At 71.4% G+C, this 56,945-nt stretch carries 55 protein-coding genes (1 of these 55 only partly in view); 43 read left to right on the forward strand and 12 right to left on the reverse strand.

The features are described 5' to 3' along the window. The 4 genes from P3X83_RS08630 to P3X83_RS08645 form a co-directional block, all read right to left on the reverse strand. Positions 1-183: the 5' portion of an APC family permease gene (locus tag P3X83_RS08630; RefSeq protein ID WP_277304356.1), read on the reverse strand. It extends 1,290 nt beyond the left edge of the window; 183 of the gene's 1,473 nt are visible here — the first part of the coding sequence; it begins with the start codon at positions 181-183; its stop codon lies beyond the left edge, outside the window. 161 nt (positions 184-344) lie between these two features. Beyond that, on the reverse strand, positions 345-1,808 hold the full coding sequence (locus P3X83_RS08635) for a PucR family transcriptional regulator (protein WP_277304357.1): 1,464 nt from the start codon (positions 1,806-1,808) through the stop codon (positions 345-347). Between the two features lie 45 nt (positions 1,809-1,853). Then, complete coding sequence (locus P3X83_RS08640) at positions 1,854-2,231, reverse strand: cupin domain-containing protein (protein ID WP_277304359.1); 378 nt, start codon at positions 2,229-2,231, stop codon at positions 1,854-1,856. Then, entirely contained in the window at positions 2,228-3,862 is a 1,635-nt protein-coding gene (locus P3X83_RS08645) for a N,N-dimethylformamidase beta subunit family domain-containing protein (protein WP_277304360.1), read from the reverse strand. Before P3X83_RS08645 ends, P3X83_RS08640 begins: the two co-directional genes overlap by 4 nt. A gap of 204 nt (positions 3,863-4,066) precedes the next feature. On the opposite strand from P3X83_RS08645, the gene speB reads away from it, so the two are divergent. Further along, positions 4,067-5,020, forward strand: a complete 954-nt coding sequence (gene speB / locus P3X83_RS08650) for an agmatinase (RefSeq protein WP_277304361.1) — start codon at positions 4,067-4,069, stop codon at positions 5,018-5,020. Here the strand turns inward: speB and P3X83_RS08655 are convergent. After that, positions 5,017-5,769 (reverse strand): ABC transporter permease, encoded by a 753-nt coding sequence (locus tag P3X83_RS08655; protein WP_277304362.1) that lies wholly within the window; start codon positions 5,767-5,769, stop codon positions 5,017-5,019. The genes speB and P3X83_RS08655 overlap by 4 nt on opposite strands. A 16-nt stretch (positions 5,770-5,785) precedes the next feature. After that, positions 5,786-6,745: an ATP-binding cassette domain-containing protein gene (locus tag P3X83_RS08660; RefSeq protein WP_277304478.1), complete on the reverse strand. Its 960-nt coding sequence runs from the start codon at positions 6,743-6,745 to the stop codon at positions 5,786-5,788. Positions 6,746-6,892: 147 nt separating this feature from the next. Between P3X83_RS08660 and P3X83_RS08665 the strand changes: the two genes are divergently transcribed. From P3X83_RS08665 to P3X83_RS08685, 5 genes are all read left to right on the forward strand, one after another. Further along, positions 6,893-7,585, forward strand: a complete 693-nt coding sequence (locus P3X83_RS08665) for an SDR family oxidoreductase (RefSeq protein ID WP_277304363.1) — start codon at positions 6,893-6,895, stop codon at positions 7,583-7,585. Positions 7,586-7,670: 85 nt separating this feature from the next. Further along, a complete protein-coding gene (locus P3X83_RS08670) occupies positions 7,671-8,849 on the forward strand; it encodes an allantoate amidohydrolase (RefSeq protein ID WP_277304479.1) in 1,179 nt (392 codons plus the stop codon). Beyond that, positions 8,833-10,167, forward strand: coding sequence for a formimidoylglutamate deiminase (locus P3X83_RS08675; RefSeq protein WP_277304364.1), 1,335 nt, complete (start codon positions 8,833-8,835; stop codon positions 10,165-10,167). The genes P3X83_RS08670 and P3X83_RS08675 overlap by 17 nt, the downstream gene beginning before the upstream one ends. A gap of 102 nt (positions 10,168-10,269) precedes the next feature. Further along, positions 10,270-11,421: an imidazolonepropionase gene (gene hutI, locus P3X83_RS08680; protein WP_277304365.1), complete on the forward strand. Its 1,152-nt coding sequence runs from the start codon at positions 10,270-10,272 to the stop codon at positions 11,419-11,421. Positions 11,422-11,625: 204 nt separating this feature from the next. Further along, a complete protein-coding gene (locus P3X83_RS08685) occupies positions 11,626-12,567 on the forward strand; it encodes a sigma-70 family RNA polymerase sigma factor (protein WP_277304366.1) in 942 nt (313 codons plus the stop codon). A 19-nt stretch (positions 12,568-12,586) separates the two neighbouring features. Here the strand turns inward: P3X83_RS08685 and P3X83_RS08690 are convergent, their stop codons facing one another. Then, complete coding sequence (locus tag P3X83_RS08690; RefSeq protein WP_277304367.1) at positions 12,587-13,672, reverse strand: ROK family protein; 1,086 nt, start codon at positions 13,670-13,672, stop codon at positions 12,587-12,589. Between the two features lie 95 nt (positions 13,673-13,767). Here P3X83_RS08690 and P3X83_RS08695 point away from each other — a divergent pair, with 95 nt between their 5' ends. From P3X83_RS08695 to P3X83_RS08735, 9 genes are all read left to right on the forward strand, one after another. Next, complete coding sequence (locus tag P3X83_RS08695) at positions 13,768-15,003, forward strand: Gfo/Idh/MocA family oxidoreductase (protein WP_277304368.1); 1,236 nt, start codon at positions 13,768-13,770, stop codon at positions 15,001-15,003. A gap of 165 nt (positions 15,004-15,168) precedes the next feature. Then, on the forward strand, positions 15,169-16,491 hold the full coding sequence (locus P3X83_RS08700) for an ammonium transporter (RefSeq protein WP_277304369.1): 1,323 nt from the start codon (positions 15,169-15,171) through the stop codon (positions 16,489-16,491). Further along, entirely contained in the window at positions 16,488-16,826 is a 339-nt protein-coding gene (locus P3X83_RS08705) for a P-II family nitrogen regulator (RefSeq protein ID WP_271216486.1), read from the forward strand. The genes P3X83_RS08700 and P3X83_RS08705 overlap by 4 nt, the downstream gene beginning before the upstream one ends. Before the next feature lie 7 nt (positions 16,827-16,833). After that, positions 16,834-19,116, forward strand: coding sequence for a [protein-PII] uridylyltransferase (locus P3X83_RS08710; RefSeq protein ID WP_277304370.1), 2,283 nt, complete (start codon positions 16,834-16,836; stop codon positions 19,114-19,116). 129 nt (positions 19,117-19,245) lie between these two features. After that, positions 19,246-22,599: a nitrate- and nitrite sensing domain-containing protein gene (locus tag P3X83_RS08715; RefSeq protein WP_277304371.1), complete on the forward strand. Its 3,354-nt coding sequence runs from the start codon at positions 19,246-19,248 to the stop codon at positions 22,597-22,599. Positions 22,600-22,663: 64 nt separating this feature from the next. Beyond that, the gene (locus P3X83_RS08720; protein ID WP_199536698.1) at positions 22,664-23,077 is read left to right on the forward strand and encodes a roadblock/LC7 domain-containing protein; all 414 of its coding nucleotides are present in this window, start codon (positions 22,664-22,666) and stop codon (positions 23,075-23,077) included. A 75-nt stretch (positions 23,078-23,152) separates the two neighbouring features. Next, complete coding sequence (locus tag P3X83_RS08725; protein WP_346742696.1) at positions 23,153-23,461, forward strand: DUF742 domain-containing protein; 309 nt, start codon at positions 23,153-23,155, stop codon at positions 23,459-23,461. After that, a complete protein-coding gene (locus P3X83_RS08730) occupies positions 23,442-24,029 on the forward strand; it encodes an ATP/GTP-binding protein (protein WP_277304373.1) in 588 nt (195 codons plus the stop codon). The genes P3X83_RS08725 and P3X83_RS08730 overlap by 20 nt, the downstream gene beginning before the upstream one ends. Positions 24,030-24,254: 225 nt before the next feature. After that, a complete protein-coding gene (locus P3X83_RS08735; RefSeq protein ID WP_277304480.1) occupies positions 24,255-24,806 on the forward strand; it encodes an ATP/GTP-binding protein in 552 nt (183 codons plus the stop codon). Here the strand turns inward: P3X83_RS08735 and P3X83_RS08740 are convergent. Next, the gene (locus P3X83_RS08740) at positions 24,794-25,576 is read right to left on the reverse strand and encodes an ABC transporter ATP-binding protein (RefSeq protein WP_277304374.1); all 783 of its coding nucleotides are present in this window, start codon (positions 25,574-25,576) and stop codon (positions 24,794-24,796) included. The two genes, P3X83_RS08735 and P3X83_RS08740, sit on opposite strands and share 13 nt — an antisense overlap. A gap of 266 nt (positions 25,577-25,842) precedes the next feature. On the opposite strand from P3X83_RS08740, the gene P3X83_RS08745 reads away from it, so the two are divergent. The 22 genes from P3X83_RS08745 (at position 25,843) to P3X83_RS08850 (ending at position 46,893) form a co-directional block, all read left to right on the forward strand. Further along, positions 25,843-26,820, forward strand: a complete 978-nt coding sequence (locus P3X83_RS08745; RefSeq protein WP_277304375.1) for an ABC transporter substrate-binding protein — start codon at positions 25,843-25,845, stop codon at positions 26,818-26,820. Further along, positions 26,817-27,584: an ABC transporter permease subunit gene (locus P3X83_RS08750; protein WP_277304377.1), complete on the forward strand. Its 768-nt coding sequence runs from the start codon at positions 26,817-26,819 to the stop codon at positions 27,582-27,584. Before P3X83_RS08745 ends, P3X83_RS08750 begins: the two co-directional genes overlap by 4 nt. Then, positions 27,581-28,420 (forward strand): ABC transporter permease, encoded by an 840-nt coding sequence (locus P3X83_RS08755; RefSeq protein ID WP_277304378.1) that lies wholly within the window; start codon positions 27,581-27,583, stop codon positions 28,418-28,420. The genes P3X83_RS08750 and P3X83_RS08755 overlap by 4 nt, the downstream gene beginning before the upstream one ends. A gap of 13 nt (positions 28,421-28,433) precedes the next feature. Next, positions 28,434-29,699: a flavin-dependent oxidoreductase gene (locus P3X83_RS08760; protein ID WP_277304379.1), complete on the forward strand. Its 1,266-nt coding sequence runs from the start codon at positions 28,434-28,436 to the stop codon at positions 29,697-29,699. A 388-nt stretch (positions 29,700-30,087) separates the two neighbouring features. Then, complete coding sequence (locus P3X83_RS08765; protein WP_277304381.1) at positions 30,088-32,943, forward strand: nitrate- and nitrite sensing domain-containing protein; 2,856 nt, start codon at positions 30,088-30,090, stop codon at positions 32,941-32,943. Positions 32,944-33,010: 67 nt separating this feature from the next. Beyond that, complete coding sequence (locus P3X83_RS08770; protein WP_346742697.1) at positions 33,011-33,424, forward strand: roadblock/LC7 domain-containing protein; 414 nt, start codon at positions 33,011-33,013, stop codon at positions 33,422-33,424. A gap of 84 nt (positions 33,425-33,508) precedes the next feature. Next, positions 33,509-33,907 (forward strand): DUF742 domain-containing protein, encoded by a 399-nt coding sequence (locus P3X83_RS08775; RefSeq protein WP_277304481.1) that lies wholly within the window; start codon positions 33,509-33,511, stop codon positions 33,905-33,907. A gap of 13 nt (positions 33,908-33,920) precedes the next feature. Then, positions 33,921-34,481 (forward strand): ATP/GTP-binding protein, encoded by a 561-nt coding sequence (locus P3X83_RS08780; RefSeq protein ID WP_277304482.1) that lies wholly within the window; start codon positions 33,921-33,923, stop codon positions 34,479-34,481. Between the two features lie 108 nt (positions 34,482-34,589). After that, entirely contained in the window at positions 34,590-36,134 is a 1,545-nt protein-coding gene (gene ffh, locus P3X83_RS08785) for a signal recognition particle protein (protein ID WP_277304383.1), read from the forward strand. Positions 36,135-36,362: 228 nt separating this feature from the next. Further along, entirely contained in the window at positions 36,363-36,833 is a 471-nt protein-coding gene (rpsP, locus tag P3X83_RS08790) for a 30S ribosomal protein S16 (protein WP_277304384.1), read from the forward strand. A 1-nt stretch (position 36,834) separates the two neighbouring features. Then, positions 36,835-37,077 (forward strand): RNA-binding protein, encoded by a 243-nt coding sequence (locus P3X83_RS08795; RefSeq protein WP_277304385.1) that lies wholly within the window; start codon positions 36,835-36,837, stop codon positions 37,075-37,077. Between the two features lie 85 nt (positions 37,078-37,162). After that, positions 37,163-37,702 carry a ribosome maturation factor RimM gene (rimM, locus tag P3X83_RS08800; RefSeq protein WP_277304386.1) on the forward strand — a complete coding sequence of 180 codons (540 nt, stop codon included), beginning with the start codon at positions 37,163-37,165 and terminating at the stop codon, positions 37,700-37,702. A 6-nt stretch (positions 37,703-37,708) separates the two neighbouring features. Beyond that, entirely contained in the window at positions 37,709-38,473 is a 765-nt protein-coding gene (gene trmD, locus P3X83_RS08805; protein WP_277304387.1) for a tRNA (guanosine(37)-N1)-methyltransferase TrmD, read from the forward strand. 250 nt (positions 38,474-38,723) lie between these two features. Next, positions 38,724-39,089, forward strand: coding sequence for a 50S ribosomal protein L19 (rplS, locus tag P3X83_RS08810; protein ID WP_277304388.1), 366 nt, complete (start codon positions 38,724-38,726; stop codon positions 39,087-39,089). 235 nt (positions 39,090-39,324) lie between these two features. Beyond that, entirely contained in the window at positions 39,325-40,194 is an 870-nt protein-coding gene (gene lepB / locus P3X83_RS08815) for a signal peptidase I (protein WP_277304389.1), read from the forward strand. A 9-nt stretch (positions 40,195-40,203) separates the two neighbouring features. Next, positions 40,204-40,857: a signal peptidase I gene (gene lepB, locus P3X83_RS08820; RefSeq protein ID WP_277304390.1), complete on the forward strand. Its 654-nt coding sequence runs from the start codon at positions 40,204-40,206 to the stop codon at positions 40,855-40,857. 37 nt (positions 40,858-40,894) lie between these two features. Continuing rightward, on the forward strand, positions 40,895-41,602 hold the full coding sequence (locus tag P3X83_RS08825) for a ribonuclease HII (RefSeq protein WP_277304392.1): 708 nt from the start codon (positions 40,895-40,897) through the stop codon (positions 41,600-41,602). 36 nt (positions 41,603-41,638) lie between these two features. Next, positions 41,639-41,962 carry a DUF2469 domain-containing protein gene (locus P3X83_RS08830; protein WP_030511723.1) on the forward strand — a complete coding sequence of 108 codons (324 nt, stop codon included), beginning with the start codon at positions 41,639-41,641 and terminating at the stop codon, positions 41,960-41,962. Between the two features lie 584 nt (positions 41,963-42,546). Continuing rightward, entirely contained in the window at positions 42,547-42,909 is a 363-nt protein-coding gene (locus tag P3X83_RS08835) for a YraN family protein (RefSeq protein ID WP_346742693.1), read from the forward strand. Continuing rightward, positions 42,910-44,460, forward strand: coding sequence for a YifB family Mg chelatase-like AAA ATPase (locus P3X83_RS08840; protein ID WP_277304395.1), 1,551 nt, complete (start codon positions 42,910-42,912; stop codon positions 44,458-44,460). A gap of 206 nt (positions 44,461-44,666) precedes the next feature. Continuing rightward, positions 44,667-45,791: a DNA-processing protein DprA gene (dprA, locus tag P3X83_RS08845; RefSeq protein ID WP_277304397.1), complete on the forward strand. Its 1,125-nt coding sequence runs from the start codon at positions 44,667-44,669 to the stop codon at positions 45,789-45,791. Between the two features lie 205 nt (positions 45,792-45,996). Next, positions 45,997-46,893 carry a tyrosine recombinase XerC gene (locus P3X83_RS08850; protein ID WP_277304483.1) on the forward strand — a complete coding sequence of 299 codons (897 nt, stop codon included), beginning with the start codon at positions 45,997-45,999 and terminating at the stop codon, positions 46,891-46,893. A gap of 125 nt (positions 46,894-47,018) precedes the next feature. Here the strand turns inward: P3X83_RS08850 and P3X83_RS08855 are convergent, their stop codons facing one another. Both P3X83_RS08855 and P3X83_RS08860 read right to left on the reverse strand, forming a co-directional pair. Further along, a complete protein-coding gene (locus tag P3X83_RS08855; protein WP_277304398.1) occupies positions 47,019-47,591 on the reverse strand; it encodes a hypothetical protein in 573 nt (190 codons plus the stop codon). Then, positions 47,584-48,312: a hypothetical protein gene (locus P3X83_RS08860; RefSeq protein WP_277304399.1), complete on the reverse strand. Its 729-nt coding sequence runs from the start codon at positions 48,310-48,312 to the stop codon at positions 47,584-47,586. The genes P3X83_RS08855 and P3X83_RS08860 overlap by 8 nt, the downstream gene beginning before the upstream one ends. A gap of 169 nt (positions 48,313-48,481) precedes the next feature. Here P3X83_RS08860 and P3X83_RS08865 point away from each other — a divergent pair, with 169 nt between their 5' ends. The 3 genes from P3X83_RS08865 (at position 48,482) to P3X83_RS08875 (ending at position 50,730) form a co-directional block, all read left to right on the forward strand. Further along, entirely contained in the window at positions 48,482-49,684 is a 1,203-nt protein-coding gene (locus P3X83_RS08865; RefSeq protein ID WP_277304400.1) for a histidine kinase, read from the forward strand. Between the two features lie 100 nt (positions 49,685-49,784). Then, positions 49,785-50,387, forward strand: coding sequence for a response regulator transcription factor (locus P3X83_RS08870; RefSeq protein WP_277304401.1), 603 nt, complete (start codon positions 49,785-49,787; stop codon positions 50,385-50,387). A gap of 124 nt (positions 50,388-50,511) precedes the next feature. After that, the gene (locus P3X83_RS08875) at positions 50,512-50,730 is read left to right on the forward strand and encodes a hypothetical protein (RefSeq protein WP_277304402.1); all 219 of its coding nucleotides are present in this window, start codon (positions 50,512-50,514) and stop codon (positions 50,728-50,730) included. Between the two features lie 473 nt (positions 50,731-51,203). On the opposite strand, the gene P3X83_RS08880 is transcribed toward P3X83_RS08875, so the two are convergent. Continuing rightward, positions 51,204-52,799 (reverse strand): hypothetical protein, encoded by a 1,596-nt coding sequence (locus P3X83_RS08880; protein WP_277304403.1) that lies wholly within the window; start codon positions 52,797-52,799, stop codon positions 51,204-51,206. A gap of 110 nt (positions 52,800-52,909) precedes the next feature. Here P3X83_RS08880 and P3X83_RS08885 point away from each other — a divergent pair, with 110 nt between their 5' ends. After that, the gene (locus P3X83_RS08885) at positions 52,910-54,097 is read left to right on the forward strand and encodes a HAMP domain-containing sensor histidine kinase (protein ID WP_277304405.1); all 1,188 of its coding nucleotides are present in this window, start codon (positions 52,910-52,912) and stop codon (positions 54,095-54,097) included. A gap of 1 nt (position 54,098) precedes the next feature. After that, positions 54,099-54,782 carry a response regulator transcription factor gene (locus P3X83_RS08890; protein WP_277304406.1) on the forward strand — a complete coding sequence of 228 codons (684 nt, stop codon included), beginning with the start codon at positions 54,099-54,101 and terminating at the stop codon, positions 54,780-54,782. Here P3X83_RS08890 and P3X83_RS08895 read toward each other — a convergent pair. Continuing rightward, positions 54,779-56,068: an MFS transporter gene (locus P3X83_RS08895; protein ID WP_277304407.1), complete on the reverse strand. Its 1,290-nt coding sequence runs from the start codon at positions 56,066-56,068 to the stop codon at positions 54,779-54,781. The genes P3X83_RS08890 and P3X83_RS08895 overlap by 4 nt on opposite strands. A gap of 65 nt (positions 56,069-56,133) precedes the next feature. Here P3X83_RS08895 and P3X83_RS08900 point away from each other — a divergent pair, with 65 nt between their 5' ends. Beyond that, positions 56,134-56,778: a helix-turn-helix domain-containing protein gene (locus P3X83_RS08900; protein ID WP_277304408.1), complete on the forward strand. Its 645-nt coding sequence runs from the start codon at positions 56,134-56,136 to the stop codon at positions 56,776-56,778. The last annotated feature ends 167 nt before the right edge of the window (positions 56,779-56,945 follow it).

Consider the following 56,945-nt stretch of genomic DNA (forward strand, 5'->3'; position numbering starts at 1 on the left):
GGCCACCAGGTACCCGCCGGGCACGGCCGCGCCGCCCTTGAGGAAGTGCAGCGGGGCGACGGCGACGATGAGGGTCAGCGGGGCGAGCGCCGCCAGCACGGTGAAGACCAGGTCCTTCGTGCCCATGGCGTTGCCGGCCAGACTGTCGGGCCGGACGGCCCGCGAGGTGGCTTGGTCCGTCATGGTTTTCGCTCCTTACTCCGGGGCAGGACACCGGCGCACGGGATGAAGAGATGGCCGGGGAGCGGGGCCGCCTGGCCGATAACGCCGGAGCCTACGTCGGGCCCGGCGGGCAGACGAGGTCTGTTCCGTCCAACCGTCCTGTACGTTCCGCACAGCCCCCGCTACAGCTCTTCGATGGCGCGTAACGCCAGGTAGAGCTCCATGCGCGTGTCGGCGTCGGCGAGCCGGCAGCCCAGCGCGCCCTCGACCTGCCCGATCCGGTGGCGGACGGTGTTGCGGTGGACGCCAAGGTCGTCCGCCGTGCGGTCCCAGTGGCCGTTGTGCCGCAGCCAGACCCGCAGGGTCGCCAGCAGGTCGGCCGCGTCGTGCGGACGGCTCTCGCGGAGCGGGGCGAAGCGGTCGTCGGCGTAGGCGCGCAGGCGTTCCATGTCCATGACACCGGCCAGGCCGTCCATCTCGGCGCCGCTCACCACGGATCTGCCCTCGAACCCGGCGGCCCGCAGCGACCGCAGGGCCTCCTCGTACGCCGCGCCCAGCCGCTCGGCGGGATGCGGCGTGCTGATCCCGGCGAGCCAGCCCGCCCGGCTGAGGTCGCCGGTGATCCGGTCGAGCGGCGCGTTGCCGGGCAGCAGCGCGGTGCACACCTCGCCGTCGCGGTCCACGAACGGGGAGCCGAGCAGGGTGGCGAGGTCGCCGAGCCGGGCGTCGCCGCCCGAGCGGGCGCAGAGGACCCGCCAGTGGACGCCGGGGTCGTCGAGGCCGAACACCTCGGCGGCCCGGCGGATCCAGCGCGAAGAACCCGGGTCGAGCGCGAGCGACAGCGCCGCCCTGCCCACCTGGTGGGCGGGCCACTGGTCCACGGGGCCCGGGATGAGCAGGCCGAGCAGCGAGGCGGCCATCGTGGTGAGGGCGCGGTCGGTCACCCCGGCGACCACGGGCGCGCCCACCGCCAGCGCGTAGCCGCTGGGCAGCGGCCCCGCGACCGACTGCACCATGACCCGCTGGTCGGCCGAGCTCATCATGGCGCTGGTCGGGCGTGTGCTGGCGCAGGCCCGGTCGAGGGCGGCGCGCACGTCGCCGTCGAGCCGGGGATCGCCCCCCGACCAGTCGCGACGGCGCACCCGGTCGGTCAGCAGCGCCCAGCCCCCGGTGTGCGCGGCGAGCAGTTCCAGCGTCCTGGTGATCGGGGACGGGCCGGTGACCGCCCTGATCAGGGCGCGGTGGGCGGCGGTGAGCCGGGTGATCTCCGAGGTCTGGGAGGTCAGCAGCTCGCCGTACAGCAGTTCGGCGCACGCCTCGAAGCTCACCGAAGGGGGCACTTCGAGCAGCGGCAGCACGCGCTCCCGGCAGGCCGCGACGAGCGGTGCGGGCACCCGGTCGAAGATCGGGGTGACGCCGAAGCCCAGCGCGGCGACCCCGGCGGCCTTGACCCGGTCGACGTACTCGGCGCTGCGCTCGGGCCGCAGGTCGGTGCCGGCGAGCAGGAGCAGTTCGTCGCCCTGCAGGTAACGCGTGGGGTCGGCCAGCTCGCTGACGTGCACCCAGCGGACCTTGGTGCTCAGCAGGTCCGCGCCCGCGAGCACCCTCAGCCCGAGCCGGGTGACGAAGACGCTGAGCGGCACCATGTCCTCACACTACAGGCGGGTCTATGTCCTGTGACCTGGGCAAACTCACCGGCTGACGGCGATGAAGACCTTCTCGCTCGGCTCCACGGTGATCCAGTCGCCCTGGAACCCCTGCGGGATGTGGAAGGACTCGCCGGGGCCGAACTCCTTGCTGCGCCCGGCGGTGTCCCGCACCGCGACGCGCCCCTTGAGGATCACGCAGATCTCGTCGTAGGGCCAGGACTCGAAGCGGACGGTGCCCGGTTCGCCCCGCCAGTAGCCGCCGGTGAACGAGGTCGCCGCGCCGCCGAAGACCCGGAACTCCTCCTCGGCCCAGCGCGGCGACAGCACCTCGTAGTCGCTCAGCGGCGGCACGAAGCGCTCGCCGGTCTCCGGGCCGACGGCCCGGACCAGATCGATCCCGGTGGGCTCGGTGCCGCTCATTCCCCTGCTCCCATCGCTCCCGCCGCCCCGAACCGGCGCAGCACGTTGTGCGTCACGCGCTCGGCGAACGGATCGCCCAGGGTGAGCACGTGCGGCCACTCGGTGCTGCCGCCGTTGAAGACCTCGCCCGCGCCCCTGGTGAAGGCCGCGATCATGCCCGCGCCGCGCATCTCGCCCTCGTGGACGTAGTCGGGCAGGTCGTCGCCGAGGTCGGCGTTGTAGTTGTAGACCTCTTCCTCGGGACCGCCGATCGGCACCCGGCCGCCGAAGCGGTCCTCCTCCCCGCGTACGGCGGGCGCGAGCGCGAGGATCTCCAGCGTCTCCGGCGCGCCGTCCTCGAACGTCGGGTACGGCAGGCCGCGCCGGAAGGTGTACTCCACCGAGTCGAGTTCGAACGCGGCCAGGAACGACGGCGGCCCGCCGAGCAGGTCTCCGTAGTACAGGTCGGTGCCCTCGAAGGCCCAGTGGTGCGGCCGGTAGACGGTGAAACCACCGGAGGAGCGGGGGGTGGCGACGCCGTAGCGGTTGTAGATGCCGCCGAGGCCGTTGAGGCCCATGGTGGTCGCGCCCGGCCTGCCGACCGACTTGGCCTCCCACACCGTGGTGGCCAACTGGGGCGCCGCCGCGGCCTCGGGGTCGGCGGAGGGCAGGCGGTAGCAGTACTGCGTCTCGCCGTCGTCGCGCAGGCGTACCTGCCACTGGTAGTTGCCGCCGAACCTGGCCAGGCCGCCCCCCGCGTCCACGAAGGCGTCCACGGTGTCGCGCATCCGCCACGACCAGTACTCGTCGTGGCCGCACACGATCACGCAGGAGTAGCCGTCGAGTGCTCCGGGGTCGAAGTGCAGGTCGTGCTGGGTCAGGAAGTCCAGCTCGTAGCCGTTGCGCTCGGCCCAGACGGCGAAGTGACGCTCGTAGGTCGCCCAGAACGCGTCGGCGTGGTGACGGCTGTAGCCGAACAGGCGTGCCCACTCGTAGGAGGGATAGCGCGGGGCGCCGAACATCGGCAGCGTGCCGGTGTTGGCCTCGCGGGGCGCGCCCGCCGGTTTGCGGATCATGCCACGCGCGATCGGCCGCTGGGTGGAGGCGAGCGGCGACCCGGCGTCGGCGCGCGGGTCGTCGCCCAGGCCCCGGTAGTGGTTGGCGCCGCCCCAGTCGTTGTAGGCCAGCATGGTGCTGGTGGTCAGCACCAGCGCGGCGCGTGAGCGGCGCTGCGGCGGGGCCTTGACCACGAAGAAGTGGTCGCGCTCCCACAGCTCTCCCGACGGAGTGGTGGCGCGCACGGTGACGATGTGGAAGCCGCCGCGCCAGTCGGCGGGGATCTCCAGTTCCAGGCCGACGGGCCAGCCGCAGCCACGGGCGTGGGCGTCGGCGGGCGCCTCGTGCCGCTCCGCCGAAAGGCCCCGCCGTGACCACACGACCTCGGGCTCGGCCCCGTCGCGGACCACCTCCAGGTCGAAGGACGGCACGCCGGAGCTGAGGTGGAACCTGACCGTCTCGCCGGGGAAATACGAGAACCTGTCGGTGTAGCACCAGACCTCGGCGTCGCCCTCGGCGAAGGCGCGCTCCGACGGCCAGCCCTTCGGCGACCAGGCGAACGCGGCCGGAAGCCCGGCCTCTCTCGTGTCGCTCACGACCCTCCTCGACTCGTCTGCGTGATCCGAGCCTACGGACGGTGACCGCCGGAGAAACTGGACGACTCGCACAAAGCCCCTGGACGATTCGGCCAGGTTCCCCGGGCGCCGCTCCGGTTAGTCTCCGTCACGGAACCATCGTCACGGAGCCTTCGTCCGGAGCCGTGGTAGATCCGAGCTGTCAGAGAGCAGGGGAAACACCAGATGAGCGAGCCTCGTGGGCCGGTTGATTCCTCGCGGGTGCCCCGTTTCGCGGGCCCGGCGACCTTCGCGCGGCTGCCCAGGCTGGACGAGGTGGAGCGCGCGGACGTGGCCGTGGTGGGCGTGCCGTTCGACACCGGGGTGTCGTACCGGCCGGGCGCGCGGTTCGGCCCGGCGGCGGTGCGGGAGGCGAGCCGGTTGCTGCGGCCGTACAACCCGGGGCTCGACGTGTCGCCGTTCGCGGTGGCGCAGGTCGTCGACGCGGGCGACATCGTCTGCAATCCCTATGACATCGGCGCGGCGGTGGAAGCCATCGGGGAGGCCGCGGGGGCGCTGGGCACGACCGGCACGCGGCTGGTGACGGTCGGCGGCGACCACACGATCGCGCTGCCGCTGCTGCGGGCCGTCTCGGCCCGGCGCGGGCCGGTGGCGCTGTTGCACTTCGATGCGCACCTGGACACCTGGGACACCTACTTCGGCGCGGAGTACACGCACGGCACCCCGTTCCGGCGGGCGGTGGAGGAGGGCCTGGTGGACACCTCCGCGCTGTCCCACGTGGGCACGCGGGGCCCGTTGTACGCGGCGTCCGACCTGAACGAGGACGCCCGCCTCGGGTTCGGGATCGTGACCTCGGCCGACGTCATGCGCCGCGGGGTGGACGAGATCGTCGCGGCACTGCGCGAGCGGGTCGGCGACCGGCCGGTGTACCTGTCGGTGGACATCGACGTGCTGGATCCGGCGCACGCGCCGGGCACGGGCACGCCGGAGGCGGGCGGGCTGTCCAGCCGGGAGCTGCTGGAGATCCTGCGCGGCCTGGCCGGGCTAGACCTGGTGGGCGCCGACGTGGTCGAGGTGGCCCCCGCCTACGACCACGCCGAGATCACCTCGGTGGCCGCCTCGCACGTCGCCTACGACCTGGTCAGCCTGCTCGCCCTCGGCGTCCGCCCGGCGGCCTAGCTCGCCAGCCGCCGCATCGACGACACCGACCACGCGGTGGTCAGCGCGCCGAGCAGCAGGGTGAGCCCGAAGCCCAGCGGGATCGACCCGTTGCCGAAGTCGCCGGCGAACAGCGCGCGACCGGCCTCCACCGCGTGGTACAGCGGATTGAACATGGCGACGGTCTGCATCCACTGCGGGGCCAGCGACATCGGCAGCATGATCCCGGTGAGCAGGATCAGCGGCAGCGCGAAGAACTGCAGGATCTGCGACATGCCGTTCTCGTCGCGGACGGCGAGCGCCATGCCGTACGACAGGCCCGAGGCGAGCAGCCCGGTGGTGGCCATCAGCAGCAGCATCAGCGCGAGCCCCGGCAGGCTGGCGCGCATGCCGAGCAGCAGCGCGAGCGCGACCAGCAGCAGCGCCTGGACCACCAGCACGATCATGTCGCGGAGGGTGCGGCCGAGCACGATCGCCGGACGCCACGCCGGGCTGACCGCCAGGCGCTCCAGATAGCCGTTGCGGATCTCGTTGATCATCGCGAATCCCACGAACAGGGATCCGAACAGGGCGATCATGATCATCACGCCGGGGGTGAACATCCGCAGCGTGTCGGCCGTGGACGCGCCTCCGGCCGTCGTGTTGGCCACCAGCGGCGCGAACAGCAGCAGATAGAGCACCGGCTGCATGACCCCGAAGAGCGGCCATACCGGATTGCGGAGCGTGTGGCGGATCTCGTAGTCGAAGAAGAGCATGGTGTCACGGAACATGGGGGTCCTGTTCTCGTCAGTCCGCGTCGCGGAGGGAACGGCCGGTGTGGCGCAGGAACACGTCGTCGAGCGTGGCCCGCTCCATGGAGATCGACAGCAGCGACAGGCCGCCCCGCTCCAGCGCGCGCAGCAGGCCGGGCAGGTTGCGCTCGCCGTCGTCGAGGTAGACCCGCAGGGTGCCGTCCTCGCCGCGCACCTCGCTCACGAACGGCTCGGCGGAGAGCAGCCGGGTGGCCTCCTCGTCGTCACCGGCCGTCCGCAACGTGACCACGTCGGCGGCCACCTGCTTCTTCAGCTCGTCGGGAGCGCCCTCGGCGACCACGCGGCCGTGGTCGATGATGGCCAGCCGATCGCACAGGGCGTCGGCCTCCTCCAGGTAGTGGGTGGTCAGCAGCACGCTGGTGCCCTGGTCGCGCAGCGCGCGGACCTCGTCCCACAGATGGGCGCGGTTCTGCGGGTCCAGGCCGGTGGTCGGCTCGTCGAGGAAGAGCAGCGGCGGCCGGTTGACCAGGCCGATGGCGATGGAGAAGCGGCGCTTCTGGCCGCCGGACAGGGTGCGGACCGGCCGGTCGGCGAACTCGGCGAGAGAGAACGCGGTGAGCAGTTCCTCGCACCGCTCCTCGGCCCGCTTGCGTGACAGGCCGCCGAGCCGTGCCGCGAGGACGAGCCCGGCGCGTCCCGGCGCGCCCTCGTCCAAGCCGCCGCCCTGACCCACGTAACCGATCTTCCGCCGGACCTCGGCGGGCTCGGCGGCGACGTCGTGCCCGGCCACCACGGCGGTGCCGGCGGTGGGCGGGATGAGCGTGGCGAGCATCCTGATCGTGGTCGTCTTGCCTGCGCCATTCGGCCCGAGCACGGCGAAGACCTGCCCGGCCTCGACCTTCAGATCGACGCCTCTGACCGCCTCGACCTGCTCCGCCGGGCCCCGGCCCCGTTTCGCGGTGAACGTCTTGCGTAGTCCCTGCGCCTGAATGATCAACGGCTTTCCCTTCGGACGGTTAAGCGGGCGCGGATACACATGCTGGAGGTTTCCCATAGGGGAAGGTCAACCTGTTATCGGAGGCATGGCGGACATGCCGGGGGCGTCGTTCGGCATGGGTTCGTCCACCAATAGCCTGAAGACATGATCGAACGTCCTCGTGCCCTGGTCACCGGGGCCTCGCGTGGGGTGGGCGCGGCCGTCGCGGCCCTGCTCGCCCCGACCCACGATGTCCTGCTCGGAGGGCGCGACACCGCCGAACTGGAGAAGGTCGCGTCCGGCCTGGACGGCGCCCGCCCCTGGCCCGTCGAACTGACCGCCGTCACCGAGGCGGACGTCGCCGGCATCGACCGGCTCGACGTGCTGGTGCACAGCGCGGGCGTGCTGCGCGTCGGGCGGGTCGCGGACGCCCCGGCGCGGGACTGGCGCGAGTCCATGGAGGTCAACCTGTTCGCGGTGGCCGAGCTGACCCGGCTGCTGATCCCGGCGCTGCGCGCGGCCAGGGGGCACGTGGTGGTGATCAACTCCGGCGCCGGTCAGCGGGCGAACGCAGAGTGGGGGCCGTACGCGGCCAGCAAGTTCGCGGTGCGGGCGTTCGCCGACGCGCTGCGGCTTGAGGAGCACGGCGCGGGGATCCGGGTGACCAGCGTCTTTCCCGGCCGCGTGGACACCGGGATGCAGCGCTCGCTGCGCGAGATCGAGGGCGGGCCGTACGAGCGGGAGAAGTACCTGACGGCGGAGTCCGTCGCCCGGGCGGTCATGGCCGCCGTCGCCGCGCCGCCCGACGCCCATCTCACCGAGATCAGCGTCCGTCCGACGGCGGGCAACCCCTCCTGAGATCCGTTATTGATCTTGGTGCAGGGTGGGGGCACGGTGGAGGGCACCGTGCACGGCAGTACGGCTTGCGATCACGAGGTGAATGATGGGCTTCGACGGCATGTGGTCGGCGCTGACCGGGGTCGGGACCGACCCCGGGGGAGGCTACACGCGTGAGGCGTGGTCGGGAGCCGACCTGGAACTGCGCGAGTGGTTCCGCCAGGAGGCGGAACGCCGCGGACTGGACCTCCGGGGCGACCGCAACGGCAACCTGTGGGCCTGGTGGGGCGACCCGGACACGCGTCCCGGCGTGGTGGCGGGGAGCCACCTCGACTCGGTGCGCCAGGGCGGCGCCTACGACGGGCCACTCGGCGTCGTGTCCGCGTTCGCGGCGATCGACCTGTTGCGGGAACGCGGGGTGACCCCCGGCGTCCCCGTCGGCGTCGCCTGTTTCACGGAGGAGGAGGGCGCCAGGTTCGGCGTTCCGTGCCTGGGCTCGCGCCTGCTCACCGGGGTGCTGGAGCCCGACCGGGCGCGCGGGCTGACCGACGACGACGGCGACACGCTGGCCGAGGTGCTGAAGCGGGCCGGTCGCGACCCCGCCGCGCTCGGCCGCGACCCCGAGACGCTGGGTCACATCGGCGCGTTCGTCGAACTGCACGTCGAGCAGGGCAGGGCGCTGGACGGGCTGGGCTCCGCGATCGGGGTGGCGGCCTCGATCTGGCCGCACGGCCGGTGGCGGCTCGACTTCCGGGGCCGGGCCGACCACGCGGGCACCAGCCGCCTGGCCGACCGGGAGGACCCGATGCTGCCGTTCGCGAACGCCGTGCTCGCCGCCAGGACGGCGGCCGAGCGCGCCGGCGTGGTCGCCACGGTCGGCAAGGTCAGGGTCTCGCCCGGCAGCGCCAACGCGGTGCCCGGCCACGTCGCCGCCTGGCTCGACGTCCGCGGCGAGGACGAGCGGGCGGTCCGCGACCTGGTCGCCGAGGTGGGCGCCGGGGTGGAGGTGGCGTGCGAATCGTGGACCCCCGAGGTGCTCTTCGATCCCGCGATCGCCGCCCGCCTGTCGGCCGCGCTCGGCGACGCGCCGGTGATCCCGACCGCCGCGGGGCACGACGCGGGGATCCTGGCGTCCGCGGGTGCGCCCACTGCGATGGTGTTCGTTCGTAATCCGACGGGAATCTCCCACTCGCCGGAGGAGTACGCGGAGCCCGCCGACTGTCACGCTGGTGTCGTCGCCCTCGCCGACGCCGTGAAGGAGCTTGCCGATGGACTTCTGGTGTGAGCTCGCCTGGCTGCCGCCGGGCGAGGTGGTCCAGAACGTACTGATCCGCGTTGAGGGGCAGCGCATCGCCGACGTCGTGCCCGGCGTGGGCGAGCCCCCGGCCGGGGCCGTCCGCCTGGCGGGGCTGACCCTCCCGGGGATGGCCAACGCCCACTCCCACGCCTTCCACCGCGCGCTGCGCGGCGCCACCCAGGCCGAGAAGGGCAGCTTCTGGACCTGGCGCGAGCAGATGTACGCGGTGGCCGACGCGCTCGACCCCGATGGTTACCTCACCCTTGCCAGAGCGGTCTACGCGGAGATGGCGCTCGCGGGCATCACGTGCGTGGGGGAGTTCCACTACCTGCACCACGGGCGGGGCGGCACGCCGTACGACGATCCGAACGCGATGGGGCACGCGCTGGTCCAGGCGGCCCGCGAGGCGGGGCTGCGCATCGCGCTGCTCGACACCTGTTACCTGACCGGCGGCGTCGGCACGGCGCTGACCGGCACGCAGCTCCGCTACGGCGACGGCGACGCCGAGCGCTGGGCCGTGCGTGCCGAGGCGCTGTCCGACGCCTACGCGCGGGCGGACGACGTCGAGATCGGCGCGGCGGTCCACTCGGTGCGGGCGGTGCCGCCGGAGCAGATGCCGGTCGTCGCCGAGTTCTCCCACCACCACGCGGTGCCGCTGCACGCCCACGTGTCCGAGCAGCGGGCGGAGAACGCCGCGTGCGTGGAGATGTACTCCGCCACCCCCGTGCAGGTGCTGCACGAGCACGGCGTGCTCGGCCCGCGCTCGACCGCCGTGCACGCCACCCACCTGTCCGACGTCGACCTCGCCCTGCTCGGGCAGTCCGGTACCCACGTGTGCATGTGCCCGACCACCGAGCGCGACCTCGCCGACGGCGTGGGCCCGGCGCGGGCGGCGCACGACGCCGGGTCGCCGATCACGCTCGGCAGCGACAGCCACGCGGTGATCGACCTGTTCGAGGAGGCCCGCGCGGTCGAGCTGGACGAACGGCTGGCCACCGAGCGGCGCGGCCACTGGACCGCCGCCGAGCTGCTGACCGCCGCCACCTCCGCCGGGCAGGCCTCGCTTGGCTTCCCCGACGCGGGCACGCTGCTGCCCGGGGCCTGGGCCGACCTGGTGTCGGTGCGTCTCGACTCGGTGCGGACGGCGGGGGCCACCCGGGCCACCGCGGCGGAGGCGGTCGTGTTCGCGGCCACCGCCGCCGACGTGCATTCTGTGGTGTCCGGTGGGCGCCGGGTGGTGACGGATGGGCGTCACATCCTGGGCGACATCGGGCCGATGCTGGCCGCCGCTATCGATTCGGTCTGAAGTCGAAAGACTTTTGTGATGATTGCCGGGAATCCGGAGTGAAGGGACAGCATTCTGGTTTTGTCCTGGTAATGCTGACTAGTGAGAACAAAGGTCATTTAAGTGGCATCTATTCTGTTCGACCGGATTGGTGTGCTCTACACCGGCGACCATGAGGCGGAGGAGGAACTCCTCTCGGCGGCGCTGGTCGTGGAGGACGACAGGGTGGCGTGGGTCGGCCCCGCCGCGCGGGCGCCGCAGGCCGACCGGCGGGTGGACGCCGAAGGGCGCTGCGTGCTGCCCGGATTCGTGGACAGCCACGCCCACCTGGTGTTCGCCGGCGACCGCACCGAGGAGTTCGCCGCGCGGATGTCGGGCAGGCCGTACGGCGCGGGCGGCATCAGGACCACCGTCGCGGCGACCCGGCAGGCCGACGACGCCGAACTGGCCGCGCGCACCGCCGCCCTGGTCAAGGAGATGCTCGACCAGGGCACCACCACCGTAGAGATCAAGAGCGGCTACGGCCTGAGCCTCGACGACGAGCGCCGCTCCCTGGAGATCGCCGGGGCGTTCACCGAGGAGACCACCTACCTGGGCGCCCACGTCGTGCCGCAGGGCGTCGACCCCGACGACTACGTACGGCAGGTCGCGGGGCCCATGCTCGACGCCTGCGCCCCGCTCGCCCGCTGGATCGACGTGTTCTGCGAACGGGGCGCCTTCGACGGCGACCAGACCAGGGAGATCCTCTCGGCGGGGATCGCCGCCGGGCTGGAGGCGCGCGTGCACGCCGGGCAACTGGGGGAAGGGCCGGGGGTGGCGATCGCGTGCGAGCTGGGCGCGGCCTCCGCCGACCACTGCACGCACCTGAGCGACGCCGACGTCACCGCGCTGGCCTCAGCCGGGGTGGTGGCGACGCTGCTGCCGGGGGCGGAGTTCTCCACCCGCTCGCCGTACCCGGACGCGCGGCGGCTCATCTCCGCCGGGGTGACGGTGGCGCTGGCCACCGACTGCAACCCCGGGTCGTCCTACACCTCCTCGATGCCGTTCTGCATCGCGCTGGCCGTGCGCGAGATGCGGATGACTCCGCTCGAAGCGGTCAGGGCCGCGACCCGCGGCGGAGCCCTCGCGCTGCGCCGCGACGACATCGGCGTGCTGCGCCCCGGGGCCCGCGCCGACCTGGTGATCCTCGACGCGCCGTCCTATGTGCACCTGGCCTACCGGCCGGGTGTCCCGTTGATCGGGGAGGTCTGGCGGGGCGGCAGAAAGGTGGGCTGAGTTCCGGTCGTCCCCTCAATCGGCACCCGCATCCTCCGTGAGGAGGAATCCAAAACCGTCCTCCCGGCGTATCCATTGAGGGAATCTTTGCCCTGATCGAGTCGTTGGTCGAAACAGACGGCGCGGTCAGTACTACCAGACGGAACAAGGCGGCGGGAAAACGACCCGTCCTTCCGGCAGCGGCGGGAACGAGGTGCCAAGGGGATGGCAAGGGCCACGGGGAATCGCACGCAGGATCAGCAGGGCTCGGAAAGAGACCTGCTCGGCACATATCTGGCCGAGATCGGCCGAGTGCCCCTGCTGACGGCCGAGGAGGAGGTCGAACTCGCCAAGCGCATCGAGGCCGGGCTGTACGCCGAGCAACTGCTCGACGCGGCCATGCCCGAGCCGCGCACCGGCGACGCGACCGATGAGGAGCTGGAACGCCTCGCGGTGTCCGGCCGGCGTGCGAAGGACGAGTTCATCCAGGCCAACCTGCGCCTGGTGGTCGCGGTGGCGCGGAAGTACTCCGGGCGGGGGATGCCGCTGATCGACCTGGTCCAGGAGGGGAACCTGGGCCTGGTGCGCGCGGTGGAGAAGTTCGACTATCGGCGGGGTTACAAGTTCTCGACCTACGCGACATGGTGGATTCGCCAGTCGGTGGGGCGCGCGATCCACGAGCAGGCCCGACCGGTGCGGCTGCCCACCCATGCCGGTGAGCAGATGACGCGCCTGATGCGGGTCCGCAGGGACATGCTCGCCGAGTTCGACGCCGAGCCCACCGACGACGACCTCGCCAAGGTCCTCGACCTGCCCATCGAGCGGGTCCGCGAGCTGCGCCGCTGGGCCTCCGACCCGGTGTCGCTGCAGCTCGGCGTGGGCGACGAGGACGAAACCGAGCTGGGCGACATGATCGCCGCCGAGACCTGGGCCGACCCCGAGCAGCAGGCCATCGACGTGCTGGAGCGCGAGCGTCTCGAAGAGTGGCTGACCGGCCTGGAGGGCCGCACCCGCGAGATGCTGCGCTGGCGCTACGGCCTGGTCGACGGCCGCGAGCACACCCTGACCGAGGTGGGCGAGCGCTACGGCATCGGCCGCGACCGCGCCCGCCGGATCGAGCGCGACGCGCTGGCCCGGCTGCGCAAGATGGCGGTTCCCGCGGCCTGACCGGCCGGCGACGACGCGCTCAGGGCGGGGTGAGCGCGTCGATGTCCGCCTCGACGCGGTCCAGGGCGATCCGGGCCGCGCCGAGCGCGACGACCTCCTCGCCCAGCGCCGAGCCGACCACCTCGGGCGCGTTGAGGCACAACTTGGCGAGGTGCTCCCGCAGGGGGGCGAGCAGCACCTCGCCCGAGGCGGCGAACCCGCCGCCGACCACCACCAGCTCCGGATCGATCGCCAGCACCAGGGCCGAGGCCCCCTGGGCGACCATCCGGGCATAGCGGTCCACCGCCCGCAGCGCGGCGGGCTCGCCCCGCCCGGCGGCGGCGAAGACCTCCGTGTCCGTCACCTCCTCTGCGGCGTCCTGCCAGCCCAGCAGGCGCAGCGCGCCGATCTCGGCAGCCGCGCCGGTCCGCCCGAGATGCGGGCGCCCGCCGATGAGCAGCGCCGATCCCAGCCGCCGCCCGGCCAGCACGTAGACCACGTCGGACGCGTGGCGTGCGGCACCGCGCCAGTGCTCGGCCACCGCCGCGAGGTTGGCGTCGTTGCCCGCCAGCCCGGGACGGCCGAACCAGCGCCCGACCGAACCGGCCAGGTCGAGCCCGGTCCAGCCGGGCAGTGACCCCGCCAGCGTGACCCGGCCGGTGCGATCCACGACGCCCGAGGTTCCCGCGGCCACCGCGAGCAGGGTCGTGCGCACGATCCCGGCGGCGCCGAGGCAGGACTCGGCCACCGCGCGCAGCGCCGCCAGCCGGTCGGCGGCCGGGGCGTCCGGCGAGACCGGGGCCCGCTCGGTGGCCACCACCGTGCCGTCGAGGTCGGTGAGCAGCGCGAGCGCCTGGTGCGCGCCCACGTCGAGCCCGAGCACGTGACCCGCCTCGGCGCGGAACCGGAAACGCCGGGCCGGGCGTCCCGGTGCGCCTTCGCTGGGAGCGGCCTCGGCGGCCAGGCCCCGGGCGATCAGCTCCTCCAGCACCGCCTCGACGGTCTGCCGGGACAGGCCGGTGGCCCGCGCCAGCCCGGTCAGCGTGGGAACGCCCCCGGCGCGCAGCGCCCGCACGGTCACCCGGGTGTTCACCAGCCGCACCAGGGTTCCGTCACCCTTTCGCATATCCAGCCCACCTCGGCATGCATTGACCTATCACCGCCAGGCAATCTAGCATCCGGATGAGATATGTAACCCTCTTCCATAATTAGGGGAAGCCGATGGTCACACTCGCGGTGGTGGGGGCAGGATCACGAGGGAACACCTACGCCGGGCACGCCGTACGGCACGGCGCGCGCGTCGTCGCGGTGGCCGAGCCCGACCCGGGACGCCGGGCGAGGGCGGGGGAGGCGCACCCGGAGGCCGAACTGCTGCCCGGCTGGCGCGAGCTCGCCGCCCGCCCCCGGACGGCCGACGCCGTGATCATCGCCACCCAGGACGCCGACCACGTGGAGCCCGCCGTGCGCCTGGCCGGACTGGGCTACCACGTGCTGCTGGAGAAGCCGATGGCCGTGCGCGAGGAGGACTGCGTCGCCATCGTCGAGGCGGCGGAACGCGCAGGGGTCGTCTTCGGGGTGTGCCACGTGCTGCGCTACACCCCATATACCCGTGCGACCAAGGAACTGATCGACTCGGGCGCGATCGGCGAGATCGTCAGCGTCCAGCACCTGGAGCCGGTCGGCTGGTGGCACCACGCGCACTCCTTCGTGCGCGGCAACTGGCGGCGCTCGGACCTGGCCACGTTCATGCTGCTGGCCAAGTCGTGCCACGACCTCGACTGGCTGCACCACATAGTGGGCCGTAAGGTCGTGCGGACCTCGTCGTTCGGCGGGCTGCACCACTTCCGCCAGGAGAACCGCCCGGACGGCGCGGCGGCCCGCTGCCTGGACTGCGCCGTCGAGCCGGGCTGCCCCTACTCGGCCAAGCGCACCTACCTGTCCTTCCTCGGCGATCCCGACCGCGCCGACTGGCCGCTGTCCGTGCTCACCCCCGACATCACCGAGGAGGGGGTGTTGCGGGCGCTGCGCGAAGGACCGTACGGCCGCTGCGTGTACGACTGTGACAACGACGTGGTCGACCACCAGGTGGTGAACCTGGAGTTCGAGGGCGGCGCCACCGGCTCGTTCACGATGACGGCCTTCACGCCGTCGGCCTTCCGCAAGACCCGGATCTTCGGCACCCGGGGCTCGATCGAGGGCGACGGGAACGACCTGACCGTCACCGACTTCGTCACCGGCGCCACGCGGGAGATCGACGTGACGGCGCAGGGCGGGCCGTCCGCCGCGGACGGCCACGGCGGCGGCGACGGCGGCCTGGTCGAGGCGTTCCTTGAGGCCGTACGGCGGCGCGACCCCGGCCTGATCCTTTCCGCGCCCCGCGAGAGCCTGCACAGTCATCAGGTCGCCTGGGCGGCGGAACGCGCCCGGCTCACCGGCACTGTCGTGACCCTCCCATAACGCACGAGAACCAAATGTGATGTTTGGGGATGTCCGAAACACTCCCGAAACGCCGTCCTTCTGAGATTCACGGTGGTGAAACACATCCGGTCGTGGGCCGAAACGGCGGAAGACGACGCTGTGGCTTATCGAACACGTCGGTAATTTCGGAAGGAGGGCGCGTCGATGGAGATCGACAGCGGCTCCACCGCCTGGATGCTCGCCAGCACCGCGCTCGTACTGCTCATGACACCGGGCCTCGCGTTCTTCTACGGAGGAATGACCAGGGCCAAGAGCGTCCTGAACATGATGATGATGTCGTGGGTCAGCATCATCGTCGTGACCGTCGCCTGGGTGCTCTACGGTCACTCGCTGGCCTTCGACGCCGTGGGCGACGGTTCCGGCCTCCTGCACAAGCTCATCGGCGGCCTGGACAACATCGGACTGACCGGGCTCGTCGACACCGCGACCAAGACCGACGGCACCGGGATGCCCAACCTGGTCTTCTCCGCCTTCCAGATGACCTTCGCCATCATCACCGTGGCCCTGATCAGCGGCGCGCTCGCGGACCGTGCCAAGTTCGGCGCGTGGGTCGTGTTCGCCGCCGTGTGGGTCACCGTCGTCTACTTCCCCGTCGCGCACTGGGTGTGGGGCTCCGGCTGGCTGAGCGGCCTGGGCATCGAGGACTTCGCGGGCGGCACGGTCGTCCACATCAACGCCGGGGCGGCGGCGCTCGCCGTGGTGCTGGTGCTCGGCCGCCGCGTCGGCTGGCGCAGGGACCCGATGCGCCCGCACAACCTCCCGCTCGTGCTGCTCGGCGCCGGCCTGCTGTGGTTCGGCTGGTTCGGCTTCAACGCCGGCTCGCAGCTCGGCGTGGACGGCACCACCGGCCTGGCCTTCATGAACACCCAGGTGGCCACGGCGGTCGCGGCCGGGGCCTGGATCCTGGTGGAGAAGCTGCGCGACGGGCACTCCACCACGCTGGGCGTCGCCTCCGGCGCGGTCTCCGGCCTGGTCGCCATCACGCCCGCGTGCGGGTTCGTGGACCCGTGGGCCGCGTTCCTGATCGGCGCGCTGGCCGGCGCGATCTGCTCCTACGCGGTGAGCTGGAAGTATCGGCTGGGCTTCGACGACTCCCTCGACGTGGTCGGCGTGCACCTGGTCGGCGGCGTCATCGGCGCGGTCGCGCTCGGCTTCGTCGCCGCCTATCCGGTCGCGGACACCGCGCAGAACCCCGGCCTGTTCTACGGCGGGCCGCCGTCGCAGCTCGTCGTGCAGATCCTCGGTCCCGTGGCGGTCGGCGGCTACTCCTTCGCGGTCTCCTGGGTGCTCGCCAAGGTCATCGACAAGACCATGGGCTTCCGGATCGTCCAGGACGACGAGGTCACCGGCGTGGACATCACCACCCACGCGGAGACCGGATACGACCTCGGCACCGTCCACGCCTCCGGCGTGTCCGCGGCGAACGGCGCGGCCGTGCAGACCGGTTCCAAGAAGGTGGAAGCATGAGACTGATCACCGCCGTCATCAAGCCCTTCAAGCTGGACGACGTGAAGGCCGCACTGGAGCAGTTCGGCGTCAAGGGCATGACGGTCAGCGAGGCCAGCGGATACGGCAGGCAGCGCGGCCACACCGAGGTCTACCGGGGCGCGGAGTACCAGGTGGACCTGGTCCCCAAGGTGCGCCTGGAGGTCCTCGCCGAGGAGGACGACGCAGACGACGTCATCGACGTCATCGTCAAGGCCGCGCAGACCGGCAAGATCGGCGACGGCAAGGTCTGGTCCGTTCCCGTGGACACGGTGGTGCGCGTCCGTACCGGGGAACGCGGACCGGAGGCGTTGTAACCGGATGATGAGAGGCGACGCCCGTTCCTTCGCGCCCGCACGCAAGGCGAGGTCGGGGGACATCGACCGGTGGCTGACCGACCTGCTGCGCACGGCGTGCGCCATGCCGTACGCGCGGGATCGGCAACCGGGGATCGGGACCGTCGCAGTGGGGGAGCGCGACGCGGGCGTCGCGCTCCTCGCGGTGGGCAGCCTGGGGCGGGGCGAACCGGCCCCCGGCAGCGACCTCGACCTGGTGCTGCTGCACGGCGGCCGGGACGACGTCGCGGCGATCGCCGACCGCGTGTGGTACCCCGTCTGGGACTCCGGCGTCGGCCTGGACCATTCGGTCAGAACGGTGGAAGAGGCCGCGAAGGTCGCGCGTGACGACCTCAAGGCCGCGCTCGGACTGATCCAGGCCCGGCACGTGGCGGGCGATCCCGAGCTGAGCCGGGCGGTGCGCGAGAGCGTGCTCGCCGACTGGCGGACCGGTTCCCGCCGGCGGCTGGGCGAGCTGCGTGAGGCGGCGGGACGGCGGGCCGAGACGTCCGGCGAGCTGGCCTTCCTGCTCGAACCCGACCTGCGCGACGCCAGGGGCGGGCTGCGCGACGTCCAGGCGATGCAGGCGGTGGCCGCGGCGTGGGTCGCCTCCGCGCCGGGGCCGCGCGTCCGCGAGGCGTACGAGCTGCTGCTCGACATCCGGCACGCGCTGCACCTGGTCACCGCGCGGGGCGCCGACCGGCTGGTGCTGCAGGAACAGGACGCGGTGGCCGCGGCGCTCGGGCTGCTGGACGCCGAGGCGCTGATGCGGCGGCTGGCCGAGGCGGGCCGGACCATCGCGCATGCCTTCGACACGACCTGGCGCGCGGTGGACCGGCTGGTGTCCGGCCCGCCGCCGAGGGGACGCCGCCCGCTGGCCGACGGAGTGGTGGAGCACGGGGGTGAGGTCGTGCTGGCGCGGGGGGCGAACCCCCGCAAGGATCCGGTGCTGGTGCTGCGCGCCGCCGCGGCGGCGGCACGGGCCGGGCTGCCGCTGGCCCCCGCGACGGTCGCCGCGCTGGCCGGGCAGTCGGCCCCGATGCCGGTGCCGTGGCCGGAGGAAGCGCGCGGCGCGCTGGTCGCGCTGCTCGGCGCGGGCCGCGCGGCGGTCCCGGTGTGGGAGGACCTGGACCAGGCGGGCGTGCTGGTGCGCCTGCTGCCCGACTGGGAGCGGGTCCGCCACCGGCCGCAGCGCAACCCCGTGCACCGCTATACGGTGGACCGCCATCTGATCGAGACGGCGGCCGGGGCCGCCGCCTTCACCCGCGAGGTGGCCCGCCCCGACCTGTTGCTCATCTCCGCGTTGCTGCACGACATCGGCAAGGGCTGGCCGGGGGACCACTCGGTCACCGGCGAGGTGGTGGCCCGCGACATCGGCTGCCACCTCGGGCTGCCGCTCGCCGACGTGGAGGTGCTGGCCACCGTCGTGCGTCACCATCTACTGCTGCCGGAGACGGCGACGCGCAGGGACCTCGACGACCCCGTGACCATCGCCAGGGTGGCCGAGGCGGTCGGCACCCGCGAGGCGCTCGAACTGCTCGCCGCGCTGGCCGTCGCGGACGGCACGGCCACCGGCCCCGCCGCCTGGAACGCCTGGAAGGCGTCGCTGGTCGCGGACCTGGTGCGCCGGGTGCGCTCGGTGCTGTCCGGCACACCCCTGCCGCCCGCCCCCGCCCTTTCCCCCGAGCAGGCGGCACTGGCCAGGCACGGCGGCGCGGGGGTCCGCGTCAACGGGGGCGCGGTCACGGTCGCCGCCCCCGACCGCCCCGGCCTGCTGTGGCACGCCGCCGGGGTGCTGGCCGCGCACCGCATGGTGGTCCGCTCGGCGTCGGCGGCCTCGGCGGGCGCGACCACGGTGATCGAGTTCGCGGTGACCCCCGAGTACGGCTCGCCGCCCGACCCCGCGACGCTGGAGGCCGATCTGCGCCTGGTGCTCGCCGGACGGCTGGACATCGAGCAGCGGCTGGCCCGCCGGGCGCGCTCTGCGCGGCCCGCGCGGGTTCCCGTCGCGCCGCCCAGGGTGTCGATGGTGGACGACGCTTCGGCCACCGCCACGGTGATAGAAGTCCGTGCTCATGATCGTCCGGGGCTTTTGTGGCGAATTGGCCGGGCATTCGGGGAATGTGGTCTTGACGTCAGGGCCGCACGAGTGGAGACTCTCGGCGCAGAGGCAGTGGACGTCTTCTACGTGGTCGACCGCGCCGGCCGCCTCCTCGCTGATGAAGATCAGCGCAGTCAGGTTCGCAACCATGTGCTCGCTGCGCTACGGTAATGCGGCAGTGCTCAGCATTCTGTCACCTTTGTAACGATTAAACCGGCTTTGCCGGTCTTTCCAATATGTCGCGCGACCTTGTGGTCTGATATGGCTGGTTTGGTTGCGACGGTTGGGGGTAGCGAGAGCGTGGCGACGGGTACTATCGAGGCCGGCCGTACCGCCAAGCAAGATCGTGGGCGGCCCTCATTCGCGAAGCGCGTCTTCGCCTTGCGCAACTGGCGGGTGCGTACTCGTCTCGCGGCGCTGATCCTGGTACCGACCACCGTCGCGGTGCTGCTGTCCGGTTCTCGTGTGGTCACCGCCGTCGAGAGCATCACCGTCCACGAACGCGCCGCCCTCGCCGCCGAGTACGCCGGTCGTATCCGCGACCTGTCCGAGTCGCTGGGTGAGGAACGCGACCTGGGCACCTGGTGGTCCTACGCGGCCAACCCCCCCCAGATCCCCGGCGCCTCAAGGAGACAGCCCCGTCCCAACTTCGAGGGCGCCAGGACCACCAACGACCTGCACGCGCTGTTCAAGAAGCGCCAGCAGAAGGTGGACGGCCAGCTCGCCAGCGTCACCAGGGACTTCGCCGCCATCGACACCACGTTCGGCGCCCTGGCTCCCGAAGCGGTCCGGCAGGCCCAGCAGCAGATCTCCGCGCTGCCCGCCTACCGCAAGGAAGAACGCGGACGCGCCATTCAGTCCGCGCCCTATACCTCTCTCATCACCTCGCTGCTGCGCGTCCACGACGAGCTCGCGACCGTCAGCCGCGACCCCGGAACCGTCAGTAACTTCCGCGGCCTGAGCGCGCTCGCGCACGCCAAGGAAGAGGCGTCCAAACAGCGCGACCGGCTGCTCATCGGCTCCTACAACCCATCCCTGGTCAGCTCCCAGGAGATGGAGGACTTCATCGCCTCCCGGGACCAGCAGGGCAAGTACCTGGCCCAGTTCGCCACCGAGACCGGCGCCGCCAGCGGCCAGTTGCTCTACCGGACCATCGGCAACCAGCAGCGCACCGACGCCGAGACGACCAAGTCGCAGGCCATGAAGATCGCGAGTACCGGTGGCGCCCGCGCCCAGGGCGACCTGCTCGACGCCAGGTTCCGGGGCAAGTGGTTCGAGGACAACGCCGCGACCATCCAGCTCATCCGGCAGGTCGAGAAGAAGGTCGCCGAGCAGGTCATCACCCGCAACAAGGAACTGGCCGACGCCGAGCAGCGCAACGCCGCCATCGCCGGCGCCTCCATCCTCGCGCTGCTGCTCCTGGTCCTGGCGCTGACCGTGTTCATCGCCCGCTCGATGACCTCCCCGCTGCGCCGGCTGCGCACCGAGGCCCTGGAGATCGCCGGTTTCCGGCTGCCCAACGTGGTGCGCGAGATGCGGCTCAGCGGCGACTCCACGCCACCGCAGGTCCAGCCCATCTCCGTCGACTCCCGAGACGAGATCGGGGAGGTCGCGACCTCCTTCGACGAGGTCCACCGCCAGGCCGTCCGGCTCGCGGCCGAGGAGGCCGAGCTGCGCGGCAACATCAGCGCCATGTTCGTCAACCTCTCCCGCCGGACCCAGACGCTGGTGGAACGCCAGATCTCGCTGATCGACGGTCTGGAGAAGGGCGAAGAGGACGCCAAGCGGCTGGGCGACCTGTTCAGCCTGGACCACCTGGCCACCCGCATGCGCCGCAACAGTGAGAACCTCCTGGTCCTCGCCGGCCACGAACCCACCAGGCGGCGCAGTCAGCCCGCCAAGCTGGTCGACGTCGTGCGCGCCTCCCTCTCCGAGGTCGAGGACTACGAGCGGGTGCAGGTAAAGGTCCACCGCGCCATCTCCGTGGTGGGCAGCGCCGCGAACGACCTCGTCCACCTGGTCGCCGAGCTGGTCGAGAACGCCATCCAGTTCTCCCCGCGCAACACCCAGGTCACCGTGTCCAGCAGCCTCATCGAGGGCGGCGGCGCGCTGCTCTCGGTGATCGACTCCGGCATCGGGATGACCGAGGAGGAGATCGCCGAGGCCAACCGGAGACTGGCCGAGCCGCCCGTCGTGGACGTCTCGGTGTCCCGCCGAATGGGCCTGTTCGTGGTCGGCCGTCTGGCGTTGCGCCACGGCATCCGCGCCCAGCTCCGCCTGGCCGAGGGCAACGGCCTGATCGCGATGGTGCTCGTCCCGCCCACGCTGATCGCCGAGTCCGGAGTCCAGCCCGCCGCGCCCGGCTGGGCGGCGGCCCCCGCCAACGGCGTGGCCGGCGGCGGCGCGCAGGGCTTCGGCCCGTTCAACCCCGCGGGCACGGGTGCCCCGGCCGGTGGCCTGTTCGGCTCCGACACCCTGGCCCGCCGCGACTCGGCCGGCCGCGGCGAGTTCGGCAACGTGCCCGGCGGCCCCGACGAGGGCTTCGGCGACTTCGGCAGGACCATGGCCGACCACGGCTTCGAGAAGCCGGCGTCGCGTCCTCCCACCGGCGGCGAGTGGAACTTCGGCCAGAAGCAGGGCACGCCGGACCCGGTGTTCGGCAACGCCCCCGGGCAGCTCGACCCCGACCCGTTCAACCGCGCGGGCGACCCGTTCGCACAGAGCGGCCCGTCCGGCGGGTTCCCGACCCACGAGTTCCCGAACACCGACTCGCGCTCGGACACCGGCTCCTTCGGACGGCCGTCCGGCGGCGACAGCGGCGCGTTCGGCAGGCCGTCCCCGGAATCCGACCCCTTCACCAGGTCGTCCGGCGACTCCGGGGCCTTCCGGGTCCCCGACACCGGCCCGTGGGGCGGCAGGGGCGGCGACAGCGGCGCGTTCAACCGGCCGGAGCGGCAGGAGCCCGCCGCGGGAGGCGGCTTCCCACGCACCGACCCGTTCGCGCCCGCCGTGCCGTCGGGGCCCTCCATGCCGTCGAGCCCCGCGGGCGGCTCGCGCCCGAGCTCCTCGTCCTACTCCTGGAACCCGCAGGACGACGACCCCGCCACGGCCGCGATGCCCGCGGTGGAGGTCTCGTCGCTGGACTCCGGCGAGGAGTACCTGCCGATCTTCGCGTCGATCGAGTCGGCCTGGTTCCGCAAGCCGGACGCTTCCGCGCCGGAGACCGCGGCGAGCACCGTCGCCGAGCGCGCCGAGCAGGCGAGACGCGACGAGCAGGACCGGCTGGATGAGTGGGAGTCGGCCAGGGCCGCGGTGCACACCCCGCCCGAGCCGCCCGCCAAGCCCGCCGCCCAGGACGTCTGGCAGACCCCCGCCGACGAGGGCTGGCGCGCCGCCGCGGCGGCGGCCGAGCCCGCGCTCGGCGGTATCACCGCCGCCGGCCTGCCCAAGCGCACGCCGAAGGCGAACCTCGTGCCCGGCAGGGTGTCCGCCGCCACGCAGACACCCGTCGCCGCGCCCACCCCCATGCCCCCCGTCTCGGCCGAGCGGGTCCGCTCCCGGATGTCGAGCCTGCAGCAAGGTGTACGCCGAGGGCGAGCGGAAGTTCGTGATGAGTCCGAACCGAACAGGTCGGACAAGAAGGAGGGCCAGTGAGTGAGCGATACGACCCGAAGGGCGTCTCGGTCACATGGCCGGCTAAGGAGGAGGCGTGACCACGCTGAGCCACGACGCTCGCAGGTTCGACTGGCTTATCACCGAGTTCGTACGCGGCACGCCCGGTGTCGCGCACGCGGTGGTCGTGTCGGCCGACGGGCTGTGCCTGGCTAACTCCGAGGGCTTCCCCCCGGACCGGGCCGACCAGCTCGCCGCCGTGGCGGCGGGGCTGCTCAGCCTCACCGTAGGGGCCTCGCGGGTATTCGAGGGCGGCGCGGTGACACAGACCGTGGTCGAGATGGAGCGCGGCCTGCTGCTGGTCATGGCGATCAGCGACGGGTCCGTGCTGGCCGTACTGGCGGCCCCCGACTGCGACATGGGCCTGGTGGCCTATCAGATGACCCTGCTGGTGGACCGGGCGGGGCAGGTGCTGACCCCGGCGCTACGCGCTGAGCTCCAGACATCCAGGACGCGATGACCATGATGATTGGAGAGGGCTGTGCGCGGCACTGACGGGGCCGGGGACGAAGAGCCCCTGTTCCGTCCATACGCGATGACGGGTGGTCGCGTCGAGCCGCGCTATCACCTGGCGATGGAAACGCTGGTCTCCTCCTACGCCATGCTGGACAGCGATCTCGCGCTGCTCACCCCGGAGCAGGAGAGCATCGTCGTGCTGTGCCGATCGGTCAGATCGGTGGCCGAGATCTCCGCGCTCCTCCGGGTTCCGCTGGGCGTGGCGCGCGTGCTGGTGGCCGACATGGCCGACGAGGGCCTTGTGCGCCTCCACCAGCCGCATCTCAACGAGGGTCAGCCAGATCTGCACATGCTGGAAAGGGTGCTCAGTGGACTACGCAGGCTCTAGCGGCGGCGGTCTCACCTCAACGAAGATCGTCGTCGCGGGCGGCTTCGGCGTCGGCAAGACCACCTTCGTGGGCGCGGTGTCGGAAATCCTGCCGCTCACGACCGAAGCGGTGATGACCGACGCCAGCACCGGAATCGACGACCTGGCGCTCACACCGACCAAGACCACCACCACCGTGGCGATGGACTTCGGCCGGGTGTCGCTGGACCGCGACCTGATCCTGTACCTGTTCGGCACGCCGGGCCAGCACCGTTTCTGGTTCATGTGGGACGACCTGGTGCGCGGCGCGATCGGCGCGATCGTACTGATCGACACCCGCAGGCTGGCCGACGGGTTCCCCGCCATCGACTACTTCGAGGAGGCGGGCCTGCCGTTCATCGTCGGCGTCAACGGCTGGGACGGGCAGTTCCCGCACGTTGAGGACGACGTGCGGGAAGCGCTGGCGCTCTCGCCGCACATCCCGATCGTGCGCACCGACGCCAGGTCCCGTGAATCGGTCAAGTCCACCTTGATCACGCTGGTGGAGTACGTCGTTCAGGTCAGGGCGTCGTACGGCGCCCAGGTGTAGGCGACCCGGGGGCGACGTATGGGCAGGCGTGTGAGCAACGGAGGTTATTGACGGTTGTTATCCCGGAGATGTCCAACCCACTCAAAATGTCACTCACCAGGGAGTAACGTGCCAACAGCGAGCTGTGCCGCAGGCTCCGTTCGGAGGCATGGGGCCGGCAAGCCGGAGCCGGTTTGCTGGAAAGGGTGCTAAGTGGACATCGCAGGCTCTAGTCGAAGTGGCGGCCTGACCTCGACGAAGATCGTCGTGGCGGGTGGGTTCGGCGTCGGCAAGACCACCTTCGTGGGCGCGGTCTCGGAGATCCTGCCGCTGACCACGGAGGCGGTGATGACCGACGCCAGCTCCGGTATCGACGACATCGGCCTCACCCCCGACAAGACCACCACCACCGTGGCGATGGACTTCGGCCGGGTGACGCTCGAACGCGACTTGATCCTGTACCTGTTCGGCACTCCGGGACAGCACCGTTTCTGGTTCATGTGGGACGACCTGGTACGCGGCGCGATCGGCGCCGTCGTCCTTGTGGACAGCCGCAGGCTCGCCGACAGCTTCCCCGCCATCGATTACTTCGAGGAGGCCAGGCTGCCCTTCGTGGTCGGCCTGAACGGCTTCAACGGGGTCTTCCCGCACGGCGAGGAGGAGATCCGGGAGGCGCTGACGCTCGCGCCGCACATCCCGATCGTGCGCACCGACGCCAGGTCGCGGCAGTCGGTGAAGGAGGCTCTGATCACCCTGGTCGAGCACGCGCTGACCATGCGCGCGGCCTACGGGGTCTGAGCCGTCTCGCGGACCCTCGCGCGGATCAGGCGGCCCGCCTCGGCGCGCAGCCGGACGAACTCCGGGTGCTGCCGGGTGGTGATCTGCTCGCGAGGCGACGGCAGGTCCACCCGCAGGTCGGCGATCACCGTTCCCGGTGACCTGGAGAGCACCGCCACCCGGTCGCCCAGGTAAACGCTCTCATCGATGTCATGGGTGATGAGCAGGATCGTCATCCCGTGCGTACGGCGGACCGCGAGCACGAGATCCTCCAGGTCCTCGCGGGTCTGCGCGTCCACCGACCCGAACGGCTCGTCCATCAGCAGCAGCGCCGGCCGGTAGGCGATGGCCCGCGCGATCGAGGCACGCTGCTGCATCCCGCCGGACAGCTCCCAGGGGTATTTCCGCGCGACGTCGGAAAGGCCGACCTGTCCCAGCGCGTCCAGCGCGGCGGCGCGCCGCCGTCTGCGGTCCATGCCCTTGCGGCGCAGCGGTAGCGAGACGTTGTCGATGACCGTCATCCACGGGAAAAGCGACCTGCTGTAATCCTGGAAGACCACCGCGAGGTTGTCCGGAATCCGGCGCACCTCGACGCCGTCGATCCGAATACTGCCGCCGGTGGGTTCAATGAGCCCGGCAATGGAACGCAACAATGTGGATTTCCCGCAGCCGGACGGCCCGACCACGCATACCAGTTCGCCTTCGGCGACGTTCAGATCGACCTCGGCAATGGCGGTGTGCGCGGTGTCGCCTCCGCCGTACGTGTGGGTGAGGCCGGCAATCTCCAGCAAGTCGAATCCCCGTGCGCCGATCGTGCTCGTTCATCTCGCGGGTGCTCGTTTCCCGAGCTCCTACGGACTCTAGCGGAGCCGTAACCGGTTGGGCCACGACATGTCCGATTAGCTACGATATGTCGGTTAAAGGGGTGAGGGTCGAGATGGTTTGAGAAATTTGATACTGGAGTGATAAAAGGCGTGGAAAGCGATATTTGTGCGCTACGATCCACTCCGTTCCCGCCAGAGATCGTTTCTCCTGCCCAGCGCAGTTCGGAGGATCCATGAAACTCCGCACCTCACTGACCGCGCTCATCACCCTCCTTCTCGCCGCCGGATGCGGCGGCGGTGGCGGAACCACCTCCGCGCAACCCTCGGCCGGCGCGGGCCTGGAGAAGACCCGGATCACCGTCGGGTCGATTCCGGTCGTGGACACCGCGCCGTTGCAGCTCGGCATCGCCGAGCGATTGTTCGCGGACGAAGGACTGGACGTCAAGGTGCAGATGCTGGCCGGCGGCGCCGAGGCCATTCCGAAACTGAAGAAGGGCTCCCTGGACATCAGTTTCGGCAACTACGTCTCCTTCTTCGGCGCCGCCTCCAAGAAGGTGCTGGACCTGAAGGTGGTCGCCGACGGGTTCCAGAGCGCGCCCAAGACACACGTGATCATGGTGCCCAAGGACAGCCCGATCACCTCGCCCGCCGACCTGAAGGACCGCACCATCGCGGTCAACACCCGGCGCAACATCGGCACCCTGCTGGTCCGCGTGGCCGCCAGCGCGCACGGCGTCGAGCTGAACGAGGAACGCGACTTCGTGGAGTTCCCCTTCCCCGACATGGAGAGCGTGCTGCGGGCCAAGAAGGTGGACGCCGCGATGGTCGTCGAGCCGTTCGGGACGCTGATCAGCCAGTCCATCGGCGGCAAGATCATCTGGGACACTTCGCAGGGGGCGACCGCCGACTTCCCGATCGCGGGCTACGCCACCACGGCCGAGTTCGCCCAGAAGAACCCAAAGACGCTGGCCGCCTTCCAGCGCGCCATGGCCAAGGCGCAGGCGCTGGCCGCCGACCGCGCCAAGGTCGTCTCCATCATCCCGACGTACACCACCATCCAGTCGCCGATCGCGGGCAGCCTGGCCATCGGATCCTTCCCCACCTCGGTGAGCGCCAGCCGGCTGCAGCGGGTGGCCGACCTCATGCGCGAGTACGGCCTGCTGGAGAACGCGCTCGATGTAGGGGGGCTCATCGTCCCCACCTCCGGATGAGGATCGGGCGCGCCGCCCGCGGCGCGATCGGCGTCTTCGCGGCGGCGGCCGTCGCGGAGGCGCTGACGCGTTCCGGCGTCGTGGACGTCGCCCCCTTCTCCCAGGTGGCCGTGCGCTTCCTCGTCCTGGCCACGGACGCCGAGTTCCTGATGAACGCGGCCGACACGGTCACGGCGTGGGCGATCGGACTGGTCATCGCCACCGCCGCCGCCGTGCTCCTCGGCGTGCTGCTGGGCTCTGTGCCGTTCCTGAGCAGGGCGGGCGGCGTGCTGGTGGAGTTCCTGCGGCCGATCCCCTCGGTCGCGCTGATCCCGCCCGCCATCCTGCTGTCCGGGTCGGAGACCGAGATGAAGGTCTCGCTCGTGTGCTACGCGGCGATCTGGCCCATCCTGCTCAACACCATCTACGCGCTGCGCGATGTGGACCCCCTCGCCAAGGACGCGCTGCGCGCCTTCGGGTTCGGGCCGCTCTCCGTGCTGTGGCGGGTCTCGCTGCCCAGCGCCGCGCCCTTCGTGGCCACCGGCGTGCGCGTGTCCGCCGGGATCGGCCTGGTCGTCGTGATCGGTGCGGAACTGTTCGGCGGGGGAGAGTCGGGGATCGGGATCGTGCTGATCCGGGCGCGCAGCGGCGGCGGCGCGGGCGAGGTCACGCTGGCGGTGGCGCTGTGGGCGGGGACCTTCGGGCTGCTGGTCAACACGCTGATGGAATGGGCCGAGCGCACGGCGTTCCGGTGGCACGCCGTACGGACGGAGGCGGTCACGTGAGGACGGCGCCGCACCGGCTCGCGGCGGGGCGTGTGACGCGCCCGCTGCTCGCGGCCGTGCGGTGGGTGGTGAGCAGGCTGTGGCTGGCCGCGCTTTTCGTGGGGATCTGGGAGGCGGTGACCCGCCAGGTCCGCGAGGAGTACTTCCCGCCGCCGTCGGAGATCGTCGCCGCCGGGTACGAACTGTGGTTCTCCGGCCCGCCCGGACGGCTCTTCCTGACCGAGGCGGCCCTGGCCGACTTCGGGCCGAGCCTGTTCAACCTGTTCGCCGGATGGCTGCTGACCAGCCTCGCCGGGGTGGCCCTCGGCGTCGCGCTCGGGCTGTCGCGGACCCTGGCCGACCTCGCCGAGCCGCTCGTGCACTTCGGCCGGGCCGTACCGCCGCCCACGCTGCTGTCGGTGTTCCTCGCCGTCTTCGCGCTCGGCACCTCGATGCAGGTGGCGACGATCGTGTTCGGCGTGATCTGGCCGGTGCTGCTGAACACCGCGGCGGGCGTCCGCGCGGTGGACCGGCTCCACCTCGACACCGCCGAGGTCTTCGGCGTGCGCGGGCCGAGGCGGCTGTTCTCGGTGATCCTTCCCGCCGCCGCCCCGAAGATCGTCGCCGGGCTTCGGATCGGCATCGGCCTGGCGCTGATCCTGATGGTTCTGTCGGAGCTGAGCGGTGGCACGGCGGGGATCGGGGCACATCTGATGGACTCGCAGCGCGACTTCGAACTGGCCGACATGTGGGCCGGCATCGTGTTTCTGGGAGTGCTGGGTTATCTGCTCAACGCGGCGTTCGCGTTGGTCGAACGCCGCTGGCTGCGCTGGCATACCGGTGCCCGCGCCACATGAACGGGGAGTGCGCATGCACGTGATGATCGTCGGGGCGGGCATCGGTGGACTGGCCACCGCCCTGAGCCTGCACGCCGCGGGAGTCGACTGCGTCGTCGTGGAGGCGGCGGCCGAGCTGGGACCCCTCGGGGTCGGGATCAACCTGCAGCCGCACGCCGTACGCGAGCTGACCGAACTGGGGCTCGGCCCGGCGCTGGCCGCGACCGGGATCGCGACCACCTATATGACCTTCACCGACCGCTACGGCGGGACGATCCTGGCCACGCGGCGCGGGCTGGACGCGGGCTACCTGTGGCCGCAGTACTCGATCCACCGGGGCGAGCTGCAGATGCTGCTGCTGGCCGCGGTGCGCGAACGGCTCGGCCACGACCGGGTGCGGACCGGCCTGGCGTTCGAGGATTTCGACCAGGACGCCACCGGCGTCACTGCACTGCTGCGCGACGTGCGCTCCGGCGAGAAGCGCGAGGAGCGCGCCGACCTGCTGGTCGGGGCCGACGGCGTCAACTCGGTCGTCCGGGCTCGGCTGCACCCGGACGAGGGCCCGATGCAGTGGGGCGGCATCCGGATGTGGCGCGGCGTCGCGGCCGATCAGGACGAGTACCTGGACGGCTCGACGGTGATCGTCGCGGGATCCAACCTGTCGGCCAAGTTCGTCGCCTACCCGATCTCGGCGCGGGAGGGCGCCCGTGGCCGGGCGACCGTCAACTGGGTGGCCGAGGTGAAGCTGCACGACCCGGGACCGGCCCCGGTGGCCGACTGGTCCAAGGCCGGATCGGCGGACGACGTGCTGCCGCACTTCGCCGGCTTCCGGCTGCCCTGGCTCGACGTCTCCGGGCTGATCCGCGCGACGGACCGGATCCTGGAGTATCCGATGGTGGACAGGGACCCGCTGCCCCGGTGGGGGAGCGGCCGGGTGACCCTGCTGGGCGACGCGGCGCATCCGATGTATCCGATCGGCGCCAACGGCGGGTCGCAGGCCGTCCTGGACGCCCGGTTCCTCGCCCGTTCGCTCGCGGTTCGCGCGCCTAATGTGAGCGCGGCTCTGGATGATTATGAGGGCGAACGTCGCGAACCAACCGGAAAACTCGTTCTCGCACACCGTGAGCTTCCGATGGAAGAGACGATCAGTAAAGTCCAGGAACGCGCGCCGGACGGCTTCGCCGATATCGCGGACGTGCTCACGCCTGCGGAGTTGGCCGATATGTCCGTCGTGATGAAGCGGATCACCGACATGGACGTACGCACGCTCAACGAGCGTCCATCGTGGGCCGTCGGGTAGTTCCGGTCAGCCTCTAATGCGGGTTACGGCGAGTTCGATTCGTGTAGCGGACAATTGTGATTTAAATGAAAATTGGTGCCTATGAGGCATTGGCCGAGCTTCACGATCTGTGCTCAAATGAACCCCCGCCCCATCTATACGTTGTGGCCCCGCGCACGCTCGGCGCACTGACGTACTTCCGCCCCACGAGGCGTCCGAGGAGAGGTTCCGCACGCTAATGACTGCAACATCCCCCGCGGGCCGCGATGGTCGCGGCCCGGGTGCCTTACCCGCGCCCGTAGGTCCGCCACTCGGTGCGCAGGCCGCGCCAGGGGACCGGACGGGCGGCACTCGCGGCCTTTGGGACGCCCCTCGGGCGGCCGGCGCCACGCAGGGGGAGCGGGGCGGGATGCGCGCGTATCGCGAGGGGGCGCGCGCGATCGACGGCGGAAAAGGGACCAAAACCCCCGCTCCCGCCGGAGGGGACGGCGGCCGCACGTCTCTGCGCGACTGGCGGGTCCGCACCCGCCTGATCACGCTGGTGCTCATCCCCACCCTGGCCGGAGTCATCCTCGGCGGCCTGCGGATCGCCGACTCCGTCGCCGAGGCGGGCGAGTACGAGCGCGCGGGCGAGATCGCCTCCCTGGCCATCCTGCTCGGCGGCCTCGCGCACGAGGTCGAGCTCGAACGCGACCTCGCCGTCCGCTTCGTGGCCGCGGGGCGGGCCGCCGAAGACCTCGACCGGCTGCGGCTGCACGAGCAGGAGACCGTGGACCGCCTGCGGCAGCGGGTGAACGCCCGCCTGAGCGAGGCGACGGCCGACGAGGGGCCGAGGCGCCTGACCGGCAAGATCGACCAGGTCCGCGCCCGGCTGAAACAGCTCGACGACATCCGCTTGGCCGTGTCGGGCACCCAGGTGTCCGCCGAGCCCGTGCTGTACCGCTACGACGCGCTGATCGGCGACCTGCTCGCCGTCCACGGGGAGATCGCCCAGGGCATCTCGGCCGACGCGGAGGAGCTGACCGCAGGGGCGGCCGCCTTCGCCGCGCTCGCCCAGGCCAAGGAGCACGCGTCCACCGAACGGGCCGTGCTGTCGGTCGCCATCGCCTCGGGCTCCTTCACCACGACGCTCCTCGACACCTTCGTCACCGCCCGCGCCCAGCGGGAGAGCGCCCTGGCCGCGTTCGACGCCACGGCGACCCCCGCGCAGCGCCAGGCCTACGACGACACCGTCACCGGGCAGCGGGTGGACCGGGCCGAGCACATGCGCCTGCGCGCGCTCATCGCCGCGACCGGGCAGGCCGCGCCCGGCATGAACCCGCTCAACCCACGCGACCTGGACCGCTGGTTCGACGCGTCCAGCGACACGATCAAGCGGATGCGGCTCGTGGAGATCGGCCTCGGCGGCTCGATCGTGTCCGCCGCCGACCGATCGCGCGCCGAGGAGAGCGGCAACGCGCTGGTCGTCACCCTCGTGGTCGGCGCGCTGCTGCTGGTGGTCCTGCTGATCACCACGCTGATGGCCAGATCGCTGGTGGGCCCGCTGCGGCGGCTGCGCGACGCCGCGCTCGAAGTCGCCGGGCGCAGGCTCCCCGAGACGGTCAACAGCCTCCGGGAGGGCGGCGAGGCACCCACCCCGGAGGACCTGCTGCCCGGGGCGGTCACCCGCGACGAGATCGGTGAGGTGGCCCGCGCGTTCGACGAGGTGCACCGCGAGGCCGTACGGCTGGCCGGCCAGGAGGCCGCCCTCCGCAACAACGTCAACGCGATGTTCGTCAACCTCTCCCGGCGCAGCCAGACCCTCGTGGAGCGCCAGCTCACCATGATCGAGTCACTCGAACAGGGCGAACAAGACGAAACCCGGCTCGGGAACCTGTTCCGGCTCGACCACCTGGCCACCCGCATGCGCCGCAACAGTGAGAACCTGCTGGTCCTCGCCGGGCAGGAGCCCGCGCGGCGCTGGAGCCAGCCGGTGCCGCTCATCGACGTGGCCCGCGCCGCCCTCTCGGAGGTCGAGAACTACGAGCGGGCCAACCTGCGCATACCCAGCGGCCCGGCCGTCCTGGGCAGCGGCGTCAACGACGTCGTGCACCTGCTGGCCGAGCTGCTGGAGAACGCGATCTCCTTCTCGCCGAGCGAGACCGTCGTGACCGTCTCCACGAACCGGATCGACGGCGGCGGGCTGATGATCTCGGTCAGCGACTTCGGCATCGGGATGACCGGCGCCGAGCTGTCCCAGGCCAACTGGCGGCTGGCCAACCCGCCCGTAGTGGACGTCTCGGTGTCGCGGCGGATGGGGCTGTTCGTGGTAGGACGGCTGGCGCTGCGACACGGCATCCGCGTCCAGCTCCGCCAGCAGGAGAACGGCGGGCTCACCGCCATGGTGCTCCTGCCGGACGCGCTGCTGGCCGCGCCGGACGAGTGGAGCCACGCCTCCCGGGCGGCGCACGAGCGGCAGGCGGCGCTCGCCGGGCCGTCCACGCCGTTCGACGCACCCGGACCTGTGAGCGGGCCGACGGGCGGGCCGGTGAGCGACCCGATGTTCGCCGGGGGCCACGGCGGAATCCCCGGCGGCGTCCCCGGCGGCTCGGTGTTCACCCCGCAGGACGGGTCAGGGGGCCGCGCGGAGTCCTGGGAGGACCCGTACGGCGGCCCTTCGGGGGGCTGGGCCGTACGGGTGCCCCGGCAGGGCTCCTACGCCGCCCACGACGCCTATGACGGCTACGACCCGGCCGAGGCCACCGGGCCCATCGAACGGATCACCGGCATCCACGACAGGGCGCTGGACAACGCCGCGAACGGCGTCGGCCCGCCCGGCCCGCCTGAGGAGCGCCTGCCCGTCTACTCGACGGTGGAGTCCGACTGGTTCCGCGCGCCGGACATCCCCGAACACCCGGACGTTCCCGAGGGACCGGCGGACGACGCCTCCTCCCCGTGGATCTCCCCGGCCGATCCCGGCTTCCGGGCCGCGGATCGGGTGGCCGACGGTCCCACCCGTGGCGGCGTCACCGGGATCGGGCTGCCCAGGCGGGTCCCCAGGGCAAACCTGGTGCCCGGCGCCGTCGAGGGCACCGGGCCTCCGCCGCCGCCCTCGGCGCCGGTCGCCCGCCGTCCGGCCGTGTCGCCGGAAGTGGTCCGCGATCGCCTGTCCGGCCTCCAGCAGGGCGTACGGCAGGGCCGCGCCGAGGCGCGCGGGGAGCCGGAGGACGGCCGAGCGCGCCCAGACCTCATCCGGAACGTCGAAGCGAGCGAGGAGGACTCGTGACCGAGCGGGTTCGTCGGCACTTCACGATCACCTGGAAGCGGGCCACCGAGGAGGGGCAGTGCGAGAGCTGAGCCAGGCGGCGCGCGGGATCAACTGGCTGATCACCGACTTCGTCCACAACGTGCCGGGGGTGGCGCACACGGTCGTGGTGTCCTCGGACGGCCTCCCGCTGGCCTTCTCCGAGGGCTTTCCGAGAGACCGGGCCGACCAGCTCGCCGCCGTGGCGGCGGGCCTGATCAGCCTCACCCAGGGGGCGTCGAGGGTGTTCGAGGGAGGGCCGGTCACCCAGACGGTGGTGGAGATGCAGCGCGGGCTGCTCCTCATCATGTCCATCAGCGACGGGTCGTGCCTGGCGGTTTTGGCCGCGGCCGACTGTGACATGGGTCTCGTGGCCTACCAGATGACGCTCCTCGTGGAGCGGGCGGGACAGGTCCTCACGCCCGCCGTCCGCGCGGAGCTCCAAGCCGCGCATCCGCGGTGATGGCCGGGACCCTAGGAGGGCGCCGTGACAGGCCACGGCTTTCATGAAGACGGCCATCCCCGGGAGGGGCGGTCGTACAACCCCATGGACGACCCCACCCGGCCTCCGGGTGGGGCGCACTATGTCGCGCCGCCCCCGGCCTTGGAGCAGAGCTCCCTGGTCAGGCCGTACGCCGTGACGGGAGGGCGCACCGCGCCCCGCACGCAGCTCGCCGTGGAGGCCCTGGTCTCCTCGTCGACGTCCCTACATCACGATCTGACCCACCGGCCTCCCGAGTACCAGGCGATCAGCGCCCTGTGCCGGCAGGTGCGGTCGGTCGCGGAGATCTCCGCGATGCTGCGTGTCCCGCTCGGCGTCACCAGGATCCTCGTCGCCGACATGGCGGCCGAGGGTCTTGTCCAGGTGCACCAGACGACGCTGGAGGCGGGCAAGCCGGATCTCAACCTGTTGGAAAGGGTGCTCAGTGGACTTCGCAGGCTCTAGCCGGAACGGCGGCCTGACCTCGACGAAGATCGTCGTGGCCGGTGGTTTCGGCGTCGGGAAGACGACGTTCGTCGGCGCGGTTTCGGAGATCTTGCCGCTCACCACGGAGGCGGTGATGACGAAGGCGAGCGCGGACATCGACGACACCGCGCTGACGCCGCACAAGTCGACCACCACCGTGGCGATGGACTTCGGCCGCCTCTCGCTGGACCGCGACCTGATCCTCTACCTGTTCGGCACTCCGGGACAGCACCGTTTCTGGTTCATGTGGGACGACCTGGTGCGCGGCGCGATCGGCGCGGTCGTGCTGATCGACACCCGCAGACTGGCCGACAGCTTCCCCGCCGTTGACTACTTCGAGGAGGCCGAACTCCCCTTCGTGGTGGCGGTCAACGGGTTCAACGGGGAGTACTCCCACACCGAGCAGGACCTGCGCGAGGCGCTGACCCTGGCCCCGCACATCCCCATTGTCAAGACCGACGCGCGAGCCCGCGAATCGGTCAAGTCCACCCTGATCACCTTGGTGGAACACGCTCTGACGATCCGCATGGCCGTACCGGGGACGGGACGCTGAACGCCTCCCAGCGGTTAGGCTGGGAGGCTGAGTCGCAGGACGCCGCATGAAAACATGCGCGACTGCGCGACCTGACGCACGACCTGACGCGCAGAGGCTGGCCATCACGTGTTCGAGACGCTTTCCGACCGCCTGACATCGGTCTTCTCCTCCCTTCGTGCCAAGGGACGCCTGTCCGAAGCCGACATCGACGCGACCTGCCGCGAGATTCGCATCGCGCTGCTGGAGGCCGATGTCGCACTGCCCGTGGTCCGGGCGTTCGTCGCCCAGGTCAAGGAGCGAGCCAGAGGGGCCGAGGTCTCCCAGGCGCTCAACCCCGCCCAGCAGGTCGTGAAGATCGTCAATGACGAGCTGATCGAGATCCTGGGCGGCGAGACGCGCCGGCTGCGGCTGGCGAAGACCCCGCCGACCGTCGTCATGCTGGCGGGCCTGCAGGGCTCAGGAAAGACCACGCTGGCCGGCAAGCTGGCCCGCTGGCTGCGCGACCAGGGCCACGCGCCCTTGCTGGTCGCCGCCGACCTGCAGCGCCCCAACGCCGTGCAGCAGCTCGCCGTCATGGGCGAGCGCGCCGAGGTCGCGGTCTTCGCGCCCGAGCCGGGCAACGGCGTCGGCGACCCGGTCGACGTGGCCCGCCGCTCCATCGAGCACGCCAAGCGTCAGCAGCACGACGTCGTCATCATCGACACCGCGGGCCGGCTGGGCATCGACGCGGAGCTGATGCGCCAGGCGGCCGACATCCGCGACGCCGTCACCCCCGACGAGATCCTCTTCGTGGTCGACGCCATGATCGGCCAGGACGCCGTGACCACGGCCCAGGCGTTCATGGAGGGCGTCGGCTTCGACGGCGTGGTGCTCACCAAGCTCGACGGCGACGCCCGCGGCGGCGCGGCCCTCTCGGTGCGGCACATCACCGGACGGCCGATCATGTTCGCCTCCACCGGTGAGAAGCTCGCCGACTTCGACGCCTTCCACCCCGACCGGATGGCCTCGCGCATCCTCGACATGGGCGACGTCCTCACCCTGATCGAGCAGGCGCAGAAGACCTTCGACGAGGAGCAGGCCGCCAAGATGGCGGGCAAGCTCACCTCGGGCGACGGCTTCACCCTCGACGACTTCCTCGAGCAGATGGCGATGGTCCAGAAGATGGGCCCCATCAAGAACCTGCTCGGGATGATGCCCGGCATGGGGCAGATGCGCGACCAGCTCAACCAGATCGACGACCGCGACCTCGACCGCGTCGCCGCCATCATCCGCTCCATGACCCCCGCCGAGCGCACCGACCCCAAGATCATCAACGGCTCCCGCCGGGCGCGCATCGCCCGCGGCTCGGGCGTCAGCGTCACCGAGGTCAGCAGCCTGGTGGTGCGCTTCTTCGAGGCGCAGAAGATGATGAAGCGCGTCGCGGGCGGCATGGGCCTACCGGGCATGCCCGGGGGGGGCGCGCGAAAGAGCGCCAAGGCCCAGAAGAAGGCCAAGAAAGGCCGCAGGGTCAGCGGAGACCCGCGCAAGGCCGCGTTGGGCAAGAAGCCCCAGGGCGGCGGCGAGAGCGGCATCCCCGCGCCCAAGGTCCCCGGCGCGGGCAAGCTGCCCCCCGGGTTGCAGCTCCCGCCCGGTTTCGACCCTTCCAAGCTCAAGCTTCCCGGCCAGAATTGACCAAGTCTTCGTGTGCGGGGCGGCCACATCGGGCCAATCCGTTCACGATGCACCTGTGATTGCGCCGCATGCCGTTCTGTCTGGCACAATGGCATGTTGGAACAACACGGCCATGCGGGTGCCCTCTCACCCCCGCCGGTCGTCTGTCCCTCGGACGGTCTTCCCGTCGTGCCCCACTCGATGAGACGCCGTTCACCCACGCTCAAATGTCCAGGAGAGACCACACCCGTGGCAGTCAAGATCAAGCTCAAGCGGCTCGGAATGATCCGCAACCCGCAGTACCGCATCGTCGTCGCCGACAGCCGCACCAAGCGTGACGGCCGGGCGATCGAAGAGATCGGTCTGTACCACCCGAAGGAAAACCCTTCGCGCATCGAGGTCAAGTCCGAGCGCGCCCAGTACTGGCTCGGTGTCGGCGCCCAGCCGACCGAGCCCGTGCTCAAGCTGCTCAAGCTGACCGGCGACTGGCAGAAGTTCAAGGGCGAGCCCGCCCCGCCGCCGCTGCTGGTGGCAGAGCCCAAGCCCGACCGCCACGCGATCTACGAGGCCGCCGCCAAGGAGTCGCTGTCGGGTGACACCGGCGCCGCCGCCACCACGCAGCGCAAGTCGCGGAAGTCGCAGAAGGCCGAAGAGCCCGCCGCCGACGCCGCCGCCGCTCCCGCCGCCTCGGCCGAAGAGACTTCGGAAGGCGGGGCCTGAGGTGCTTGAGGAGGCCCTTGAACACCTGGTCAAGGGCATCGTCGAGCACCCCGACGAGGTCCGTGTCCGCGCCCGGCGCATCCGCACCGGGCGTGTGCTGGAGGTCCGGGTCCACCCCGACGACCTCGGCAAGGTCATCGGCCGTGGCGGGCGTACCGCCAAGGCGCTGCGCACCGTCGTCAGCGCCTTGGCCGACGGTAAATTCGTTCGCGTCGACCTGCTCGACCTGAACGAAGCCCGCTGACACCCCGGTCGGCCCGCGACTCCGCGTCGTGGGCCGCCCGCGTTTCCCGGGGCGCCCGGCGGGCGCCATGGAGGTTGGTTTTCCCGTGCAGCTTGTCGTGGGACGCATCGGCCGGCCGCACGGCGTGCGCGGCGAGGTCAGCGTGGACGTGCGGACCGACGATCCCGGGCTGCGCTTCGCGCCCGGCGTCTCCCTCGCCACCGATCCGCCCGCCTCCGGCCCCCTGGTGATCGAGCAGGTCCGCCCGCACGCCGGGTTCCTGCTGATCAGGTTCGCCGGGGTGCACGACCGCGACGCCGCGGGCGATCTGCGCGGCGTGCTGCTCCTCGCGGAGTCCGACGATGCCCCGCCGCTCGACGACCCCGACGAGTTCTACGACCACCAGCTCATCGGCCTCTCCGTGACCACGTCCGCCTCGGCGGCGTCCGGCGGCGGAGGCGAGCGGGTGGGCCGCGTCACCGACGTCCTGCACCACGGCCAGGACCTCTTGGTCGTACGGCGGGACGACGGCCGCGACGTCTACGTGCCGTTCGTGCGCGCCCTGGTGCCCGAGGTGGACCTCGCGGCCGGGCTGCTCGTCGTGGACGCCCCGCCAGGCCTGCTCGACCCGGACGAGGCCGTCTGAGGACCCATGCGCATCGACATCATCTCCATCTTCCCCGAGTACTTCGCGCCGCTCGACGTCTCACTGATCGGCAAGGCGCGCGAGCGCGGGATCCTGGACATCTCCCTGCACCAGCTCCGCGACTGGACCCACGACGTCCACCGCACCGTGGACGACTCGCCGTACGGCGGTGGTCCCGGAATGGTGATGAAACCCGAACCCTGGGGTGAGGCGATCGACGCCGTCACCGCGGCCGGCGCCGGGGAGCCCCGGCTCGTGGTGCCCACGCCCAGCGGGCGGCCGTTCACGCAGGAACTGGCGATGGAGTACGCCGCCGAGCCGTGGCTGGCCTTCGCCTGCGGGCGCTACGAGGGCATCGACGCCCGGGTGATCGACGAATACCGCGGGCGCATGCGGGTGGACGAGGTCGGCATCGGCGACTACGTGCTCGCCGGGGGTGAGGTCGCCGTCCTGGTCATGGTGGAGGCGGTCGGACGCCTGCTGCCCGGTGTGCTCGGCAACGAGCTGTCGGCCACCGACGACTCGTTCGCGCCGGGCACGATGCGCAACCTGCTGGAAGGGCCGGTCTACACCAAGCCGCCGGAGTGGCGGGGGCGGCGCGTGCCGGAGATCCTGCTGTCCGGGCACCACGGGAAGATCGCCAGGTGGCGGCGTGACGAGGCGCTCCGCCGTACGCTGAGCAACCGGCCCGAGCTGGCGGCCGGGCTCGACGACGAGTCGCTCGACAAGCGCGACCGCGAGGTCCTCTCCGAGCGCGGCGCGGACGCCTGACGGGCGTCTGATCGGAGCCTGAGCGGAGCTTGATCGGACCGGTCGATTTCGATGTGGCCGGAAGATGTGGCAAACTGAGTCGCTGTTGCCGACTGTCCATCGGTCGGTCAGGCACGGCCGGGTTCGTTGACCCGGCATCTCAGACCCTGTACGTCAAACCAGTCAGCTCGCGCGTCCGCCGCGATGCCGCGCCTAGCCGCGCGGCCGGGTGGACCTCCGCGCGCTCGCCGTCTTATGAGGGACCGCCGTCATGCACACGCAGATCCAGGAGATCGAGAAGGCCTCGATGCGCAGCGACGTCCCGGACTTCCGTCCGGGCGACACGCTTGAGGTTCACGTCCGCGTCGTCGAGGGCAACCGGTCCCGTATCCAGGTTTTCAAGGGATTCGTGCTGCGCCGCCAGGGTGGTGGCGCGCGGGAGACCTTCACCGTCCGCAAGGTCAGCTACAGCGTCGGCGTTGAGCGCACCTTCCCGGTGCACAGCCCGGTCATCGAGAAGATCCAGCTCGTGACCCGTGGTGACGTCCGCCGCGCGAAGCTCTACTACATGCGCGATCTGCGCGGCAAGGCGGCCCGTATCCGCGAGAAGCGTGAGGCCCTGCCCACCGCCAAGTGATCGCGTTCGTCCGCGCCAGGGGTGTGGACCAGGTGAGCCGATCGTCCGAATGGCCCGCACCCCTGTGGTGCGGGCCGTTCACGTTCCCCTACCAGGGGACATATCCGGACTCTCAACCTGAATGGGGCAATCATGATCGTGACCGGTCCCGACCCCGGCGCGGGCGGCGACGCGCGGGTCTTCAGGGGCGATCTGCCCGCCCTCCGGCGCCGGGCATCATCTAGGCTCGTCAGCGATGGCTAACGACGACCCGGGGTCTGGCGCGACCGCGCATCCCCCTGCCGAGGACGAGGTGCACGTGGTCGCGGAAGAAACCAAGAAGACCGCGAAAAAACGGGGCAAGGACAAAAAGGGTTCGTTCTGGCGTGAGCTGCCCGTCCTGGTGGTCGTGGCGCTGGTCCTCGCGTTCGTCATCAAGACGTTCGTGATCCAGGCGTTCTACATTCCGTCGGAGTCCATGGAGAACACCCTGCTCACCAATGACAGGGTCCTCGTCAACAAGCTCGTGTATCACACCCGTGACATCGAGCGCGGCGACATCGTGGTCTTCTCCGGCGTCGACTCCTGGGACGGCGAGGTCCAGTTCGAGGAGCCGTCGAACCCGGTCGCGGGCTTCTTCCGCTGGGTCGGCACGGCCTTCGGCGTCGTGCCCGGCGAGAAGGACTACATCAAGCGGGTCATCGGCATCCCCGGCGACAAGGTGAAGTGCTGCGACCCCAAGGGCCGGATCACGGTCAACGGCACGCCCATCGAGGAGGAGGGCTACCTCTATCCGGGCGACGTGCCGTCCAACAGGTACTTCGAGGTCACCGTCGAGCAGGGCAGGCTGTGGGTGATGGGCGACCACCGTTCGGTCTCCCTCGACTCGCGCTCGCACATGGGCGATCCCGGCGGCGGCACCATCCCCGCCGACCACGTCGTGGGCCGGGCCTTCGTCATCGTCTGGCCGTTCTCCCGCGCCGCCACCCTGCCCATCCCCGAGACGTTCGCCCAGCCGGCGCTCAAGGCCGCGGGCGCCGTCGGAGGGGCCGCCCCGCTGCTGCTCGGGCTCGCCGGGGCCGTGCCGGTGGTGCTGGTGCGCCGTCGTCTGACGCGAAGGCGGTAGCCGTACCCGATGACCGTGACCGACGGAGACAAGGACAACACCGACCGGCCCGGCGACCCGAACGAGTCCGCCGCCGGCAAGCCCGGCGGCGAGGCCGAGGGTAAGGCCGACGGCGTTGCCGACGGCAAGAAGCGCGGCACCCTACGCGAGACGATCGGCCTGATCGCCCTCGGCGTGGTCGTCGCGCTGCTGCTGCAGGCTTTCGTGATCGGGCAGTTCTGGATCCCGTCCGGCTCCATGGAGAACACCCTGATGGTCGGCGACCGCGTCGTCGTCAACAAGCTGAACGGCGCGGCCGACCGCGGCGACATCGTGGTCTTCAAAGGCTGGGACGGTCAGGACACCATCAAACGGGTGATCGCGGTCGGCGGCGACACCGTCGAGTGCTGCGACGCCAAACGCCTGTCGGTCAACGGCGTGCCTCTGGACGAGACCTACATCCATCCCGACGACTACCCCTCCAAACAGCGGTTCAAGGAGAAGTTGCCGAAGGGCAAGCTGTGGGTGATGGGCGACCACCGGTCGGGTTCGTCCGACTCCCGGGAGATCTACCACGGCCCGATCGACGAGGACGACGTCATCGGGCGAGCCTTCGCGATCGTCTGGCCCTTCTCCCGGGCGACCATTCTGTCCAGGCCCGAGACTTTCGATCGGGTCCGATAGCTTTCGGTGATCCGGAGCGCGTAACCTCGATGCTGTCATGACTGATGTGTCGCGCCCCCCCGCGCCGGCGTTCCGGCCCCGTCCGAGCGTCGTCCGGCGGGACTCGGGCCTCTACGCCTACGAACGGGCCCTGGCGCGGCGCGGGCTCACGCCCATCGCCGGAGTCGACGAGGCGGGCCGTGGAGCCTGCGCCGGGCCACTCGTGGTGTCCGCCGTGGTGCTCGGCCGCCCGATCGACGGGTTGTGCGACTCCAAGCTCGTGGTGCCGGCCGTACGCGAGAGGCTCTACGAGCGCGTCCTGGCGACCGCCAAGGGCGTCGCCACCGTGGTGATCCCGCCGGAGGAGATCGACACGCGCGGCCTGCACAAGTGCAACATCGCGGGCATGCGCCGCGCGGTGGCGCGGCTCTCCTGCGAACTCGGCTACATTCTCACCGACGGCTTCCCGGTCCCCGGCCTTCCGGCGCCCGCCCTGGCCATCTGGAAGGGCGACCAGGTCGCGGCATGCGTGGCGGCGGCGTCCATCGTCGCGAAGGTCACCAGGGACCGCATCATGGCGGAGCTGGACGAGCGTCACCCCCAGTACGGTTTTGCCTTGCATAAGGGGTATGTCACCCCAGGTCACCGGCTTGCCCTCGCCAACCACGGCCCTTGTCCGCAACATCGTTTCTCCTTCGTCACAGTGGCGCGTTCGGGGCTGGGTAGCGAGATGGGTGAGAATGAAGTGGGGGCCGGTGTCGCCTGATCGGGCGGCCCGGGAGGCACGTGACAGGAGGACGGGATGAGCGCAGAAGATCTCGAAAAGTACGAGACCGAGATGGAGCTGCAGCTCTACCGTGAGTACCGCGACGTCGTGGGGTTGTTCACCTATGTCGTAGAGACCGAGCGTCGCTTCTACCTGACCAACTCCGTCGACCTGGACGTCCGCACGGCCGAGAACGGCGATGTCTTCTTCGACGTGAAGATGCAGGACGCCTGGGTGTGGGACATGTACCGCCCCGCCCGCTTCGTCAAGAACGTCCGCGTAGTCACCTTCAAAGACGTCAACGTCGAAGAACTGGCCAAGCCCGACCTTGAAATGCCCAAGGAGGGCTTCTCCTCCTAACCCCCACCACCCCACCCTCCCGCCGGCCCACCCCCACCGGCCCGCCTCTCCCTGCCCACAAACCCCTCCACCCCCGCCTAACCCCACCCCTTAGGTCACCACCCCGTTTGGGTCACCACGCCGTAGTCCCCACCCCCCATAGGCACCGGCCTCCCCCCAGAACGGCTCGCCTCGCCCGCGGCCTCCGCCCGGCGCGGCCCGTCGGCAGTACGGCCCTCAGCGCTCCGCCGTCCTATCGGCCCACCGCACCTCGGCCCCACGAGGCACGGCCCATCTGCGACCGCACGCCCCCAGCGCTTCGCCGTCCACCTCGTAGGCCCTCCGTGCGAGTGTCCGCGAGCCCCTGGGGCCCGGCACGGGCGATCAGCAGCCTTGTGGGGCAGCGCCGTCAGCCCGTAGGTCTCGTACCGCTCGCCCCAAGCCACGGCGCATGAGGCGCCCACCATTCCGAAGCCACTCCCCGGCTGCGCGACCGCACGGCGCCCTTATCCACAGAGCCTGATCACGACTGGTGCCCGCTTATCCACAGAACGTGGTTCTCCTCGCTCGGGGCGCGACGAAAGGGGAGAAGGTCGTGGCCGGAGGTGGTCACCTTGGCGGCCAAGGACGATCTTGGTAAACGCGGCGAACAGATGGCCGTGGATTTCTTGCGGGCGCGCGGATGGGAAGTCCTCGACCGCAACTGGCGGTGCCGGGAGGGTGAGCTAGACATCGTCGCCCGCGACGGGCAGGCGCTGGTCGTGGTGGAGGTGAAGACCCGGTCCGGTCGCACCCACGGCACCGCGCTGGAGGCGGTCAACCCGCTGAAGCTGGCCCGCCTGCGGTTCCTGGTCGGTCGGTGGCTGGCCGGGCAGGCCGTCCGCTTCGACACGGTGCGGGTCGATGTCATCGCCCTCGAACGCTTCGGCGCGGCGTACTCGCTCCACCATGAGCGGGGGGTGTGCTGAATGGCCGTCTCCAGAACTCGCTGTGTCGCCCTGGTGGGCGTCACCGGTCACGTGATCGAGATCGAGGCCGACATCTCCAACGGTCTCCCCGGCGTCCACCTGATCGGGCTGCTCGACACGGCTCTCAGCGAGGCCCGTGACCGCGTCAGGTCCGCCGTGATCAACAGCAGGTACGGCTGGCCGGAGACCCGGGTGACGATCAGCCTGTTTCCGGCGAGCCTCCCCAAACGCGGGAGCCAGTTCGACCTCGCCATAGCCGTCAGCCTGCTGGGCGCCGCCGGGATCGTGCCCAGGGAGCGGGTCGCCGAGCCGTTCTTCCTCGGCGAACTCGGTCTCGACGGACGTGTCCGGGTGGTCCGCGGCATTCTCCCGTCGATCGTCGCGGCGGCCGACGCGGGCGCCGCGAGTGTCGTGGTCCCCGCGGGCAACGCGGCCGAGGCCGCCCTCGTCCCCGGTGTGACGGTCATACCGGTGGAGCATCTGCGCCAGCTGGTCGAGTGGCTGCGCGAAGGCGATCCCGCCCGCCCGCCGTCCTGTGAAGATCTGGCCGGGCCGAATCCCACCGGAATTGGAGAGACCATGCAGCGCCCCGCTCCCGACCTGCGTGATGTGGCCGGTCAGCCGATGGGGCGCAAGGCGCTGGAGGTCTGCGCGGCGGGTGGGCACAACCTCTGGATGCTCGGACCACCGGGCACCGGCAAGACCATGCTGGCGGAGCGCCTGCCCACGCTGCTGCCTCCGTTGGGGTTCGATCACGCCCTGGAGGTCACCGCGATCCACTCCATCGCGGGCGCGCTGCCATCGGGGCAGCCGCTGCTCTCGGCGCCGCCGTTCGTCAGCCCGCACCACACGGCGACGGTCGCCGCAGTCGTGGGCGGCGGCACCTCCGTTCCCCGGCCCGGAGCGGTCTCCATGGCCCACCGTGGTGTGCTGTTCCTCGATGAGGCGCCCGAGTTCGCCTCATCCGTCCTCGACTCACTGCGCCAGCCACTGGAGTCCGGCGTCGTCACTGTCTCGCGTGCGGCGGGAACCACCACCTTCCCGGCGCGTTTCATGCTCGTCATGGCGGCGAACCCCTGCCCGTGCGCGCAACCCGCGAGCCCTTCCGAGCCCTGCCAGTGCACGCCCATGGTCAAACGGCGCTATCTGGCCCGCCTGTCCGGGCCGTTACTCGACCGGGTCGACGTCAAGGTCGCCGTCATCCGGTCGAGCCGTCGCGAACTGCTGGCCGACCGTCGTTTCGCCGAGCCGAGCACGGTCGTGCGCGAGCGCGTCGTCCAGGCCCGCGAGCGGGCCGCCAAACGGCTGAACGGCAGCCCGTGGCTCACCAACTCCGAGGTGTCCTCCAGTGCGCTGCACAGCGACCTGCGGCCTCCGGACGACGCGATGAAGCCGCTCACGGCCTGCCTCGACAGCGGTTCGCTCAGCGCCAGGGGCCTCGACCGCGTCACCCGCGTGGCCTGGACCCTCGCCGATCTGGCGGGCAAAGAGCGCCCCGAGGTCGACGAGACCAACGCCGCGCTCGCCCTGTGGCTGGGGGTGGGCCAGTGACGGCCGACGAGGAGAATCCGCCCGACGCCGGTGGCATGCCGGAGAGAGACGACAGTCCGATGCTCGCCCAGACTCAGATGGACGACGGCCATCCGCCGTCTCCCGCCCCTCACCAGCACACAGGTGGCGGTGGGGCGTTGGTACCGGTCGGGGGCCCGGCAGGTGCCTGCACCCGGGATGAGGGGCGCCTGGCCAGGGTGGCTCTGATGCGGGCGGGCGAGTCGGGCGATCCGCTGCTCGGCCGGCTGGTGGAGACGAGCGGCCCGGTGGAGGCGCTGGCCCAGATTCGCGGCGGCTCCCTGGCGGCGAACAGCGCCGGTGTGCTGGCGCGTGACAGCGGCAGGAGCCCCAGCGACCTTCAGACGCGCGTGGCGGCGTGGCGGGCCCGCCTGCTGGCGGTCGATCCCGCCCGTGACCTCGCGACCGGATACTCCCAGGGGGCCAGGCTGGTGGTCCCCGGTGATGTCGAGTGGCCCACCCAACTCGATGACCTGGGGGTGAGCCGTCCTACGGGGCTGTGGGTCAAAGGTGCGGCCGATCTTCGGTACTCCTGCCTGAGGTCCGTCGCCGTCGTCGGGGCGCGCGCGGCCACTCCGTACGGCGTGCACGTCGCCACCGCCTGCGCCGCCGAGCTGAGCGAGGCGGGCTGGTCGATCGTCTCCGGCGGCGCCTACGGCATCGACGCCGCCGCGCACCGGGGCGCGCTGGCCGGGGAGGCGGCGACCATCGCGGTGCTCGCCTGCGGAACCGACTACTGCTACCCGTCGGGCCATCACGACCTGTTCGCCGCCGTGCGAGAGCGTGGAGCGCTGGTCAGCGAGTCGCCTCCTGGCATGTATCCCACTCGGAGCCGATTTCTCGTACGAAACCGCCTCATCGCGGCCCTCTCCAGAGGAACCGTCGTCGTCGAGGCGGCCCTCCGGAGCGGCGCGCTCAACACCGTCAACCACGCCCTCGCCCTGCACCGCCACGTCGGCGTGGTGCCGGGTCCGATCACGTCCGCGGCGTCCGCCGGTTGCCACCTGCTGCTGCGCCAGGGCAAGGCCCAGTGCGTGACCGGCCCGACCGAGGTGATCGATCTCATCGGCGGCATCGGCGCCGACCTCGCCCCGGAACCCAGAGCCCCGGTCGTCCCCCGGGACAGCCTCAGCGCCGAGGCCCGTGCCGTCCTCGACGCCGTCCCATCCCGCGGTCGCGGAGCCGGCCCGGCCACCATCGCCGTCGCCGCGGGCGTAGACCTGGCCACCGCCCTGAGCCGCCTCGGAGCCCTCGCCGCCGCAGGCTATGTCCAACACGGCCCGAACGGCTGGCGCCTGAGGTTCCGCTCATGACGTCCCGGCCGGAGGTGACGGCCGGCGGCCTTCCACGCACGATCTCGCCGCGTGTGCGGCGGCCTATGGGCGTTCCGCGTCCGAGGTGTCCGGCGCCGGCTTTCTGACGGCGGTCCGGGCCGATTCGGCGAAGCGGGAGGATTCGCGAGCATAGTGGGGAAGGGAGATCGCGGGCGATGAGAAGGAAAGGTCGGGGGTGGGAGGCTTGCAGACGCCGGAGGAGGCGCGTGCGGCGTTCGAGAGGCACCTGCGGCTGGAGCGCGGGCTGTCGCAGAACACCGTGTGGGCGTACCTGACCGACATCGAGGGGCTGCTCGGGCACCTGCGGAAGACGGGCGTCGAGAGCTTGGCCCAACTGGACATCGGCGTGCTGCGGGCGTGGTTGGCCGAGCAGCACCGCGCCGGGCTCTCGCGCGCCACGCTGGCCCGCCGTACGGCATGCGCCCGCGCGTTCACGACGTTCGCCCACCGGCGAGGCTGGCTGGCGGACGACCCAGGACTGCTGCTCGGCACGGCCAAGGCCGGGCGGGAGCTGCCCGCCGTCCTCGGACAGGACGACGCGCGGGCCGTCCTCGACGGCGGCGAGCGGGAGGGCGCGAAGGCCCTGCGCGATCAGGCGATCATGGAGGTGCTCTACGCCACCGGAGTCCGCGTCGCCGAGTTGTGCGGCCTCGACGTCGATGACGTCGATCGCGAACGCCGGACGCTGCGGGTGCTCGGTAAGGGGGGAAAGGAAAGAAGCGTCCCCTTCGGCGCCCCGGCCGCGCACGCCCTCGACAACTGGTGCGTACGCGGCAGGCCGCTGTGGATCAGAGAGGGCACGGGCCCGGCGTTGTTCCTCGGAGCCAGGGGCGGGCGCATCGACGCGGGCACCGTCCGCAGGGTGGTGCACGCCCGGCTGGCGGAGGTGGAGGGTGCGCCCGACATGGGTCCGCACGGTCTGCGGCACACGGCGGCCACGCACCTGCTCGAAGGGGGCGCGGATCTCCGTAGCGTGCAGGAGATCCTCGGCCACGCGTCCCTGAACACCACCCAGATCTACACCCACGTCTCCATCGACCGGCTCAGAGCCGCCTACCGCCAGGCGCATCCCCGAGCCTGACCCCAGGTCGCTCAGCGGTGTCTGCGATGTCCGGGCGGGTCGGGAAGACGTGGACTCTGGCTTGGACGCATGGGCGCGCCGCCGGAGACCGGGAGGGCGGCCCGGTCCGGCGGCGCGTGGGGCGGTCACAGCGTGATGAGGAGTTGGACGGCGATCAGGATGTCGAAGACGCCGCACCATTCCGCGTATGAACGGGAGACCACCTTGTCGTGCTTCAGGTAGAAGAAGTCCCAGATGCCGTGCAGGAAGAAGCCTGCGGCGACCGCGTATTGACCGAGGACCGGATTCATGATTAGGCCGGCCAGGGCGAAGGCGCCGAAGAGGATCATGCCCAGGGCCTGGATGCCGAACTCGCCCTCTTTGAGTAGTTCGATGTCCAGGGCGCCCCAGATCAGCACGAGGAGCGCCACCCCGGCGAGGACGGCGGACGGCTCGATCACGTCCAAGACACGTAGCGTTAAGAGTGATCCGAACAGGACGAAGAGCACCGGCCAGGAGGACGCTCGCCGTCGTAGCCGGGTGACCACCAGGTAGAGCAACGGAAGCAGGAGCAGCAGCTCTGCCATGGACCGCGCGCCATCGGGGGAGTCGTTGGCACCCCATGAGAGGGCCGCGACAACCGCCGCGGTCGCGGACGGCCAGCGCCGGAGCAGGACCGGGAGCAGACGGCGGGGCGAGGATGAGGTCGTCTCAGGCATGGGAGGCACCGCCGTACTCGGCGCGGCGGCGCAGCATGAGCAGGAACATCAGCGGCAGCATCGCCAGGTGTTCGAGGAGCATCAGGTCGTCGGCCGAGATCATGTCCAGCCACAGCAGCGGGAACAGGGCGATGGCCGGGGCGAACATGGCTGCGGACATCTCCAGCGTGCTCGCCCAGCCGTGCCCCCGGAAGCGCATCCAGACGATCATGCCGACGGACATGTCGAAGGCCATTTCGAGGGTGGCGAGTTCCGTGAGGTGTGACGGGAACTCCAGCCCCATCAGCGCGAGCACCCCGCGCGTCGCGCCACCGAGGATCGCCATCCCGACGAACATCGCGGCGATCATCTCCAGGTAGTGGCGGAGAAAGTGCCACCAAGCGTGTCCACGGCCTTCGTGAGCGCCCTTGGAGGACCGTGTCCGGATCACCTCCGACGCATCGGTCTGGGGTCCGGTTTCGGCCGCGCCGGGTTCAGCGACCTCGGCCCTAGCTGCGCGAACCCCGGCGTTGCCGGGTGTGGCGATGCTGAGTCCGGTGGCGTGGCGCCTGGCCCCGCGGAGTCCGGTGGTGTGGTCACCGCTGGTGCTATGGGTGGTGGCTTCGCGTGTCGTGGTGTCGGCGCCGGCGGCGCGGATTCCGGTGGTGTTGGGGCCGGTGGTCTCCGATGTGGTGGTGTCCGGTCCGGCCGTTTGGGGGGCGGTGGTGTGGGGTGTGGTCATGGGGGGCTCCGATCTGGTGTGAGGCCGGGTGTTTGGCCTAGGTCCAGATTGGTGGCGGGGAGGGGTGGCTTGTAGTGCCGTAACCGCACCTGGGGGCGTGGGGGTGTCATGCGATCTCGTGACGTATGTAACTTGGCTGGATCCGGGTGGACGCTGGCACAATGACCGCGTGCGTGACGGGGCGGGCGGGCGTTCGACGGGACTGCGGAACTTCCGTTGGTACACGTGGTGGAGCCTGACGGCGAGCATGGCCGTCTTTCTGCTGCTCTACTCCAGGCGGTGGGTGCGGAGCCCGGACGTCGTGGGGTGGCCCAAGGGCGTCGCCATCGTGGCGCTGGTCGTGTTGACCGTGGCCGCCGTGGTCTTGTTCAGCCTGCGGGTGCTCCGGGCGGCCCGGGCGCATCCCGCTCACCTCGGGCCCGCCACGGTGCGATGGCTGGTGGCCGGGAGTCTGTCCGCGGTCGTGCTCGGCGTGATCTCGCTGGTGATGGGTGACCATGAGCTGTGGTCGCTCGCGCCCGCGACGATGCTCTCGATCATCGCCGTCTTCCTGGCACCAGGCAGGCGGCGGATCCTGATCGCCTCGGGCGTGGTCGCCGCCGCGGTGATCGGCGCCGGGGCGGGGCTGCTCGCCGGTGAATCGTGGCTTTTCGCCGCCGCGTTCCCGGCCGGGATGGTGGCCGTCGCCGCCTGGGCCACGCTGGGCATGCTCTGGGCCTGGGACGTCGCCGAGCGGCTGGACCAGGCCAGGGAACTGGCCGCCGAGGTCGCGGTCAAGGACGAACGGCTGCGCTTCGCCGCCGACCTGCACGACATCCAGGGTCACCACCTGCAGGTGATCGCGCTCAAGGCGGAACTGGCCGCGAGGCTCGTCCAGGCCGACCCCGCCAGGGCGGAGGCGGAGATGCGGGAGGTGCAGCGGTTGTCCACCGACGCGCTCAGCGACACGCGCGCCGTCGTGCAGGGCTACCGTCGTACGACGCTGGAGGCGGAGATCGCCAACGCGGCCAAGGTGCTGACGGCGGCGGGCATCGACGCCCGGATGGCCGCTGACCCTGACGCGGCGGAGCTGTCCTCGGCCGGGCGCCACCTGCTGGGGCTGGTCATGCGGGAGACGACCACGAACGTGCTGCGGCACAGCCGGGCACGGCACGCCGAGGCCGCCTACCAGGTGTCGGACGGCCTGGCCCGCCTCCGAGTGGCCAACGACGGCGTCTCGGACCCGCCGCGCGGCGACACGGGCACCGGCCTGGCCGCCCTGGCCGAGCGTCTCCAGGCCGCCGGTGGCTCGTTGACGTGGGCGCGTGAAGGTGATCGGTTCGAGGTGGTCGCGACGCTCCCGGTCGAGGTCGCGGCGGGCGTGGCCGGGTGAGCCGGATCGTGTGCGGAAGGGACGGCATGGGCGTGCTGGTCGGGAGCGTGGTCCGTAGTGAAACGGGCGCGTTCCGGGAGCTGATGGCGGCGGAGGCCCGATGATCCGGCTCTTGATCGCCGACGACGAGGACATGCTCAGGAGCGCGCTGGCGGCCCTGCTGGAACTGGAGCCGGACCTCGACGTCGCGGCGCAGGCGTCGACGTCGGCCGATGCCGTGCGGCTGGCCAGGGAGCACCGCCCCGACATCGCCGTTCTCGATCTGGAGATGCCTCCCGCCGACGGGCTGCGCGCCGCCGAGGAGATCCGAGCGGAGCTGCCCACCCGGATCATCCTGGTCACCAGGCATGCTCGTCCGGGTGTGCTGCGCCGCGCGCTGGCGGCCGGGGTGCAGGGGTTCGTGCCGAAGACCACCCCGGCGGCCAAGCTCGCCGAGATCATCCGTGACGTGGCCGCGGGCCGGCGCTATGTCGATCCGCACATCGCGGCGTCGGCGCTGAGCGAGGACGACTGCCCGCTGACCGAACGCGAGCTTGAGGTCCTGCGCGCCTCGCGCACCGGGGCGTCGATCAACGAGATCGCCGACCAGGTGCATCTCGCCCCGGGGACCGTGCGCAACTATCTGTCGGCGGCCATGACCAAGCTGGGCGTGGCCTCCCGCCACGCCGCCGCGCACCGCGCCTGGGAAGAAGGCTGGATCTGATCACGCTGGACGGCGGGGACGGCCACAAGGGGAGCAGCCTGATCGGGACGCCGCCGAGGAGCAGCAGCGGATCGAGGTAGGCGCTGCCCCTGCGCAGGCCCCAGTGCAGGCAGGAGACCGGGCAGTGGCCGGGGCGGCCGGGGGCGGTGGTCTCGACGACCCCGAGCGGATCTCCGGCGGCGACGGCCTGCCCCCGGCGCACCGAAGCCTTGACGGGGAGGTAGGTGGTGCGCAGCCCACCCTCGTGGGTGACCGTGACGACGCCTCGCCCGCCGACCGGCCCGGCGAACCCGACGACGCCGGTGCCGGGGGATCGGATGGTCTCGCCGGGATCGGCGCGTAGATCGACGCCCCGGTGCCCGGCGAGCCATGGTTCGGCGGGCGGCGCGAAGTGGCGGATGAGTTGCGGCCGCCCGCCGACCGGCCACTGCCACCGCCAGTGCCACCGCATCTGCCACTGCGAGTGGCGGTCGGTGGGGACGGTGCCCCCGCCGGGTGGTGGCGCTTGCCCGGGCACGGTGGGGAGGGTGAGCTTGCCGGGCGATGGTGCCGGCAGTCGGGCGGTCGGGACGGCGGGACTGGTGGGCGATGACGTCGGCAGGAGGGCGGCGAGAGCGGCGAGTCCGCCCGGCGATGACACCGGTAGGAAGATGGCGAGAGCGGCGAACGTGGTTAACGCGGTGAAACGGGCGCGTGCCGGCGCTGGTGGGATGGTGAGCATCCGCTCAGCGTGCCGGGGCAGCGGCCGGTGCTCGCCGGCCGAACCGGATTCTGTGGATAATCCGCCGCTGTCCATGGCCGGGGCCTGTGGATGGTCTAGCTGGTGCGGTGGCGGGAGGCGGCGAGGGTGAGCACCACGGCCGCGTAGGCGCAGAGCACGGCCAGCCCCGCCCATCCGGGCAGCGGGAAGTACCCGTTCATGGGTGCATAGTAGGCCACGGCCTGGGGGTACTCCGTCGCCGTCTGCTGGACGGCGAACGCGGCGGCGGGGGTGACGCGCAGCAGCCAGCGGGTCACCTCGTCCGGTAGCAACGGCACGACGCTCACGACGTAGGGGAGGACCAGCAGGGCCGTCACGGACAGGGGCGCGACCACGGGCCGCCGTACGAGGGCGGCGAACGCGAATGCGAGGACGGCGGCGACGCCGGTCAGTACGGCGACGCCCACGACCACACCCGCGTCGATGACAGAGAACCCGCTACCGCCGGAGGGCGCGAGCGCCACGCCGACCGGAAGGGCGACCGCGGCGGAGACCAGCCCCACGAGCCCGGCGGCGACACCCACCACCAGCGACCGCCTCACCAGGGACCCGCCATCGCCCACGAGCCCGCCGCCCACTTCCCTCGCCGCCGCCGCCGGCGGTTGCGGTCGCGACATCGCGGGTTGGTCAGCGGGTGTGGGGCCGTCCTTCGCCTCTCTCGCTGGCAGCGGTCGGGCCGCCGAGTTTCGGCGGGCGGGTGTGGTGGCGAAGCGGGTGGCGGTTGTGATGATGATGATCAATGCGAGGGGGAGGCCGAGGAGGAAGCGGCTTTCCGGGCTGCCTCCTTCGGGGATCGGGCCGATGTCGCCGCTGCCGGAGATCGTGAAGGTGCCGCCGGACTCGACGAGGCCGGGGGCCCGGTGGTACTTCTCCCAGTCCGTCTCACCCAGCTTGCCTACCGGGCCGCCGCTCCACCCGGCGACCGGCGCTCCCTCCACCCGGACCGAGTCGAAGACGGCGGTGGCCTGGGTGAAGCGCGATTCCGGCAGTCTCGCGCCGAGACCCGTCCGTCGCAGGGTCAGGTCGCCGGGGGAGGCGGCGAACATGCCGATCAGGGCGGTCGGCGGCAGTCCGGGAAGGCGCGCGGCTCCGACTTGCGTCCATCGCGTGCCGTCGGGCGACTCGTGGCCGGTGATGGTGTCGCCCGAGCGGGTCAGGCGCAGCCAGCGCGGTGATCGGGCGGAGACGCCGCCGCTCCGGCCCGCCGTGTCGTGGACGTAGTCGTACTGCATCCGGACGCCGTGGTCGCCGGTGACCATTAGCGCGGCGTAGGAGGATCCCTGGCGGGTGCCGTCCTTGATGATGACGCCGCCCTTGGCCCAGGGCACCACTCCGGGGACGAGCTTGTCGTGGTCGGGTGGGGGGTAGGTGATGATGCCGGTCAGCGAGGTCAGGCGCACGGTGATGGAGCCGTTCCGTCCCAGCGGCCGGTGCACGAAGTAGAACTTGTCGCTGATCTCGCGCCCGTCGGGTCCCCTGGGCTCGGTGGGGCACGGCACCTCGACCGGGCCCTCGCTGCACGAGTTCCACGAGGTGAGCCCCGGCAGCACCTCGAACAGGATGATGAGCGGCACCGCGACGGCCAAGGCGATCAGCCGTCCGCGGCTGCGGAACCTCGCCCACTCGTGACGTGGGAATACGGTTGCCTTCATGCGGCGGTTCTACGCATTTGCCCATAACAACCGCCGAACTACCACTGTCATCTCGCTGTTAGATCGGACAGGGCATTCTGCGGGAGCGGGGGCTACCGGAAGGGGGAAGCATGGGCGGTCTTCTGCGGGGGTGGACGGCGCGGTCGCGTTTCACAGTCCTGTACGCCGCGCTGTTCCTCGGTTCCGCCGTGGTCCTGCTGGTACTCACCAACGTGCTGACGAGCGTGACCGTCAGCGAGACCGCGCCGGGGCAGGTCCCGCCGGTCGCGGTAGACGCGGGACTGGCGGCGGCGCAGCGGCAGATCCACGCGCTGCAGGCGGAGCTGTCGGAGACGCGGTCGACGCAGGCGCGTGAGCTGGTGGCGGGGTCGCTGATCGCGCTGGCGGTGATGGCGGGACTCTCGGTGCTGCTGGGCAACGCCGTCGCGGGGCGAGTGCTGCGGCCGGTGCGGACGATCACGGCGGCGACGCGGCGGATCTCCGCCGAGAACCTGCACGAACGGCTGACCGTACGGGGGCCCGCCGACGAGGTGAAGAACCTCGCCGACACCATTGACGACCTGCTGGAACGCTTGGAGGGGGCCTTCGCCGCCCAGCGCGGGTTCGTCGCCAACGCCTCACACGAGCTCCGCACGCCGCTGGCCACCATGCGGGCGTCGGTGGACGTGGCGCTGGCCAAACCGGAGCCCGCGCCGCCCGCGACCGTCGCGCTGGCGGGGCGGCTGCGGGTGGAGCTCGACCGGGTCGATCGGCTCTTGGACGGCCTGCTCGTCCTCGCCCGCGCGCAGCACGGCCCGCGGCACGCGGGGCTCGGCGAGCTCGTCCCGGTCTCGCTGGCGGACCTGCTGTCGCGGACCGTCGCCGCGCACGCCGACGCCATCGCCGCGAGGAACCTGACCCTCCACGACGATGGCCCGCAGGGCGCGGCGGCCTGGACGCTGGGCAGCCCGACGCTGCTGTCCCGCATGGCCGACAACGTGATCGGCAACGCCGTCGTGCACAACCGCGACGGCGGCTGGATCCGGGTCGCCGCCCGGACGGACGGCACGACGGCGCGGTTCGTCGTGGAGTCGGGAGGCCCGCCTCTCGACCCCGAGCACGTCGCCCGGCTGGGCAGGCCCTTCCAGCGGCTGACGCCCGACCGCACCGGCTCGGGGACCGGCTCCGGCCTGGGCCTCTCGATCGTCGCCGCGATCGCCGAGTCACACGGCGGACGCCTGGACCTGCTGGCTAGGCCGGAGGGCGGCCTGCGCGTCACCGTCTCACTACCGGTGGCCGCCCCGCCGGAAGGGGCGTGAGATGCGCATTCTGATCGTGGAGGACGCGGTCGCGCTGGCCGAGGTGCTGGGGGAGGGGCTGCGGGATCAGGGGATGGCGGTGGACGTGGCCCACGACGGGCTGACGGCCGCCGTCAAGCTCGACCTCAACGACTACGACGTGGTGCTCCTCGACCGTGACCTGCCGGGCATTCATGGTGACACCCTCTGTCAGTCGATCACCGAGCGGGAGGAGCGCCCCATGGTGCTGATGCTCACCGCGGCCGGGTCTCCAGGGGATCGGGTCAGCGGGCTGACGCTGGGCGCCGACGACTACCTGGCCAAGCCGTTCCACTTCCCGGAGCTGGTGCTGCGCGTGCGGGCCCTGGCCCGCCGGAGGCCGTTCGCGCGGGCGCGCACCCTGCGCGCGGCGGGGATCGAGCTGGACCCGGCGCGCCGCACGGCGACCCGTGACGGCAGGCGTCTCGACCTGTCGGTCAAGGAGTTCGCGCTGCTGGAGGCCCTGTTGCGGGCCCGCCCGGCGTTCCTCAGCGCCGAGGATCTCCTCGAACAGGTCTGGGACGAGAACGCGGACCCGTTCACCAACACCGTCACCGTCACCATCGGACGCCTGCGCCGCAAACTGGGCGGTCCTCCCGTCATCATCACCTCCCCGGGCGTGGGCTATCGCATCACCGATCCGGACCCGTCCGACGAGACCGGCTAGCCACGGGAGCGCCCGCGACGCAGCGGTGAGAGCCAGATCCACGGGATGGAGAGCAGCGCGCCCGCCGCGCACACCCAGATGACCGGGCGCAGGCCGAGGATCTCGCCGAGTGCGCCGCCCGCCAGCCCGCCCAGCGTCAGCACGCCTTGTACGGCGAACGCCGTGGTCGCCTTCACCCGCCCCAGGTACTCCGTCTTGATCTCTCGCACGGTCACCGTGTTCATACAGGTGGCGAAGGCGACGATCAAAGCCCCTACGCCCAGCGCCGCCGCGCCGAGCACGGCGGCCTTGACCGCGAGCGGCCCGCCGGCGAGGGCGACGATCACGTAGTCCGCCGGGAAGAGCAGCACCGAGCCGAGCAGGATCCGTTCGTCGCCGAACCGTCTCGTCAGCCGTGGGACGGCCGCCGCGCCGAGGATGCCGCCGATCCCGAAGCAGGCGGTGAGGGCTCCGATCAGGCCGGGCGGCAGGTCGAGTTCGTGCAGCGTGTAGAGCAGGTAGATCGCTATGTAGGCGCTGGCGAAGAAGTTGTGGGTGGCGCCCGCGCCGAGGAGCGCCCGCAGGGTGGGGTTGGCGACGCTCAGGTGCAGGCCGTCCCAGATGTCGCGCCACATCCCCCGGGTGGCGGCGGGGGCGTGCGCCTCGGTGGTCCTGACCGAGCGCAGCAGCAGCGCGGAGATCAGGAACGACACGGCCTCCGCCAGCACGGCCAGCGGCGCCGTCAGCGCCTGGACCAGCACGCCCGCCAGCCCCGGCCCGCCGACGGAGGCCACCGACTGGGCGGCCTGGGAGCCCGCGAACGCTTCCGTGCGCTGCTCGGCCGGTACGACGGCGAGCAGGTAGGGGAAGTCCGCCGCCCGGAAGAGCACCGTGCAGCAGCCGACCACGAAGGCCACTGCGAGCAGGTAGGGGATCGTCAGCGCGCCGAGGTACCAGATGAGCGGTACGGCCGCCGCGGCCGCCGCGGCGACCAGCTCGCAGGCGATCATCAGGGGGCGTCGGCGGGGGAGCCGGTCCGCGATCACTCCGGCGGGCAGGCCCACGAGCAGGTGCGGCAGCGTGGCGGCGGCGCCGAGCAGGCCCATCTCCATGGGGGAGGCGCCGAGGAGCGTGGCGGCGGTGAGGGGGATCGCCAGCCGGGAGACCTCCGAGCCGCTGAGCGAGATGGTGCGGGCCGTCCAGTAGAGGCGGTAGTCCCGCTGACGGCGCAGCGGTACGACCGGTCCGGGCGGTAACCCGGGGCCCTCGCCGGGACCCTTAAGTGATTTATGAAACAAACCCTTCATAGTTGTGAAGGTAATCCTTCGGAACTGTGAAGGCAATGCTTCACGGTTGCGGGTACGGTTTGCACATGAACCGGGACAGGCCGACGCCGCTGAGCGATCCCAAGGCCATGCGCGCCCTGGCCCACCCCGCACGGCTGGCGATCCTCACCAGGCTCCAGATCGAGGGATCGGCCACGGCCACCGAGGTGGCGGAGGTCGTCGGCGTGACGCCCAGCGCCGCCAGCTACCACTTGCGGATGCTCGCCAAGTACGGGTTCGTCGAGGACGCCCCGCCGCGCGGCGACGGCCGTGAGCGGCTCTGGCAGGCGCGCGACCGGGGGATGGCGGTGAACCCGGAGCCCGGCGACGAACCGGAGGTCCGGGCCGCCAAGGACCTGCTGATCCGCACGATCCGGGCCGACGCCGACGGCGAGGCGACCCGCGCGCTCTCCCAGCGGGACCGTGAGGCCGTCGAGTGGCGGGAGGCGGCCGTCTGGTCGCGGTCGATCCTGCTGCTGGACGCCGAGGAACTGCGCACGCTCGGACGGCGGATCGAGGAGCTGATCGCCCCTTATCGCATCGTGGAGCGCGGCCGGGAGGGCGTCTCAACCGGGGCCCGGGTCGCCGAGGCGCAGATCAACCTGTTCCCGCGCGCCGACCGCCCGGCCCACGGCCTGCCGACCGAGGACCACGAATCCTCGCGGGGACAGGCACGGGAGCACGGCGGTTAGACCGGCTGACCCGGCGTGGTCAGGTACACTTTGCGATGGCCTGTGCCCGCAGGCCGACTACGCGCGCCCAACAGTGACGCCGTTCTCTCGGTCCGGATGCGAGTCCGGTTGGAACGGCGCGGGGGCGCCAGGGCGGTGGCCGTACGGCTGCCGCGAAACCGAGACCG

The sequence above is a fragment of the Spongiactinospora sp. TRM90649 genome, from assembly GCF_029382225.1.
Classification (GTDB): Bacteria; Actinomycetota; Actinomycetes; order Streptosporangiales; family Streptosporangiaceae; genus Spongiactinospora.

Coding starts and splice junctions, on each gene's coding strand:
- P3X83_RS08635 (WP_277304357.1), bottom strand. CDS start 1,808: ATGGTGCCGCTCAGCGTCTTCGTCACCCGGCTCGGGCTGAGGGTGCTC.
- P3X83_RS08640 (WP_277304359.1), bottom strand. CDS start 2,231: ATGAGCGGCACCGAGCCCACCGGGATCGATCTGGTCCGGGCCGTCGGC.
- speB (WP_277304361.1), top strand. CDS start 4,067: ATGAGCGAGCCTCGTGGGCCGGTTGATTCCTCGCGGGTGCCCCGTTTC.
- P3X83_RS08655 (WP_277304362.1), bottom strand. CDS start 5,769: ATGTTCCGTGACACCATGCTCTTCTTCGACTACGAGATCCGCCACACG.
- P3X83_RS08665 (WP_277304363.1), top strand. CDS start 6,893: ATGATCGAACGTCCTCGTGCCCTGGTCACCGGGGCCTCGCGTGGGGTG.
- P3X83_RS08670 (WP_277304479.1), top strand. CDS start 7,671: ATGGGCTTCGACGGCATGTGGTCGGCGCTGACCGGGGTCGGGACCGAC.
- P3X83_RS08675 (WP_277304364.1), top strand. CDS start 8,833: ATGGACTTCTGGTGTGAGCTCGCCTGGCTGCCGCCGGGCGAGGTGGTC.
- P3X83_RS08685 (WP_277304366.1), top strand. CDS start 11,626: ATGGCAAGGGCCACGGGGAATCGCACGCAGGATCAGCAGGGCTCGGAA.
- P3X83_RS08690 (WP_277304367.1), bottom strand. CDS start 13,672: ATGCGAAAGGGTGACGGAACCCTGGTGCGGCTGGTGAACACCCGGGTG.
- P3X83_RS08695 (WP_277304368.1), top strand. CDS start 13,768: ATGGTCACACTCGCGGTGGTGGGGGCAGGATCACGAGGGAACACCTAC.
- P3X83_RS08700 (WP_277304369.1), top strand. CDS start 15,169: ATGGAGATCGACAGCGGCTCCACCGCCTGGATGCTCGCCAGCACCGCG.
- P3X83_RS08705 (WP_271216486.1), top strand. CDS start 16,488: ATGAGACTGATCACCGCCGTCATCAAGCCCTTCAAGCTGGACGACGTG.
- P3X83_RS08710 (WP_277304370.1), top strand. CDS start 16,834: ATGAGAGGCGACGCCCGTTCCTTCGCGCCCGCACGCAAGGCGAGGTCG.
- P3X83_RS08725 (WP_346742696.1), top strand. CDS start 23,153: ATGACGGGTGGTCGCGTCGAGCCGCGCTATCACCTGGCGATGGAAACG.
- P3X83_RS08745 (WP_277304375.1), top strand. CDS start 25,843: ATGAAACTCCGCACCTCACTGACCGCGCTCATCACCCTCCTTCTCGCC.
- P3X83_RS08750 (WP_277304377.1), top strand. CDS start 26,817: ATGAGGATCGGGCGCGCCGCCCGCGGCGCGATCGGCGTCTTCGCGGCG.
- P3X83_RS08760 (WP_277304379.1), top strand. CDS start 28,434: ATGCACGTGATGATCGTCGGGGCGGGCATCGGTGGACTGGCCACCGCC.
- P3X83_RS08765 (WP_277304381.1), top strand. CDS start 30,088: ATGCGCGCGTATCGCGAGGGGGCGCGCGCGATCGACGGCGGAAAAGGG.
- P3X83_RS08775 (WP_277304481.1), top strand. CDS start 33,509: ATGGACGACCCCACCCGGCCTCCGGGTGGGGCGCACTATGTCGCGCCG.
- trmD (WP_277304387.1), top strand. CDS start 37,709: ATGCGCATCGACATCATCTCCATCTTCCCCGAGTACTTCGCGCCGCTC.
- rplS (WP_277304388.1), top strand. CDS start 38,724: ATGCACACGCAGATCCAGGAGATCGAGAAGGCCTCGATGCGCAGCGAC.
- lepB (WP_277304389.1), top strand. CDS start 39,325: ATGGCTAACGACGACCCGGGGTCTGGCGCGACCGCGCATCCCCCTGCC.
- lepB (WP_277304390.1), top strand. CDS start 40,204: ATGACCGTGACCGACGGAGACAAGGACAACACCGACCGGCCCGGCGAC.
- P3X83_RS08825 (WP_277304392.1), top strand. CDS start 40,895: ATGACTGATGTGTCGCGCCCCCCCGCGCCGGCGTTCCGGCCCCGTCCG.
- P3X83_RS08830 (WP_030511723.1), top strand. CDS start 41,639: ATGAGCGCAGAAGATCTCGAAAAGTACGAGACCGAGATGGAGCTGCAG.
- P3X83_RS08840 (WP_277304395.1), top strand. CDS start 42,910: ATGGCCGTCTCCAGAACTCGCTGTGTCGCCCTGGTGGGCGTCACCGGT.
- dprA (WP_277304397.1), top strand. CDS start 44,667: ATGCGGGCGGGCGAGTCGGGCGATCCGCTGCTCGGCCGGCTGGTGGAG.
- P3X83_RS08855 (WP_277304398.1), bottom strand. CDS start 47,591: ATGCCTGAGACGACCTCATCCTCGCCCCGCCGTCTGCTCCCGGTCCTG.
- P3X83_RS08860 (WP_277304399.1), bottom strand. CDS start 48,312: ATGACCACACCCCACACCACCGCCCCCCAAACGGCCGGACCGGACACC.
- P3X83_RS08870 (WP_277304401.1), top strand. CDS start 49,785: ATGATCCGGCTCTTGATCGCCGACGACGAGGACATGCTCAGGAGCGCG.
- P3X83_RS08880 (WP_277304403.1), bottom strand. CDS start 52,799: ATGAAGGCAACCGTATTCCCACGTCACGAGTGGGCGAGGTTCCGCAGC.
- P3X83_RS08885 (WP_277304405.1), top strand. CDS start 52,910: ATGGGCGGTCTTCTGCGGGGGTGGACGGCGCGGTCGCGTTTCACAGTC.
- P3X83_RS08890 (WP_277304406.1), top strand. CDS start 54,099: ATGCGCATTCTGATCGTGGAGGACGCGGTCGCGCTGGCCGAGGTGCTG.
- P3X83_RS08895 (WP_277304407.1), bottom strand. CDS start 56,068: ATGAAGGGTTTGTTTCATAAATCACTTAAGGGTCCCGGCGAGGGCCCC.
- P3X83_RS08900 (WP_277304408.1), top strand. CDS start 56,134: ATGAACCGGGACAGGCCGACGCCGCTGAGCGATCCCAAGGCCATGCGC.